Annotated in this window: 51 protein-coding genes, 5 tRNA genes and 1 pseudogene (2 of these 57 cut by a window edge); 23 read left to right on the plus strand and 34 right to left on the minus strand. The window is 71.6% G+C overall.

All coding sequences use genetic code 11. The annotated features are described in order from the left end of the window. On the minus strand, positions 1-340 hold the 5' end (the start) of the coding sequence (locus ACF1A1_RS22715) for a hypothetical protein (protein ID WP_392002211.1). It extends 1,154 nt beyond the left edge of the window; only the first 340 of its 1,494 coding nucleotides appear in the window; the start codon lies at positions 338-340; its stop codon lies beyond the left edge, outside the window. A gap of 448 nt (positions 341-788) precedes the next feature. On the opposite strand from ACF1A1_RS22715, the gene ACF1A1_RS22720 reads away from it, so the two are divergent. Beyond that, positions 789-1,451 (plus strand): bifunctional DNA primase/polymerase, encoded by a 663-nt coding sequence (locus tag ACF1A1_RS22720; protein ID WP_392002212.1) that lies wholly within the window; start codon positions 789-791, stop codon positions 1,449-1,451. A 141-nt stretch (positions 1,452-1,592) separates the two neighbouring features. Here ACF1A1_RS22720 and ftsY read toward each other — a convergent pair whose 3' ends face one another. Beyond that, entirely contained in the window at positions 1,593-2,795 is a 1,203-nt protein-coding gene (ftsY, locus tag ACF1A1_RS22725) for a signal recognition particle-docking protein FtsY (RefSeq protein ID WP_392002213.1), read from the minus strand. 354 nt (positions 2,796-3,149) lie between these two features. Between ftsY and ACF1A1_RS22730 the strand changes: the two genes are divergently transcribed. Beyond that, a complete protein-coding gene (locus ACF1A1_RS22730; RefSeq protein WP_392002214.1) occupies positions 3,150-4,157 on the plus strand; it encodes an LLM class flavin-dependent oxidoreductase in 1,008 nt (335 codons plus the stop codon). A gap of 78 nt (positions 4,158-4,235) precedes the next feature. On the opposite strand, the gene ACF1A1_RS22735 is transcribed toward ACF1A1_RS22730, so the two are convergent. The 4 genes from ACF1A1_RS22735 to ACF1A1_RS22750 all read right to left on the minus strand — a co-directional run bounded on the left by ACF1A1_RS22735 (position 4,236) and on the right by ACF1A1_RS22750 (position 10,820). Continuing rightward, positions 4,236-5,654, minus strand: coding sequence for a sugar porter family MFS transporter (locus ACF1A1_RS22735; protein WP_392002215.1), 1,419 nt, complete (start codon positions 5,652-5,654; stop codon positions 4,236-4,238). Positions 5,655-5,840: 186 nt separating this feature from the next. After that, positions 5,841-9,731 (minus strand): AAA family ATPase, encoded by a 3,891-nt coding sequence (locus ACF1A1_RS22740; RefSeq protein ID WP_392002216.1) that lies wholly within the window; start codon positions 9,729-9,731, stop codon positions 5,841-5,843. Positions 9,732-9,954: 223 nt separating this feature from the next. Then, the gene (locus ACF1A1_RS22745) at positions 9,955-10,158 is read right to left on the minus strand and encodes a hypothetical protein (RefSeq protein ID WP_058922942.1); all 204 of its coding nucleotides are present in this window, start codon (positions 10,156-10,158) and stop codon (positions 9,955-9,957) included. 380 nt (positions 10,159-10,538) lie between these two features. Next, positions 10,539-10,820: an acylphosphatase gene (locus ACF1A1_RS22750; RefSeq protein ID WP_392002217.1), complete on the minus strand. Its 282-nt coding sequence runs from the start codon at positions 10,818-10,820 to the stop codon at positions 10,539-10,541. 197 nt (positions 10,821-11,017) lie between these two features. Here ACF1A1_RS22750 and ACF1A1_RS22755 point away from each other — a divergent pair, with 197 nt between their 5' ends. Then, positions 11,018-12,175: a CAP domain-containing protein gene (locus tag ACF1A1_RS22755; RefSeq protein WP_392002219.1), complete on the plus strand. Its 1,158-nt coding sequence runs from the start codon at positions 11,018-11,020 to the stop codon at positions 12,173-12,175. A 104-nt stretch (positions 12,176-12,279) separates the two neighbouring features. After that, complete coding sequence (locus ACF1A1_RS22760; protein ID WP_392002220.1) at positions 12,280-12,681, plus strand: winged helix-turn-helix transcriptional regulator; 402 nt, start codon at positions 12,280-12,282, stop codon at positions 12,679-12,681. Here the strand turns inward: ACF1A1_RS22760 and mutM are convergent. The 8 genes from mutM to recG all read right to left on the minus strand — a co-directional run bounded on the left by mutM (position 12,654) and on the right by recG (position 20,030). Further along, a complete protein-coding gene (gene mutM, locus ACF1A1_RS22765; RefSeq protein WP_392002221.1) occupies positions 12,654-13,514 on the minus strand; it encodes a bifunctional DNA-formamidopyrimidine glycosylase/DNA-(apurinic or apyrimidinic site) lyase in 861 nt (286 codons plus the stop codon). The two genes, ACF1A1_RS22760 and mutM, sit on opposite strands and share 28 nt — an antisense overlap. Positions 13,515-13,658: 144 nt before the next feature. Beyond that, positions 13,659-14,465, minus strand: coding sequence for a ribonuclease III (rnc, locus tag ACF1A1_RS22770; protein WP_392002223.1), 807 nt, complete (start codon positions 14,463-14,465; stop codon positions 13,659-13,661). A gap of 19 nt (positions 14,466-14,484) precedes the next feature. Then, positions 14,485-14,658 (minus strand): 50S ribosomal protein L32, encoded by a 174-nt coding sequence (gene rpmF, locus ACF1A1_RS22775; RefSeq protein WP_003951102.1) that lies wholly within the window; start codon positions 14,656-14,658, stop codon positions 14,485-14,487. Between the two features lie 2 nt (positions 14,659-14,660). Beyond that, positions 14,661-15,305 carry a YceD family protein gene (locus tag ACF1A1_RS22780; RefSeq protein ID WP_392002225.1) on the minus strand — a complete coding sequence of 215 codons (645 nt, stop codon included), beginning with the start codon at positions 15,303-15,305 and terminating at the stop codon, positions 14,661-14,663. A gap of 160 nt (positions 15,306-15,465) precedes the next feature. Continuing rightward, positions 15,466-16,530: an ATP synthase F0 subunit B gene (locus ACF1A1_RS22785; RefSeq protein ID WP_392002418.1), complete on the minus strand. Its 1,065-nt coding sequence runs from the start codon at positions 16,528-16,530 to the stop codon at positions 15,466-15,468. Between the two features lie 100 nt (positions 16,531-16,630). Next, positions 16,631-17,110 (minus strand): pantetheine-phosphate adenylyltransferase, encoded by a 480-nt coding sequence (gene coaD, locus ACF1A1_RS22790; RefSeq protein WP_392002419.1) that lies wholly within the window; start codon positions 17,108-17,110, stop codon positions 16,631-16,633. A 26-nt stretch (positions 17,111-17,136) separates the two neighbouring features. Next, positions 17,137-17,721: a 16S rRNA (guanine(966)-N(2))-methyltransferase RsmD gene (rsmD, locus tag ACF1A1_RS22795; protein ID WP_392002227.1), complete on the minus strand. Its 585-nt coding sequence runs from the start codon at positions 17,719-17,721 to the stop codon at positions 17,137-17,139. A 92-nt stretch (positions 17,722-17,813) separates the two neighbouring features. Continuing rightward, positions 17,814-20,030, minus strand: coding sequence for an ATP-dependent DNA helicase RecG (gene recG, locus ACF1A1_RS22800; RefSeq protein ID WP_392002229.1), 2,217 nt, complete (start codon positions 20,028-20,030; stop codon positions 17,814-17,816). 166 nt (positions 20,031-20,196) lie between these two features. On the opposite strand from recG, the gene ACF1A1_RS22805 reads away from it, so the two are divergent. Continuing rightward, a complete protein-coding gene (locus ACF1A1_RS22805; protein ID WP_392002230.1) occupies positions 20,197-22,062 on the plus strand; it encodes an HSP90 family protein in 1,866 nt (621 codons plus the stop codon). Continuing rightward, entirely contained in the window at positions 22,062-25,028 is a 2,967-nt protein-coding gene (locus ACF1A1_RS22810) for a tetratricopeptide repeat protein (protein ID WP_392002231.1), read from the plus strand. Before ACF1A1_RS22805 ends, ACF1A1_RS22810 begins: the two co-directional genes overlap by 1 nt. A 189-nt stretch (positions 25,029-25,217) precedes the next feature. On the opposite strand, the gene ACF1A1_RS22815 is transcribed toward ACF1A1_RS22810, so the two are convergent. Continuing rightward, the gene (locus tag ACF1A1_RS22815) at positions 25,218-26,906 is read right to left on the minus strand and encodes a DAK2 domain-containing protein (RefSeq protein ID WP_392002232.1); all 1,689 of its coding nucleotides are present in this window, start codon (positions 26,904-26,906) and stop codon (positions 25,218-25,220) included. A 257-nt stretch (positions 26,907-27,163) separates the two neighbouring features. On the opposite strand from ACF1A1_RS22815, the gene rpmB reads away from it, so the two are divergent. The 4 genes and pseudogenes from rpmB to ACF1A1_RS22835 all read left to right on the plus strand — a co-directional run bounded on the left by rpmB (position 27,164) and on the right by ACF1A1_RS22835 (position 28,527). Beyond that, a complete protein-coding gene (gene rpmB / locus ACF1A1_RS22820; protein ID WP_003993230.1) occupies positions 27,164-27,349 on the plus strand; it encodes a 50S ribosomal protein L28 in 186 nt (61 codons plus the stop codon). A gap of 112 nt (positions 27,350-27,461) precedes the next feature. Continuing rightward, a complete protein-coding gene (locus ACF1A1_RS22825) occupies positions 27,462-27,599 on the plus strand; it encodes a hypothetical protein (protein ID WP_392002234.1) in 138 nt (45 codons plus the stop codon). 234 nt (positions 27,600-27,833) lie between these two features. Continuing rightward, positions 27,834-28,056 (plus strand): annotated as a pseudogene (locus tag ACF1A1_RS22830) (BTAD domain-containing putative transcriptional regulator); the annotation flags it as partial. A 291-nt stretch (positions 28,057-28,347) separates the two neighbouring features. Next, positions 28,348-28,527 carry a hypothetical protein gene (locus tag ACF1A1_RS22835; RefSeq protein WP_392002235.1) on the plus strand — a complete coding sequence of 60 codons (180 nt, stop codon included), beginning with the start codon at positions 28,348-28,350 and terminating at the stop codon, positions 28,525-28,527. Here the strand turns inward: ACF1A1_RS22835 and thiD are convergent. Together thiD and ACF1A1_RS22845 are read right to left on the minus strand one after the other, a co-directional pair. Beyond that, the gene (gene thiD / locus ACF1A1_RS22840; protein WP_392002236.1) at positions 28,499-29,308 is read right to left on the minus strand and encodes a bifunctional hydroxymethylpyrimidine kinase/phosphomethylpyrimidine kinase; all 810 of its coding nucleotides are present in this window, start codon (positions 29,306-29,308) and stop codon (positions 28,499-28,501) included. The two genes, ACF1A1_RS22835 and thiD, sit on opposite strands and share 29 nt — an antisense overlap. Continuing rightward, positions 29,305-30,270, minus strand: a complete 966-nt coding sequence (locus ACF1A1_RS22845) for a thiamine-phosphate kinase (RefSeq protein ID WP_392002238.1) — start codon at positions 30,268-30,270, stop codon at positions 29,305-29,307. Before ACF1A1_RS22845 ends, thiD begins: the two co-directional genes overlap by 4 nt. A gap of 206 nt (positions 30,271-30,476) precedes the next feature. Here ACF1A1_RS22845 and ACF1A1_RS22850 point away from each other — a divergent pair, with 206 nt between their 5' ends. Both ACF1A1_RS22850 and ACF1A1_RS22855 read left to right on the plus strand, forming a co-directional pair. After that, entirely contained in the window at positions 30,477-30,710 is a 234-nt protein-coding gene (locus ACF1A1_RS22850; RefSeq protein WP_013000441.1) for an Lrp/AsnC family transcriptional regulator, read from the plus strand. A gap of 20 nt (positions 30,711-30,730) precedes the next feature. Continuing rightward, entirely contained in the window at positions 30,731-31,213 is a 483-nt protein-coding gene (locus ACF1A1_RS22855; protein ID WP_392002239.1) for a DUF3515 domain-containing protein, read from the plus strand. A gap of 105 nt (positions 31,214-31,318) precedes the next feature. Here ACF1A1_RS22855 and ACF1A1_RS22860 read toward each other — a convergent pair whose 3' ends face one another. From ACF1A1_RS22860 to ACF1A1_RS22870, 3 genes are read right to left on the minus strand one after another with little or no spacing between them, the layout of a single operon-like run. Further along, on the minus strand, positions 31,319-32,476 hold the full coding sequence (locus tag ACF1A1_RS22860) for a D-alanine--D-alanine ligase family protein (RefSeq protein ID WP_392002240.1): 1,158 nt from the start codon (positions 32,474-32,476) through the stop codon (positions 31,319-31,321). Between the two features lie 59 nt (positions 32,477-32,535). Beyond that, positions 32,536-33,546, minus strand: a complete 1,011-nt coding sequence (locus ACF1A1_RS22865; protein ID WP_392002242.1) for an NAD(P)H-dependent glycerol-3-phosphate dehydrogenase — start codon at positions 33,544-33,546, stop codon at positions 32,536-32,538. Next, positions 33,543-34,427 carry a lysophospholipid acyltransferase family protein gene (locus ACF1A1_RS22870; RefSeq protein ID WP_392002244.1) on the minus strand — a complete coding sequence of 295 codons (885 nt, stop codon included), beginning with the start codon at positions 34,425-34,427 and terminating at the stop codon, positions 33,543-33,545. Before ACF1A1_RS22870 ends, ACF1A1_RS22865 begins: the two co-directional genes overlap by 4 nt. Before the next feature lie 165 nt (positions 34,428-34,592). On the opposite strand from ACF1A1_RS22870, the gene cofC reads away from it, so the two are divergent. Together cofC and ACF1A1_RS22880 are read left to right on the plus strand one after the other, a co-directional pair. Next, entirely contained in the window at positions 34,593-35,231 is a 639-nt protein-coding gene (cofC, locus tag ACF1A1_RS22875; protein WP_392002245.1) for a 2-phospho-L-lactate guanylyltransferase, read from the plus strand. 10 nt (positions 35,232-35,241) lie between these two features. Further along, positions 35,242-35,445 (plus strand): hypothetical protein, encoded by a 204-nt coding sequence (locus tag ACF1A1_RS22880; RefSeq protein WP_189937414.1) that lies wholly within the window; start codon positions 35,242-35,244, stop codon positions 35,443-35,445. A 130-nt stretch (positions 35,446-35,575) separates the two neighbouring features. Here ACF1A1_RS22880 and ACF1A1_RS22885 read toward each other — a convergent pair whose 3' ends face one another. From ACF1A1_RS22885 to leuC, 4 genes are all read right to left on the minus strand, one after another. After that, positions 35,576-36,226, minus strand: a complete 651-nt coding sequence (locus tag ACF1A1_RS22885; protein WP_392002246.1) for an HU family DNA-binding protein — start codon at positions 36,224-36,226, stop codon at positions 35,576-35,578. Positions 36,227-36,363: 137 nt separating this feature from the next. After that, a complete protein-coding gene (locus ACF1A1_RS22890) occupies positions 36,364-36,594 on the minus strand; it encodes a hypothetical protein (protein WP_392002248.1) in 231 nt (76 codons plus the stop codon). Between the two features lie 261 nt (positions 36,595-36,855). Beyond that, on the minus strand, positions 36,856-37,449 hold the full coding sequence (leuD, locus tag ACF1A1_RS22895) for a 3-isopropylmalate dehydratase small subunit (protein ID WP_392002249.1): 594 nt from the start codon (positions 37,447-37,449) through the stop codon (positions 36,856-36,858). A gap of 6 nt (positions 37,450-37,455) precedes the next feature. Further along, positions 37,456-38,886 carry a 3-isopropylmalate dehydratase large subunit gene (gene leuC / locus ACF1A1_RS22900; RefSeq protein WP_392002250.1) on the minus strand — a complete coding sequence of 477 codons (1,431 nt, stop codon included), beginning with the start codon at positions 38,884-38,886 and terminating at the stop codon, positions 37,456-37,458. 183 nt (positions 38,887-39,069) lie between these two features. Between leuC and ndgR the strand changes: the two genes are divergently transcribed. After that, positions 39,070-39,786 carry an IclR family transcriptional regulator NdgR gene (gene ndgR, locus ACF1A1_RS22905; RefSeq protein WP_286064918.1) on the plus strand — a complete coding sequence of 239 codons (717 nt, stop codon included), beginning with the start codon at positions 39,070-39,072 and terminating at the stop codon, positions 39,784-39,786. A gap of 84 nt (positions 39,787-39,870) precedes the next feature. Here the strand turns inward: ndgR and ACF1A1_RS22910 are convergent, their stop codons facing one another. Next, positions 39,871-40,368: a DUF4188 domain-containing protein gene (locus ACF1A1_RS22910; protein ID WP_392002252.1), complete on the minus strand. Its 498-nt coding sequence runs from the start codon at positions 40,366-40,368 to the stop codon at positions 39,871-39,873. A gap of 38 nt (positions 40,369-40,406) precedes the next feature. Here ACF1A1_RS22910 and ACF1A1_RS22915 point away from each other — a divergent pair, with 38 nt between their 5' ends. Beyond that, complete coding sequence (locus tag ACF1A1_RS22915) at positions 40,407-41,051, plus strand: MerR family transcriptional regulator (protein ID WP_392002253.1); 645 nt, start codon at positions 40,407-40,409, stop codon at positions 41,049-41,051. A 59-nt stretch (positions 41,052-41,110) separates the two neighbouring features. On the opposite strand, the gene ACF1A1_RS22920 is transcribed toward ACF1A1_RS22915, so the two are convergent. The 9 genes from ACF1A1_RS22920 to ACF1A1_RS22960 form a co-directional block, all read right to left on the minus strand. Continuing rightward, a tRNA-Glu gene (locus tag ACF1A1_RS22920) sits at positions 41,111-41,183 on the minus strand. Positions 41,184-41,211: 28 nt separating this feature from the next. Beyond that, positions 41,212-41,283 (minus strand) — tRNA-Gln (locus ACF1A1_RS22925). A gap of 20 nt (positions 41,284-41,303) precedes the next feature. Continuing rightward, positions 41,304-41,376, minus strand: a tRNA-Glu gene (locus ACF1A1_RS22930). 29 nt (positions 41,377-41,405) lie between these two features. Next, positions 41,406-41,478 (minus strand) — tRNA-Glu (locus ACF1A1_RS22935). A gap of 39 nt (positions 41,479-41,517) precedes the next feature. Then, positions 41,518-41,589: transfer RNA gene (locus tag ACF1A1_RS22940), tRNA-Gln, on the minus strand. Between the two features lie 92 nt (positions 41,590-41,681). Beyond that, a complete protein-coding gene (locus ACF1A1_RS22945) occupies positions 41,682-42,413 on the minus strand; it encodes an HAD family hydrolase (protein ID WP_392002255.1) in 732 nt (243 codons plus the stop codon). Between the two features lie 93 nt (positions 42,414-42,506). Then, positions 42,507-43,991, minus strand: a complete 1,485-nt coding sequence (gltX, locus tag ACF1A1_RS22950; protein ID WP_392002257.1) for a glutamate--tRNA ligase — start codon at positions 43,989-43,991, stop codon at positions 42,507-42,509. After that, on the minus strand, positions 43,984-44,760 hold the full coding sequence (locus ACF1A1_RS22955; RefSeq protein WP_392002258.1) for a fumarylacetoacetate hydrolase family protein: 777 nt from the start codon (positions 44,758-44,760) through the stop codon (positions 43,984-43,986). The genes gltX and ACF1A1_RS22955 overlap by 8 nt, the downstream gene beginning before the upstream one ends. Before the next feature lie 130 nt (positions 44,761-44,890). Further along, entirely contained in the window at positions 44,891-45,088 is a 198-nt protein-coding gene (locus ACF1A1_RS22960) for a hypothetical protein (protein WP_392002260.1), read from the minus strand. A 602-nt stretch (positions 45,089-45,690) separates the two neighbouring features. Between ACF1A1_RS22960 and ACF1A1_RS22965 the strand changes: the two genes are divergently transcribed. From ACF1A1_RS22965 to ACF1A1_RS22995, 7 genes are all read left to right on the plus strand, one after another. Further along, positions 45,691-49,398: a nitrate- and nitrite sensing domain-containing protein gene (locus tag ACF1A1_RS22965; RefSeq protein ID WP_392002262.1), complete on the plus strand. Its 3,708-nt coding sequence runs from the start codon at positions 45,691-45,693 to the stop codon at positions 49,396-49,398. A 9-nt stretch (positions 49,399-49,407) separates the two neighbouring features. Beyond that, entirely contained in the window at positions 49,408-49,821 is a 414-nt protein-coding gene (locus tag ACF1A1_RS22970) for a roadblock/LC7 domain-containing protein (protein WP_189937672.1), read from the plus strand. Between the two features lie 113 nt (positions 49,822-49,934). Further along, a complete protein-coding gene (locus tag ACF1A1_RS22975) occupies positions 49,935-50,333 on the plus strand; it encodes a DUF742 domain-containing protein (RefSeq protein ID WP_019058642.1) in 399 nt (132 codons plus the stop codon). After that, the gene (locus ACF1A1_RS22980) at positions 50,314-50,889 is read left to right on the plus strand and encodes an ATP/GTP-binding protein (RefSeq protein ID WP_132855910.1); all 576 of its coding nucleotides are present in this window, start codon (positions 50,314-50,316) and stop codon (positions 50,887-50,889) included. Before ACF1A1_RS22975 ends, ACF1A1_RS22980 begins: the two co-directional genes overlap by 20 nt. 376 nt (positions 50,890-51,265) lie before the next feature. Continuing rightward, on the plus strand, positions 51,266-54,508 hold the full coding sequence (locus tag ACF1A1_RS22985; RefSeq protein WP_392002264.1) for a nitrate- and nitrite sensing domain-containing protein: 3,243 nt from the start codon (positions 51,266-51,268) through the stop codon (positions 54,506-54,508). Positions 54,509-54,518: 10 nt separating this feature from the next. Then, positions 54,519-54,932: a roadblock/LC7 domain-containing protein gene (locus ACF1A1_RS22990; RefSeq protein WP_004983065.1), complete on the plus strand. Its 414-nt coding sequence runs from the start codon at positions 54,519-54,521 to the stop codon at positions 54,930-54,932. 97 nt (positions 54,933-55,029) lie between these two features. Next, positions 55,030-55,387, plus strand: the 5' portion of a protein-coding gene (locus tag ACF1A1_RS22995) for a DUF742 domain-containing protein (RefSeq protein ID WP_392002265.1). The gene runs 230 nt beyond the window's last position; only the first 358 of its 588 coding nucleotides appear in the window; its start codon is at positions 55,030-55,032; the stop codon falls past the right edge of the window.

Below are 55,387 nucleotides of genomic sequence, written 5' to 3' on the forward strand. Positions count from 1 at the left end.
AGGGCAGGTCGACGCCGGTCGCGGCGGGCGTCTGCCGCGCGGTGCGCAGACCGAGGTCCTCGACGGAGACGACACAGCCGAACCGCTCGGAGAACAGCTCGGACAGGATCCTGGGGATGGGTTCGCGGGGGTTCTCGCCGTCCAGCCAGCGGCGCACGCGCGAGGTGTCCGTGGAGATGTGGTTGGCGCCCAACTGGCGGGCGCGCCGGTTGACTTGGCGGGCCAGCTCGCCCTTGGACCAGCCGCTGCGCACGAACCAGGAGGTGAGCAACTCGTTGGGGCGCTTGTCGGCGTGCGCGGCGCTCCCGGCGCCCGTCCCGCTTCCCTCGTTGCCGCTCACTGGAACGCCCCCATCCCTGAGACCACTTGTCGCTTGAGTGCGCCAAGCCTTATCAGAATGCCGGTAAATACCGCCCGCCGTCCGGCAGTTGTCACCCTTCGAACGGAGAGCCGACTTGCCCCCGGCATACCCACGGGTGCATGTGCCCCCGGGCCTCGCACACTCAAAGTAATCCTACGATCACGCGCCTAGCCACGGCGATCCCGGAATCGCCACCATTCGCCACCCCTTCGAATGAACTCACGGTGGCGCGTACGCGATTCACTTGACACCGGAGGCCTGGAGTGGGCGGAGCGTTGCACGCAGGGGCGCGTACGGTCGGCCGCACCACCCACGACGCTTCCGGGCGCCGCCTGAATTCCGCGGCGCGAGGGAAGGCGACAGTACGCAGAGTCACGCTGAGCGTCCGTTACGTAACCATCGGTGCGGCGGACCCGTTGGAGGGGGCATGGGCTTCACGATCGGCGGCATTCGCGAGATCCGCTCCGGCGCGCGCAGGCGCGGTCGCTCCTCCGAGTGCACCGCCGTCGCCGAGTTCACCGGCCTGTGGGGCTGGGACGTGGTGCCGGGCGCACGCGCCGCGGCGGGCGTCTGCTCGTGCGGACGCGGCGACTGCCACGCACCGGGCGCGCACCCTCTGGACTTCGCGCCGCGGGTCCCGGCCGGCGCCACGCTCGACGACGTGACCAGGGCCTGGGCGGAGTTCCCGGGTGCCGCGGTGATGCTGCCGGTCGGGCGCGCCTTCGACGTGATCGAGGTGGCCGAGCCGGCCGGGCGCCGCGCGCTGGTCCGCCTGGAGCGCATGGGGGTCCCGCTCGGACCGGTCACCGCGACCCCCGAGGGGCGCGCCCAGTTCCTCGTCGCCCCCGGAGCCGCCACCGGCCTCGACGACCTCCTCTACCGCATGGGCTGGGACAGCCCGGCCTCCCTCGACCTGCGCGGCCTCGGCCCGGGCGCGTCCATCACGGCACCGCCCTCCGACCGGGGCGGCCTCGGCCCGGTGCGCTGGCTGCGCCCGCCCGCCCTGGACTCGGCGACCCGGCCGCCGGAGGCCCGGCTGGTGCTCGGCACGCTGGCGTACGTGGCCCACCGGTCGCGCGCGACGTACTGACGTACCGAGGCGTACGGACCCGCCGCACGAGGAAGCGCCCGTCCCCCACGGCCCCCAGTACCACCGCACGACGAAGCGCCCGCCCCCGACTGCTCTCGGGGCGGGCGCTTCTCGTCGCCTGCCGTTGCGGGTAAGTGGGGGTCAGTCCCCGATGAGGGCGTCAACGAACGCCTCCGGCTCGAACGGCGCCAGGTCGTCCGCGCCCTCGCCGAGACCGACCAGCTTGACGGGTACGCCCAGCTCGCGCTGGACCGCGACGACGATGCCGCCCTTGGCCGTGCCGTCGAGCTTGGTCAGCACGATGCCGGTGATGTCGACGACCTCGGCGAAGACCCGGGCCTGGACCAGGCCGTTCTGCCCGGTGGTGGCGTCGAGGACGAGCAGCACCTCGTCGAGCGGGGCGTGCTTCTCGACGACGCGCTTGACCTTGCCGAGCTCGTCCATGAGGCCGGTCTTGGTGTGCAGCCGGCCGGCGGTGTCGATGAGGACCACGTCGATCCCCATCTCCTTGCCCTCCTTGACCGCGTCGAAGGCGACGGAGGCGGGGTCGCCGGCCTCCGGCCCGCGCACGGTGTGGGCGCCGACGCGCTCGCCCCAGGTCTGGAGCTGGTCGGCGGCGGCGGCGCGGAAGGTGTCGGCCGCGCCGAGGACGACGGTCCGCCCGTCGGCCACGAGCACCCGGGCGAGCTTGCCGGTGGTGGTGGTCTTGCCGGTGCCGTTGACACCGACGACCATCACGATGCCGGGCTTGCGGTCCTCGGGCTCGGTCTTCACGGTGCGGTCGACGTCGGTGCCGACCAGCTTGAGCAGCTCCTCGCGCAGCAGCCCGCGCAGGTCCTCGGGGGTGCGGGTGCCGAGCACCCTCACGCGCTCGCGCAGCCGTTCGACCAGCTCCTGGGTGGGCTGGACGCCGACATCGGCGGTGAGGAGGGTGTCCTCGATCTCCTCCCAGGTGTCCTCGTCGAGGTGCTCGCGCGAGAGCAGCGTGAGCAGCCCCTTGCCGAGGGCGTTCTGGGAACGGGAGAGACGGGCGCGCAGGCGGATGAGCCGCCCGGCGGTGGGCTCCGGGATCTCGATCCCGGGAGCCTCGACAACGGGAGGTTCCTCGACGGCGGTGGGAGCGCCGCCGCCCGGGAGGTCCACCTCCTCGATCGTGCGGCGTGGTTCGTCGCGGGGCGTCTCGGCCTCGTCGCCGACGTGCGGCTCGGCCGGAGGCGCGGTGATGTCGGGCGCGGCGGGGGGCGGCGGGGGCAGCGACTTCTTCCGCCGGCTGCCGACGATGAGCCCGCCGAGCGCGCCGAGCACGACCACGGCGATGACTACAGCAAGGATGACGGTTTCCATAACGCGTCCAGTATCCATCCCTCCCCGGCGCGCGTCCGTGCGCGCCGGGGAGGGTGTCTGCGCACGGCCGGCCGGCCGCTCCGGTGCGGGGCGGCCCCCGCCCGCCGCCGCGGCCCCAGCCGGCGGTCCGTCTCCCGCTCCGGCTCGCCGCGGGGCGGCAGCGGCGCTCGATGACCCGCCGCAGCGCCGTGGTCGCGGCCGCGCCGGAGGGCGGCGCTCCCCCGCGCGGCCGCGACCCGCGGGTCGGCCTGCTGGACGGCCGGTTCCCGGCGGCAGGCGGCGACCGCCCTCCCCTCGGCCCTGGAGATCTGACGTATCGTCAGCTACCGTCCCCCCACCAGAAGGGGGTTCCCGATGCCCGTCACCGTCGTCCGCTTCAACCTCGTCGCCCCCGGCGCCTCCCCCGCCGAGCTCGGCGCCCGCTACCGGACGGCCCTGGAGATGGCCGCGTACGCCGACGAGCACGGGATCTCCACCGTCCAGACGGAGGAACACCACGGCGCCGAGAACAACTGGCTGCCGTCGCCGTTCGCCTTCGCGGGCGCCGTCCTCGGGGCCACGCGCGGCAACGGAGCGGCGGGCGGCCGGGAGAAGGGCGGGCGCCTGACGGTCACGGTCTCGGCGGCGATCGGTCCGCTGCACGACCCCCTGCGGCTGGCCGAGGACATCGCGGTGCTCGACCTGCTCGGCGGCGGGCGCCTGGTCACCGTCGCCGGGATCGGATACCGGCCGGGGGAGTACGCCCGGGCGGGCGTGGACTGGAAGCGGCGCGGCCGGCTCCAGGACGAACTCCTGGAGACCCTGCTGAAGGCCTGGACCGGCGAGGAGTTCCCGTACCGGGGCCGTACGGTACGGGTCACCCCGCGCCCGTGCACCGAGCCGCACCCCCTGCTGCTGGTGGGAGGCTCCTCCCGGGCCGCCGCCCGCCGGGCCGCCCGCCTCGGCCTGCCCTTCTTCCCCAGCGCTCACCTGCCGGAGCTGGAGGCCTACTACAAGGAGCGGCTGGTGGAGTACGGCACCGAGGGCTGGGTGCTGATGCCGCCCGCCGAGACCCCGCTGCTGCACCTCGCCGAGGACCCGGACCGGGCGTGGGCCGAGTACGGCGGCCACTTCCTGCACGAGGCCCGCACCTACGCCTCGTGGCAGTCGGCCGACATCCGCTCGGCGGTGCGGTCGGCGGCGACCACGGTGGAGGAGCTGCGCGCGGAGGGCGTGTACCGGATCCTCACCCCGCAGGAGTGCCTGGCGCAGGGCCTGGACAACCTCGTCCTGCATCCGCTGGCGGGCGGCATGCCGGTGGAGGAGGGGTGGCGGAGTCTGCGGCTGTTCTGCGAAGACGTACTGCCCCGGCTCGACGGGTGAGCCGGGGCAGTACGCCCTACGGATACGGGGAGAGGGGCAGCGGGGACTTGGCCCTTCTCCCCGAGTTCGGGTGAGGGGTTACCCCATCTCCTCCAGCGACTTGCCCTTCGTCTCCTTGACGTACTTGAGGACGAACGGGATGGAGAGCGCGGCGAAGACCGTGTAGATCACGTAGGTCATGGAGAGGTTCCAGTCGGCCAGCGACGGGAAGCTCGCGGTGATGGCCCAGTTGGCGATCCACTGCGCGGAGGCGGCCACGCCCAGGGCGGCGGCGCGGATCTTGTTCGGGAACATCTCGCCGAGGAAGACCCAGACGACCACACCCCAGGACAGGGCGAAGAAGAGGACGAAGACATGGGCGGCGATCAGCGCGATCCAGCCCTGGGTGGCGGGCAGCTTGCCGTCGACGAGGTCGTAGGAGAAGGCCCAGGCCTCCAGCGCGAGGCCGATCACCATGCCGACGGAGCCGATGAGGGCGAGCGGCTTGCGGCCGACGCGGTCCACGAAGATCATCGCGATCACGGTGCCGACGATGTTGATGATCGACGTCGTGAACGAGTAGAAGAACGAGTCCGTCGGGTCGACGCCGACCGACTGCCACAGCGTCGAGGAGTAGTAGAACGCGACGTTGATGCCGACGAACTGCTGGAAGACCGACAGGCCGATACCGACCCAGACGATCGGCTTGAAGAAGAAGGAGCCGCCGAGCAGGTCCTTGAAGGTCGACTTGTGCTCGCTCTTCATGGCGAGCTCGATCTCGGTGACGCGGGCGTCGAGGTCGACGTCCCGGCCCTCGACCTCGGTGAGGATCTCACGGGCCCGCTCGTGCCTGCCGACGGAGATCAGGAAGCGCGGGGACTCGGGGATCGCGAAGGAGAGCAGGCCGTAGAGGACGGCCGGGATCACCATGACGCCGAGCATGACCTGCCAGGCCTCCAGGCCCATCAGCTCACCGCGCTGGTCACCGCCGGCGGCGTTCAGCAGACCCCAGTTGACCAGCTGCGACACCGCGATGCCGACGACGATCGCGGCCTGCTGGAAGGAGCCCAGACGGCCGCGGTAGGCGGGCGGGGCCACCTCGGCGATGTAGGCCGGGCCGATGACCGAGGCCATGCCGATGGCGAAGCCGCCGACGACGCGCCAGAAGGCGAGGTCCCACAGGGAGAAGGGCAGCGCCGAGCCGACGGCACTGACCGTGAAGAGGACGGCGGCGATCTGCATGCACCGGATGCGGCCGATGCGGTCGGCTATGCGGCCGGCGGTCGCGGCGCCGATGGCGCAGCCGATCAGGGCGATGGCGATGACCTGGGCGAGGGCCGCGGAGCCGATGTCGTAGCGGTCACGGATGGCCTCGACGGCGCCGTTGATCACGGAGCTGTCGTAGCCGAAGAGGAAGCCGCCCATCGCGGCCGCCGCCGCGATGAAGATGACGTGCCCGAGATGATCGGGATGAGCCGTCCTGGCTCCTGACTGAGGTGCCTGCGCTGTGCTGGTCACGTGTTCTCCTCGGGCCATCGGCAACGCCGCCGACGCGGATGTGCCCTTCGAGGTAGTGATACCTGAAGGTAAAAACAACGTTGCCGAGACTATGCCTTCAAGTTTCGAAGTCAAGGGACCATCGGGTGTGAGAAAAGAGGCACACGTAAGGAGTGTGTGTTCAATCCTTGAAGGAACGAAGCCCGGCTAGCGAAGCCGCTGGGAGATCACCTTCGACACCCCGTCGCCCTGCATGGAGACGCCGTAGAGCGCGTCGGCGACCTCCATCGTGCGCTTCTGGTGCGTGATCACGATCAGCTGGGAGGACTCCTGCAGCTCCTGCATGATGCGGATCAGCCGTTGCAGGTTGGTGTCGTCGAGAGCGGCCTCGACCTCGTCCATGACGTAGAACGGGCTGGGCCGCGCCTTGAAGATCGACACCAGCATGGCGACGGCGGTCAGCGACCGCTCGCCGCCGGAGAGCAGCGACAGCCGCTTGACCTTCTTGCCGGGCGGCCGGGCCTCGACGTCGACACCCGTGGTGAGCATGTTGTCGGGGTCGGTCAGGATCAGCCGGCCCTCCCCGCCCGGGAACAGCCGGCTGAACACGCCCTCGAACTCGCGGGCGGTGTCCCGGAACGCCTCGGTGAAGACCTGCTCGACGCGCTCGTCGACCTCCTTCACCACCTGAAGCAGGTCGGCGCGGGTCTTCTTCAGGTCCTCCAGCTGCTCACTGAGGAACTTGTGGCGCTCCTCCAGCGCGGCGAACTCCTCCAGGGCGAGCGGGTTCACCTTGCCGAGCTGCTGGTAGGCGCGTTCCGCCGCCTTCAGCCGCTTCTCCTGCTCGGCCCGCACGAACGGCCTCGGCCGGTTGCGCGGGTGCTCGGGGTCCTCCGGCAGCTCTTCGCCGTCGGCGGGGGGCGAGGGCGGCACCAGTTGGTGCGGTCCGTACTCGGACACCAGCCCCGCCGGTTCGACACCCAGCTCCTCCAGCGCCTTGGTCTCCAGCTGCTCGATCCGCAGCCGCTTCTCGGCTCCTAGTACCTCGCCCCGGTGAACTGAATCCGTCAACTTGTCGAGCTCTGCCTTGAGATCGCGCCCGGCACCGCGCGCTGCGGCCAGCTCCCGCTCGCGGCGGGCCTTGGCGGCCTCGGCGGCGACGCGTTCGGCGTCGGCGCGCCGGAGCGACACCTCGACGTGTGCGAGCAGCTGCCGCGCGCCGGAGGCGACGGCCTCCGCGACGGCGGCCTCGTGCCGCAGCCGCGCCCGCCGCTGCTCGGCACGCGCGCGTGCCTCGCGTTCCGCCCGCGCGGCCCGGTCCAGCGAGTCGGCCCGTCCGGCCAGTCCGTTGACCCGCTCCTCGTGCGTACGGACCTGGAGCCGCGCCTCCATCTCGGTCTGCCGTGCGTTGGCCCCGTCGGCGGCGAGCCGGTCCCGCACGGAGGTGTCGGGCTCCTCCTCGACCGGCATCTCCTCGGCGACGGCCAGCCTCTCGGCCAGTTCCTCGGCCTCCTCCACGGCCCTGTCGAGGGCCTCCTGCGCCCGGGCGGCCGCGGCGGCGGACCGCTCGGCCTCCCCGGCGGCACCGCGGGCCTGTCCGGCGAGCCGTCCGAGCTGCTGCGCGACGGCCGACTTCTCCCGCTCGGCGGCCCGCCGCCGCTCCCCCAGCTCCTCGACGAGCCCGGCACACTCCCTGCGCCGCTCCCCCGCCGCCTGCTGCGCCCCGGTCAGCTCCTCGCACCGCACCGCCAGCTCCTCCAGCTCGGCGGCGGCCTCGTCCACGGACGCCTGCACCTCCAGCAGACTGGGCGCCCCGGCGGACCCGCCGTGCGCGAAATGCGCCCCCAGCAGATCGCCTTCGGCGGTCACGGCGGTGAGATCGGGTCGGGCGTGGACGAGATCCTCGGCGTCCTCCAGGGTCCCGACGACGACGATCCCGCGCAGCAGCCGCCGTACGGCGGGCATGAGCTCGAGGGGCGCGCTGACGAGGTCGGCGGCGAAGGGCGGCCCGGCCGGTCGGTGGGTGACGGCGCGATCCGGGGTACCCGCGGGGAGGGACCGGTGGGCGTCGGCAGTGTCGTGCCCGGCGGCGGAGAGCGGGGCGACCTGTGCTGCGGCACCGGCGTCCACGGACCGCGCCGTCGGCTCGGCGCTGCCGGCGGAGGTCGTGGACGCCGGGTCGGCGCCTGGGCGGCCCGCGTCCGGAGCCCCCGACCGGGGTCCACCGACGGGGGCTTCGACGTCACCGGAGAGCGCGGACCACATGCCGCCCTCGGCCCCCACCTCCCGGCGACCGCCCTGCGCGGGCGACGCCGTCCCCCGATCGTCCCCACCCGTTGTCCGGCCGCCGCGCGCTCCGGCGGGCGCCGGTTCCTCCGGGGCCCCCGCCAGCAACAGGGCCGCCCGACCCGCGTCCTGCTTGCGCAGCAGGCGGATGGCGTCGGCGGCCGCGGACGGGTTGGTCACGGCGAGGGCGTCGGCGGCGGCGCCGAAAGCGGCGGCGAGGGACACCTCGTAACCGGGGGCGATGGTGAGGAGTTCCGCGGCCGGGCCGAGCAGGCCGGTGAGGCGGTCCTGCGCGCCGAGCAGGGCGCCCGTGCCGTCCTTGCGGCGCAGTCCCATCGCGAGCGCCTCGTGGCGGGCCTGGGTCGCGGCGCGCTTGCGTTCGGCGGCGGTGGCCGCCTCGCGGGCGGCGGTCAGCGCGGCCTCCGCCTCGGCGAGCTGCCGCTTCGCCGCCTCGTGCCGCTCGGCGAGTTCCGCGTCCCCCGCGTCGAGGCCGTCGACCTCCGCCTTCAGGGCCTCGTACTCCTCCTGCGCGGCGACGGCCCGTTCCTGGGCCTCGTCCCGGGCGGCGGCGAGGCGGTCGATCTCGGCCTGGGCGGAGGCGGCGCGGGAGCGGGCCGCGTTGACCTGGCCGTGCAGTCGGGCGAGGCCCTCGCGGCGGTCGGCGATGGCGCGGGCGACGTCCTTCAGGCGCCGTTCCTCGACGGCCAGCTCCCGTTCGAGGTCGGCGCGGTGGGCGACAGTGTCGTCGAGGGCCCGCTGAGCCGCCTCCAGGGCCGCCTCCAGCTCGGCCTCCTGCTCACGGACGCGGGCGGCCTCGCGCTCCATGTCCTCGGGGTCGCGGCCGCGCCGCTCCTCGGGGGGCGCGGAGGTGGCGCTCTTCACGCGCGCGTCGGCCAGTGAGATCGTGCCGCGGACGCGTTCGGCGAGCTGGGAGAGCTCGTACCAGGTCTGCTGGGCGCGCTGGAGCCGGGGCGTGAGCTGCCGCACCTCGTCCTCGAGGAGCGCCTCCCGCTGGAGGGCCTTCCTCAGCTCCTGCTCGGCGGTCTCCTTGCGTTCCTTCAGCGCGGCCTCGTCGGCGACCTCGGCCTGGAGGGCCTCCCGCAGCCGTACGAGATCGTCGGCCAGCAGCCTGAGGCGGGCGTCGCGCAGGTCGGCCTGGATGACCGCGGCCCGTCTCGCGACCGCCGCCTGCCGGCCCAGCGGCTTGAGCTGGCGGCGCAGCTCGTCGGTCAGGTCCTGCACGCGCGCGAGGTTGGCCTGCATCGCGTCCAGTTTCCTGAGCGCCTTCTCCTTGCGCTTGCGGTGCTTGAGAACGCCCGCGGCCTCCTCGATGAAGGCGCGGCGGCCCATCGGGTCGGCGTGCAGGACGGAGTCGAGCTGGCCCTGGCCGACGATGACGTGCATCTCGCGGCCGATACCGGAGTCGCTCAGCAGCTCCTGGATGTCGAGCAGACGGCAGGTGTCACCGTTGATCTGGTACTCGCTGCCGCCGTTGCGGAACATGATCCGCGTGACGGTGACCTCGGCGTACTCGATGGGCAGGGCCCCGTCGGAGTTGTCGATGGTGAGGGACACCTCGGCGCGGCCCAGCGGGGGACGGCCGGTGGTGCCGGCGAAGATGACGTCCTCCATCTTGCCGCCGCGCAGCGACTTGGCGCCCTGCTCGCCCATGACCCAGCTGAGCGCGTCCACCACATTGGACTTGCCCGACCCGTTCGGCCCGACGACACACGTGATGCCCGGCTCGAACCGGAGTGTGGTCGCCGACGCGAACGACTTGAACCCTCGGAGGGTCAGGGCCTTGAGGTGCACGGCGCTGGACTCTACCTCCCAGGTATGTCTCACTCCATGAACCCGCGGTTTCACCCGTGAACGCGCAGGGCACACCACTCGTTAAAGACACTGAAAGGATGCGCGGGGGAAAGAAAGAAGGGACGCCGAAGCGTCCCTTGCAACTTCTGACAACTAAGCGGTCCGACGCGGTTGAAAAACATCGCCCAGCCGCTGCGTGTGCTGTTGTGGAGCGGTGCAGCGATCAGGTGAGCGCAGGCTCCGCCTGGTGTGCGTCGATGCTCTCCATGATCCTGTCGTGAGAAGCGGCAGCCGTCAGGGCGTCGTTCTCGGCCTGGATCCGTACGAGCTCGGATTCCAGATCCTGGACGCGCTGCTGGAGCCGTCGCATCTCGGCGAGGAGTCGCGGGTCGGAGCCGCCGACGTAACCGAGAAGCGCCTTTGCCATGATGGATGGTCCTCCACACTGAGTGACCGACCGAAGCGGTGTGGGTCGTGAGGGATTCGCACCCGCGATGCTTGGCAGGATCTTGTTCCTGCTGCCGTTCATCCATGCCAAACAGCTAGGTGCGCGGGGTGCTTTCAGCGTCTCACCAAAAAGTTTGACGGTCAACACGATCACGCCCCGTATTGGTGGGCAACCCTGGGGCGCGCGGCCGGAAACGGCGGCGCTGCGACTCCTGCGGGGCCCTCAGGGCGTGGCGATCATCCTTGCGTGCGGAGCCTGCCACCGCAAGCGATTCTTGGCAACCACCTGCTTCTTTCCACTGGGGGCACGTGCCGGTGGCATGCTCCTGCGCTTCCGGCGGCGGTCGGGGCGTCCGTTCGTCAGCGGATCGCGAAGCCGTCGTAGCCGCCGCGCGGTGTGTCCCATATCTCTGTGACTCCGTCCACGCGCCCGGGCGTGTCGTCACTCTGGAGCCACTCCAGCAGGCCCTCGCAGCCCTTCCGGGACCCCTCGGCGACCACCTGGACCCGCCCGTCGGCCAAATTGAGAGCAAAACCACTCAGGCCGCCGATCTCCAGCGCCTTGGCCCGCGTGAACCAGCGGAAACCCACGCCCTGCACGCGTCCGCGCACCCAGGCGACCAGCCGTACATCCTCGCTCATGGGTGCTACCTAATCAGGCGATGTCTCTTGCGACACTTCCTCCCCCAGCGGCATGCGGTACCGTCCCGACCGAATGAATTTCACATAAAACTCACTCGATCGAGTGAGTCAGGTCGACCACCAGGAGTCATGCGCCACAAGGCGCGGGTCGGCCTCAGGGACTCCGCTCAGACCAGTTGGACGAGGAAGGCCAGGACATGGGACGCCACCGACGCTCCGCCGCCGGCCGCGCCGCCACGGGCCGCGCCACGGGGGTCAACCACACCGACGGCTCGTACCCGCAGGGGCACGCCCGGCAGGACTCGTCCGCCGGCGACGTCCCCACGATGGGCATCGCTGCGTACCTGAACCCGGAGGCGTACGCCGACTCGGTGGCCCGGAGCCAGGAGTACCTGTTCGCGACGGACGACGAGTACGCCCGGGCGGCGGCCGACACGGCGGTCCTCTCGGCCGGGGGGTTCTCCCCGGGCGGCGGGCCGCGTCGGCCCGGACCGGGGCGGGGCGGCTCGGGCCGACGGCGCAAGAAGAAGGCCGTGACTCCGGTCAGGACGGGCCTGCTCGGCGTCTCCGCGGCGGTCGCCCTCGGCACGGTCGCGGTGGCCTCGGGCGTGGTGCCCGGCCTCGACAACTACCGGATCGGCGATGTCGGCGGCTCCGCCGACAAGGTGCAGGCCGCCGACTCGCCGACCAACTCGGCCTCCGAGCAGGGCGGCACCTCCGGCGCTCTCGAGAACGACCGCGACGGTACGCCGACCAGCCGCGACACCGGCCGGTCCACGTCGCCCTCGGCCTCGACCCCGTCGGCATCACCTTCCCCGTCGGCCTCGGCCACGAAGGCGTCGCCGAGCGCGTCGCCGACCACCGAGAAGCCGAAGGCCACACCGTCGAAGCAACCGACGAAGGCACCGAAGAAGACCCCGTCGAGGACGGCCACGAAGGCACCGGAGAAGACCAGCGCCCCGGTGACGGTCTCGGCGGAGGCCCAGGCCGCGGCTGAGGTCCTGAAGCTCGTCAACGAGGAGCGGTCCAAGGTCGGCTGCAGCCCCCTCTCCGCCAACAGCGCGCTGGCGGACCTCGCCCGGGAGTTCAGCGAGGACATGGCCGCGCGCGGCTTCTTCGACCACACCGACCCGGACGGCGCGACCCCGTGGGACCGAGCCACGAAGGCCGGCATATCCGACCTCGGCGGCGAGAACATAGCCAGGGGCCAGACCGACGCGGCGGCGGTGATGGAGGCCTGGATGAACAGCCCCGGCCACCGCGCCAACATCCTGAACTGCGACTTCAAGACACTGGGCGTGGGCGTCCACTTCGGGGCGGGCGGCCCCTGGTGGACCCAGGACTTCGGCTACTAGACGGTCCGCCCCCACCGGCTCCTCCGCGATACCCCCACGACAACGCACTAACTGACAGTTAGTGCAACCTGTCGGTTAGCGCTGTCTTCGCCTACGCTGAAGACATGAACGGCATTCACGAGCGCACCCCGGAGCAGGACCTCCCGTACAACGTGTTCGCCAAGGCCTGTCCCTCGCGCGGCACGCTGGAGCACGTCACGGGACGCTGGGGCGCGCTCGCGCTGGGGGCGCTGCGGGAGGGCTCGCTGCGCTTCAACGAGCTGCGCCGCCGCGTCGACGGTGTGAGCGAGAAGATGCTGTCCCAGACGCTGCACGCGCTGGAACGCGACGGCCTGGTGCACCGCGAGGCCCAGCCGACCAACCCGCCCCGCGTCGACTACGAACTGACCCCGCTCGGCCAGGAGGTGGCCGAGCGGCTCCTGGACCTGATCCACCTGGTGGAGGGCCGGATGGACGACGTTCTCGCGGCCCGCGAGCGCTACGACGCGACGCGCGGCGGCCTCTGACACTTCGGGCAGAAGTAGCTGGACCGGTTCATCCAGGGGCGTCGGCGCATCGGCGTACCGCAGCGCCTGCAGGGCAGGCCCTCGCGCCCGTAGGCGTCCAGGGACCGGTCGAAGTAGCCCGACTCGCCGTTGACGTTGACGTACAGGCTGTCGAAGCTGGTGCCGCCGACGGCGAGGGCCGCGTTCATCACGTCCCGGACGTGGCCGAGGAGTTCGGCCGTGCGGGGGCGGGTGAGGGTCGCGGTCGGACGGTCGTAGTGGATGCGGGCGCGCCACAGGGCCTCGTCCGCGTAGATGTTGCCGACGCCGCTGATCAGCGACTGGTCGAGCAGGGCCCGTTTGATCGTGGTCCGCCTGCGGCGCAGTGCCTGGTGGAAGGCCTGGTCGTCGAAGAGCGGGTCGAGGGGGTCGCGGGCGATGTGGGCGATGACGTCGGGCAGGCCGTCGGGGGTGGTGTCGTGCAGCGACAGACCGCCGAAGGTCCGCTGGTCGACGAAGCGGAGCTCGGTGGCGAGGGCGTCGGCGAAACGGACGCGGATGCGCAGGTGCTTCTCGTCGGGCGAACCCTGCGGCTGCACCAGGAGCTGGCCGCTCATACCGAGATGGGCCAGGATCGCCTGGGGCGTGTCCTCCAGGGGCAGCCAGAGGTACTTGCCGCGGCGGCTCGGAACGCCGACGCGGTGGCCCTTGAGGCGGTGCACGAAGTCGTCGGCGCCGGCCACATGACGGCGTACGGCACGCGGGTGCAGCACCTCGGCCTCGGCGACCGTGCGATGGGCGACCCATCGCTCCAGACCGCGCCGGACGACCTCGACCTCGGGCAACTCGGGCATGGGCTCCCCCGTCACTCCCCCTCTACGGGAGGTCTCTCGCTCCCCCTGTACGGGAGTTCTCTCCGGACGAGCCGAGCGCCCACCCCAGCGGCGGGGCGGGCGCTCGGTCGCGCTGTACGTCGGTGCACCCGGACGGGCCGGGTGCTAGGCGGAGGCGGACTCGGGGTCCGGGCTGCCGTCGACGGCCTGGACGGCCTTGGCCGCCTTGGCCCGCTCGTCCGCCGCGGCCCGGATGGACCGCCACGCGGACTCGGCGGCCTGCTGCTCCGCCTCCTTCTTGCTGCGGCCGGTGCCGGTGCCGTACGAGACGCCTCCGACGCGGGCGGCAGCAGTGAAGGTCTTCTCGTGGTCGGGGCCGGTCTCCGTGACCAGGTACTCGGGGACGCCGAGTCCTTCGGTCGCGGTGAGCTCCTGGAGGCTGGTCTTCCAGTCCAGGCCGGCTCCGAGGTTCGAGGACTTCTCGATCAGCGGGTCGAACAGGCGGTGCACCAGTTCGGAGGCCGCGTCGAGGCCCTGGTCGAGATAGACCGCGCCGATCACCGCTTCCAGGGTGTCGGCGAGGATGGACGCCTTGTCCCGGCCGCCCGTGCCCTCTTCACCGCGGCCAAGCCGGATGAAGGAGCCCAGGTCCAGGCCGCGACCGACCTCCGCCAGCGCGCGCGAGTTGACCACCGCGGCCCGAAGCTTGGCCAGCTGGCCTTCGGGCAGATCGGGGTGGGTGCGGTACAGCGTGTCCGTGACGACGAGGCCGAGCACGGAGTCCCCGAGGAACTCCAGCCGCTCGTTCGTCGGCAGACCGCCGTTCTCGTACGCGTAGGAACGGTGGGTCAGCGCGCGCACCAGAAGGGCGGACTCGACGTGGTAGCCGAGCCGCCCTTCCAGAAGCGTGTGGGACGAGGCCGTGTTGTCCGCCTTCTTCCTGGCGACTGATTCCGCCTTGGCGTCAGACATGAAGCCTCTCACCAGCCGCTCAGACCTCGAGGACCTGGCGCTTGTTGTAGGTGCCGCAAGACGGGCACGCGATGTGCTGCTGCTTGGGCTCGTGGCAGCGCTCGCACGCAACCAGGGTGGGGACCGCAGCCTTCCACTGCGACCGGCGGTGGCGCGTGTTGCTGCGCGACATCTTCCGCTTCGGAACAGCCACGGCTACTTCTCCTGCTTCTCGTCGACGCCCGCTTCGGCGCCGCTCATCTCGTCCTTCTCGCCGTCTTCGAGTGAACCGGCGAGTCCCTGCAATGCCGCCCAACGGATGTCGACGGCGTCGTGGTGGTGGTCCGGGTCGTCCGCGAGCCGCTCTCCGCACTCGGAGCACAGGCCCGGGCAGTCTTCCTGGCACACCGGCTGCATCGGCAGTGCGAGCACCACCGCATCGCGCAGCAGAGGTTCGAGGTCGAACATTCCGTCCTCGAGGAAGAGCCTGTCCTCGTCGTCCTCGGCGTCGTCGTCGGGATCCGCTTTGACACGGCCCCGCTCGTCGGCGTCAGGGTACGAGAACATCTCCTGGAAGTCCGTTTCGAGCTCCAGCCCGACCGGCTCCAGACACCTTACGCACTCCCCCTCGGCCCGTGCACGGGCGGTGCCTGTGACGAGCACACCTTCCATGACCGACTCGAGGCGGAGGTCCAGCTCCACCGGGGCGCCTTCCGGCACTCCGATGACCCCCTGGATACCGAGGTCCCTGGGGGCGTCGATCGTGCGGGTCAGGCGCTGCAGCGCGCCAGGACGCCGCCCCAGCTCGTGTGTGTCGAACACGAGAGGGTTGCGGTGGTCGAGGCGGGCGTTCAGGGCCATTCCTGCTTTCGATCTTTCCGAACTCTGGGCACTGCCCTTCGGTGTTCCGGGCAGCGGTGATCGCGGGCGTATACGGAGTCGGCGAAGCGCACACGCGACCGAAGAGCCAGGATACTGGAGCATTCGCTCACAGCCCAATCCGGTGCTCCCGCCCCGGCCGTTACAGGCCGCGGCCCTGTTCGTAGGCGCGCAACTGCTCGGCGCTGATCATGCCGGTGTCGAAGAGACTGGTCTCGTCGAGGGCGTACGCCTGGGGGTCCTGCTGGGGCTGCTGCGGCTGCTCCGCGGCCTGGTTGGGGTCGTAGGGGGCCTGCTGGGTGTCGTAGCCCTGGTAGGCGTAGGGGTCGGCCTGCTGGTAGCCGTACGGGTCCTGTTGGCCGCCGTAGGTCTGCTGCTGGTAGCCGCCCGCGTAGGGGTCCTGCTGCTGGTAGCCGTAGGCGGGCTGGGCGGCCTGCTGGTCGTACCGCTGCTGGTGCTGCGCGGGCTGCTCGGCCGGGCTGTCCTGCTCCGCGAGGCCGGCGAGGTCGGCGAGGTAGTCGGCGTCGGAGGAGTGCTGGAAGGTCGTGGTGTCGTCGGCGAGGGCGCCGAGGTCGTCGCTGGCGATGCGTCCGTGCAGCTTCTGCCGGCCGCGGCCGACGGCGTCCAGGGTCTTGGCCAGGACCGCCTCGAAGGCGCCCAGCTTGGCGTCCACGTAGGCGTCGGCGTCGCGGCGCAGGGTCTCCGGGTCGTGGCTGCGCTCGGGGGCGTCCTCGTCCTCGTAGCCCTGCTCGTCCAGACCGGGACCGGTGCCGAGGAGCTTCTCGCGGCCGCGGCCGACGGAGCCGAGGGTCTTGGTGAGGACGACCTCGAAGTTGGCGAGCTTGGAGTCGACGTAGTCGTCGGCCTCGGCGCGGATCTCCTCCGCCTCCTTGCGGGCCTCGGCGAGGATGCGGTCGGCCTCGGCCTGGGAGCGGCGGGCGATCTCGGTGTCGGAGATCAGGGAGCCGCGCTCGGCGTGCGCGGTCTCGATGATCCGCTCGGCCTCCTGGCGGGCCTGCTCGACCATCTGCTCGCGGCCGCCGATCAGCTCCTGGGCCTGCGCGAGGGAGTCGGGCAGGGCCGCGCGCACCTCTTCCAGCAGGGCGAGCAGTTCGGCGCGGTTGATCACGCACGAGGCCGACATCGGCATGGATCGGGCACTGGAGACCGCTGAGACGATCTCGTCGAGCTTCTTCTGCACGTCCACCGGTTTGCTCGCCACTCTCTACAGCTGTGTTGGAGACGGACGGGACGACTGTACGGCCATGAGGTGCCGGCCGGACAGCGGCTGACGGGCCGTCAGGAGGTCAGTCGCTCCTCAGGCGCTCGGTGAGCGCGTCCAGCACGATCGGCGGGACCAGGTGGGAGACGTCCCCGCCCCAGGTCGCGACCTCCTTGACCAGGGAGGAGGAGAGGAAGCTGTAGGTGGGGTTGGTGGGGACGAAGAGCGTCTCGACGCCCGAGAGGCCATTGTTCATCTGGGCCATCTGCAGCTCGTAGTCGAAGTCGCTGACCGCGCGCAGGCCCTTGACGATGGCCGGGATGTCGCGCTGCTTGCAGAAGTCGACGAGGAGGCCGTGGAAGGCCTCGACCCGCACGTTCGCGTACTCGGCGGTGACCCGGCGGATCAGGTCGATCCGCTCGTCGATCTCGAACAGGCCCTTCTTGGACTTGTTGATCATCACCGCGACATAGACCTCGTCGTAGAGGCGGGAGGCGCGGGAGATGATGTCGAGGTGTCCGTTGGTGATCGGGTCGAACGACCCGGGACAGACGGCGCGGCGCACTTGTGATCCCTCGCTCTCCGGTCCGGTCATCGTGCGTCTTCGCACGTAGAGGCGGCGCGACCGTACCAAAACGTTCCCTCGCCGTAGCGACGGGACCGGATCGCTGCGAAGCCGTCCGGCCAGCCGAAGGTGCCGCCTCTGGTGCTGCGCTCCACGGTGACGAGGGCTTCCGGCGCGAGCCACCCCTCTGTGCGGAGTGTGAGCAGAATCTCCCGGAGATCGTCGTCGGAGACGGCGTACGGCGGGTCGAGGAAGACGAGGTCGTACGGCTCGGCCGGGGGCGTCTGGATGATCTGGCGGGCCTTGCCCGCGCGGACCTCGGCGCCGGGCAGGCCGAGGCTCTTCACGTTCTCCCGGACGGTGCGGACGGCGCGGGCGTCCGCCTCGACGAGCAGGACGTGCCCGGCGCCGCGGGAGAGGGCCTCCAGGCCCACGGCGCCCGAGCCCGCGTACAGGTCGAGGACGCGTTCGCCGTCGAGGGGGCCGCCGAGGAGTGACTGCCAGGTGGAGAAGAGACCTTCGCGTGCGCGGTCGGAAGTCGGGCGGGTGCCGGTCCCTGGCGGGACGGCCAGGCGACGTCCGCCGGCCGCGCCGGCGATCACGCGGGTCATGTCCTGGGTCCTTGTCGGTGTGCTCGGATGGCTCGGGCGCGGTGCCCGAACGGCTCGGACGGTGTGCCCGAGCGGTGACCCCTCCCAGTCTGTCAGCCCTTCTCCAGGTACTGCTCCCTCTCCTCGTCCAGCAGTGCGTCCAGGGCCGTCCGCAGGCCCGGGAGGCCGGCCAGCTCCGGGTCGGCGGCGACGACCGCGGTGGCCTCCTCTCGGGCCTCGGCGATGACCTCCTCGTCCTCGATCACGGCGAGCACGCGCAGGCTGGAGCGGGCGCCGGACTGGGCCTGGCCCAGGACGTCGCCCTCGCGGCGCTGTTCGAGGTCGATGCGGGAGAGCTCGAAGCCGTCGAGGGTGGAGGCGACCGCGTCGAGCCGCCGTCGGGCCGCGCCGTCCTCCGGCATCTCGGTGACCAGGAGGCAGAGGCCGGGTGCCGAGCCACGGCCGACCCGCCCTCGCAACTGGTGGAGCTGGGAGACGCCGAAGCGGTCGGCGTCCATGATCACCATCACGGTGGCGTTCGGGACGTTCACACCGACCTCGATGACGGTCGTGGCGACCAGGACGTCGGTGTCACCGGCGGTGAAGCGGCGCATCACCGCGTCCTTGTCGTCGGGCGGCATACGGCCGTGCAGGACCTCGACCGCGAGGCCGCGCAGCGGTCCCTCGGCGAGTTGGCCGGCCACGTCGAGCACGGCGAGCGGGGGGCGCTTCTCGGCCTCGTCCTCGGGGGACTTCTTCTTGCCGGCCTTCTTCGGGTCGTCCTCCTCGTCGCCGATCCGGGGGCAGACCACGTACGCCTGGTGGCCCTTCGCCACCTCCTCGCGGACCCGCTCCCAGGCGCGCGCCAGGAAGTGGGGCTTGTCGGCGGCGGGCACGACATGGCTGGCGATGGGCGAGCGGCCGGCCGGGAGCTGGTCCAGGACGGAGGTCTCCAGGTCGCCGAAGACGGTCATGGCGACCGTGCGCGGGATGGGCGTGGCGGTCATGACGAGCAGGTGCGGAGGCTGCTTTCCCTTGCCGCGCAGGGCGTCGCGCTGCTCGACGCCGAAGCGGTGCTGCTCGTCGACGACGACGAGGCCCAGGTCGTGGAACTGGACCTTGTCCTCGATCAGCGCGTGGGTGCCGATGACGATGCCGGCCTCTCCGGTGACGAGGTCGAGGAGCGCCTGCCGTCGCGCGGCCGCCCCCATCGACCCGGTGAGCAGCACCACCTTGGTGGCGTCGTCCGCCCCGCCGAGCATTCCGCCCTCGGCCAGCTCGCCCATCATCTCCACGATCGAGCGGTGGTGCTGCTGGGCGAGCACCTCCGTGGGCGCGAGCATGGCGGCCTGACCGCCGGCGTCGACGACGGCGAGCATGGCGCGCAACGCCACCATGGTCTTCCCGCTTCCGACCTCACCCTGCAACAGCCGATGCATCGGGTGCTCCGTCGCCAGGTCGTCGAAGATCTCCTTCGACACCTTCCGCTGGCCCTCGGTGAGGGTGAACGGGAGGCGGTCGTCGAAGGTGGCGAGGAGGCCGTCGGGGCGGGGTCTGCGGGGGACCGCGGGGAGCTGGGCGTCGGCATGGCGGCGGCGGGCGAGGGCCACCTGGAGGACGAAGGCCTCGTCCCACTTCAGGCGGGCGCGGGCGTCGGCGATGTCGGCCTTGGTGTGCGGGCGGTGGATCTTGAGGAGGGCCTCCGGGAGGGAGACCAGGCCGCGGCCCTCGCGGAGGCCGTCGGGGAGGGGATCGACGGCCTCCTGGGCGCTGGGCAGGACCGTCTGGATCGCCTTGCCGATCTTCCAGGACTCCAGCTTGGCGGTGGCGGGGTAGATCGGGATGAGGGCACCCGCCCATGTCTCGACGGTGTCGCCTGCGTCGTCCGAGTCGCCGCGCAGCAGTTCGTAGGCCGGGTGGGCCAGTTGGAGGCGGCGGTTGAAGACGGAGACCTTGCCCGCGAACATCGCGCGGGTGCCCGGCAGGAGCTCCTTGTGGGGCTTGTGGACGCCGTGGCCGAAGAAGACCAGCTGGAGGCGGCCGCTGCCGTCGGTGATGGTGACCTCCAGGCGCTGGCCCTTGCCCCGGGGTGCCTTGGCGGAGGCGAAGGTGTGCAGGCGGGCGTCGGCGACCATGGCGACCACCGTGACGTGCTCGTCCAGGGGGAGGTCGGCGAGGTGGGTGAGCTGGCCGCGCTCCTCGTATCTGCGCGGGTAGTGGTGCAGCAGATCGCCGACGGTGTGCAGGCCGAGGTGCTCGGCCATCACCTTCGCGGTCGGTGGGCCGAGCACCTTTTTCAGTGGTTCTTCGAGTGCGGGCACGAGATCCATTGCACACCACGCCACTGACAATGCCGGATACGTGTCTTGAAACCCCTGGTCAGACGGCTCGTTCGGGCTCTAGGATGGCGCGCTCCGGCCATCCCCGCGGTCACCGCCCCACCGGGACCGCCCGACCCCGCGCCGCCGGCCCTCCCCAGTCCGCGGTGCTGCAGCGATGGACTCCCAGACCTCACAGTCATCCCAGGCATCACCGTCACCTCATACGTTCCAGGTCGACCTGCGTGGTCTGGTGGACCTGCTGTCCCATCACCTCTACTCCAGTCCCAGGGTGTACCTGCGCGAGCTGCTGCAGAACGCCGTGGACGCCGTCACCGCCCGGCGGGCCGAGGAGCCCGACGCACCGGCGCGGGTGCGGCTGTTCGCGTCGGACGGCGGGCTGCGGGTGGAGGACTCCGGTGTCGGTCTCACCGAGGCCGACGTGCACGACCTGCTGGCCACCATCGGGCGCAGTTCCAAGCGGGCGGAGGGGTTGCAGGAGGCCCGGTCCGACTTCCTCGGTCAGTTCGGCATCGGACTCCTGGCCTGTTTCGTGGTCGCCGAGCGGATCCGGGTGGTCAGCCGCAGCGCCCGTACGCCCGGCGCGCCGCCCGTGGAGTGGACGGCCCGGGACGACGGCTCGTACACCGTGCGGACGCTGCCCGACGCGGAGCGCCCCGAACCGGGCACGACCGTGCACCTGGTGGCGCGCGCGGGGGCCGCGGAGTGGCTCTCCGAGCAGCGGGTGCTCCAGCTGGCGCGGGACTTCGGCTCGCTGCTGCCGTACGACGTCCGGGTGGGCGACGAGGCGGTCACCGACCTGCCGGCGCCCTGGGACCGGGCGTACCCCTCCCCCGCCAACCGGCGGGTGGCGCTGGCCCGGCACTGCCATGAGCTGTTCGGTTTCACGCCGCTCGACTCGATCGAGCTGAACGTGCCGCTGGCGGGGATCCGCGGGGTGGCGTACGTGCTGCCGGCGGCGGTCAGTCCGGCCCAGCGGGGGAGCCACCGCGTGCACCTGAAGGGCATGTTGCTGACCGAGCGGGCCGAACAGCTGCTGCCCGACTGGGCGTTCTTCGTGCGCTGCGTCCTGGACACCGACAGCCTGCGGCCCACGGCCTCGCGCGAGTCGCTGTACGAGGACGAGACGCTGGCGGCCGTGCGGGAGGCGCTGGGCGAACGGATCCGGTCGTGGCTGACGGGTCTCGCCGCCGGTGACCCGGAGCGGCTCGGTGCCTTCCTGGCCGTGCACCACCTGGGTGTGAAGTCCCTGGCGCGGCACGACAAGGAGATGCTGCGCACGATGCTGCCGTGGCTGCCGTTCGAGACGACCGACGGGCGGCTGTCGCTGGAGGAGTTCGCGCAGCGGCACCCGGTGGTGCACTTCACGCGGACCGTGGAGGAGTACCGGCAGGTCGCGCCGATCGCGTCCGCGCAGGGCGTCGGGGTGATCAACGGCGGTTACACGTACGACAGCGAGCTGATCGAGGCGCTGCCGTCGGTGCGGCCGGGGACGGTGGTCGCCGAGCTGGACGCGGACACCGTGACCGCGCACCTGGACGCGGTCGATCCGGCCGAGGAGCTGGCGCTGTCGGGCTTCCTGGCGGCCGCGCGGGCGAGGCTCGACCCGCTGGGCTGTGACGTGGTCCTGCGCGCCTTCCACCCCCTCTCCGTGCCCGCGCTGCACCTGGACGACCGGGCGGCCCGGCACGAGCAGGCGCGGGCGGAGGCGGAGGCGCGGGCGGACGACCTGTGGGCGGGCATCCTGGGCTCGCTGCGCGGCAGCGCCCCGCGCGCGCGTCTGGTGCTCAACCACCTCAACCCGCTGATCCGCAGGATCAGTTCGCTGAACGACCCGGAGCTGATCGGCACCGCCTCGGAGTCGCTGTACGGGCAGGCGCTGCTGATGGCGCAGCGGCCGCTGCGCCCCGCGGACTCCGCGCTGCTGAACCGCGCGTTCATAGGCCTCCTGGAATGGGCCACACACAGGGAGCACGGGGAGTCCGCACACGGGGAGTCCGCACAGGGGGAGGACGGCCACTGATGACCGAGATCACGGACTTCGACTCGCTCCGCCGGGCGATGGCGGAGAACTCCGAACAGCCCGAGGGTCCGGCCCGCAACGCGCGCGCGGAGCAGCTGCTCGTGGAGGCCGAGAAGCTGAACGTCCCGCTCGCCGTGATCGAGGCGCTCGGACACCAGCTGAAGGTCTACAACTACAGCTCCGAGAAGGACAAGATGTTCGTCCCGTTCGCGCGCCTGCTGCGCATGTGGGACGAGCGGCCCGAGGACTTCGACGAGTACGAGACGCACTCGCTGCACTGGGTCTTCAAGTGGATGTCGGCCGGCATGCTCGACCAGCCGCACATTCCGCTGGCGTCCGTGGAGAAGTGGCTGGGCGAGATGGAGCACCGCTACCGGCTCGCCGGGCACTCCGAGCGGGCGGTGCGCAGCGCCGAGTTCAGCGTCGCCGCGCACGTCGGGGACGTGGCGCGGGCCGAGCGGGCGTTCGCCGCCTGGCTGGCCGCCGACCGCGACACCATGGCCGACTGCCACGCGTGCGAGCTGCACGGGCAGGGCTGGTGGCAGGCGGAGCGGGGCCGGGACGCCGAGGCACTGGAGGTGTGGGCGCCCATCCTGGAGGGCGCGTACACGTGCGCGCACGAACCACACACCGTGCTCGCGTCCTCCCTGGTGCCGCTGCTGCGCCTCGGGCGCCTGGAGGAGGCGCGCGCCCACCACCTGCGGGGCTTCCGGCTGGTTCGGGCCATGGAGAGCATGCGGGGCGCGTACGCCGACCACGTGGAGTTCTGCGCGCTGACCGGCAACGAGGCGCGGGGCCTGGAGCTGCTCGCGGAGCGGCCGGCGTACTTCACGGACGAGGGGCATCCGCGCAGCAAGCTGGAGTTCCTGAGCGTGGTGGCGCTGCTCATGGAGCGGCTCTCCGCGCTGGGCCTCGGCGGTCAGCGGGTGCCGGGGCCGGCCGGGCGGCCGTGGACCGCGGACGGTCTCGCCGCCCACGCGCGCGGGGAGGCCCTCGCGCTGGCCGCGCGTTTCGACGAGCGCAACGGCACGTCGCACGTGAGTGAGCGGGCACGCGCGCGCATGGCGCAGCGGCCGCTGGTGGAACGGCTGCCGCTCGGGGTGCGGGCGGTGCGGCCGGCGGCCTCGGTGGCCGTGCCTCCGGCTCCGGTCCAGCAGGCCGCCGAGCCGGAGCTGTCCGACCTGCTCGCCGAGGCGCGGCGGCTGTCCGACACCCTCCAGCCGCACGCCGTCGAGGCGTGGGCGGCGGTGGCGCGTGCCGCGGAGGGCGCCGACCTGGACGCCCGGGACCGCGCGGAGATCGTCGACCACGAGGCGATGGGGCTCGGCCCGCGGGGTGCCGAAACGTTCGAGCGGGCCGCGGAACTGTACGCGGAGGCGGGTGACCCGGGCGAGGCCCTGGCGGCACGCGCGCGTGCCGCGTACGTCCGCGCGCTCGACGGGGACGTCGACGAGGCGCTCGCGGCGGTCGCCGGCCCCTACGACCAGGTCCTCGCGCTGTACGCCGAGGGCGGCACGCGGATCCCGCAGGCGGCGGGCGTCCTGATGGGCCGGGCGCGGATCCTGATGCGGCGCGTCCACGACACCGACGGGCCCGTGGCGCAGGAAGTCCTGAAGGAGGCCGAGGCGGCCGTACGGGAACTGCTGGCGCTCGTCGAGGGGCGCACCGGGGACGACGTACGGCTCGCCGCGCGGATCGCCGAGGGGCACGCGATGCTCGCGGAGCTGGCGGCGCAAGCGGGGGACGCGGAGGCGGGCGCGGAGCTGTTCGCGCGGGCGGCGGCGGAGTTCGTCGCGGCGGGGCTGCCGTGGTTCGCCGTGGAGTACGAGGCGCGGCTGGCCGGGCTCGCACACCACCTGGGCGACCTGGTGGGGGCGGAGCGGGCGCTGCGGGCCGCCCTGGAGCACGGTGGCGCCCACCTGGAACCGGTCGGGCGCGCGCAGCTGCATCTCCAGCTCGCCGAGGTCGTCGGAGGCCGGGGACAGGCGCAGGAGGCCGCCGAGCACGCCCTGGAGGCGGCGCACTGGGCCGACGAGGCGGGCGAGGGCCCGACGTTCGGCGCGTGGGCGCGGCACCAGCTGGGCGGGTTCCTGGTGCGGCAGGGCCGCTGGGCCGAGGGCGCGGAGGTGCTGGAGTCGGCGCTGACGGACCTGAGCGCCGAGACGCACGGCGACGGGGTGGTCGTGCAGACGCAGTGGTGGCTCGGTGACTGCCTGAGCGAGCTCGGGGAGCACCGGGCCGCCGCCGAACGCCGGCTCCAGGCCGCCGAGATCGCCCGCCACTGGCCCGAGCAGCACGACCACGCCACCCTGGCGCACCTGGCCGCCGAGTCCCTCGGCCACGCGGGGCTGCCCGTCGACGCGGACCGGGCCTACGCGCGCGCGGGCGAACTGTGGCGCTCCCTCGGCAACGTCCACGGGCTGGTCCGCTCCCTGCGGGCCCGCGCGTGGCTGGCGCTGCGCATGGACGACGGCGTGGACAACGGCACGGACGCGGCACGGGAGCTGATGACGAGCGCCGTCGAGGAGTGCGCGGACGCGCTGGGTGCGACGGACGACGAGGAGGCGCGTGTGCGGCTCGTCGCCGAACTGGGTCACACGCACCGCCAGTTCGGGGACCTGCTCGCCCGCTCGGCCGCCGAGGACGCCGACGACGACTCCATCCGGGCCGCGCTGGAGGAGGCCCTGTGCCAGATGACGGAGGCGGTCGCGGTCTTCGTCTGCCTGGAGGACGGCGCCCTGCACGCCCGCACCGGCGCCGAACTGGCCGCCGGCTGGCTGGAGACCGACCTGGGACGCCCGGCGCAGGCGGCGGCACGCGCGCGTGCGGTGCTGCGGGCGTACGCGGACGCGGAGGCCGACGCCGACGCCGACTTGGACGGCGGCGGGAGCGACGAGACCGTACGGGCTCGGCGGGCGGAGGCGGAGCAGCTGTTGCAGGTGGTGGAGGAGCAGGAGGATCGTTGAACGAATCCCCTGCGGGCGGCGGGGGTCGTTGAACGAGTCTCTGGGCGCGCGGACCGATCGTTGAACGAATCCGGGTGGGCAGGACGATCGTTGAACGAATCTCCTGTTGGCGGGCGGATCGTTGAACGAACCCCCATGTACGCGGGGATCGTTCAACGATCCCCGCCGCCCCTCAGCCTCCCTCTCCCCCTACTCCACCCCGATCAGCAACAACGCCCCCTGCCGCCCACCCCGGTACACGACCGTGTCGACCGCGAGGTAGGCCTCCCGCACCCGCGCCTCGAGACGCTCGGCGACGCCTTCGGGGGCCTCGTCGCCGAGGACCAGGGTGACGAGTTCCCCGCCCGCCGCCAGCATGCGGTCCAGGACGGTCTCCGCGGTGGCGGTGACGTCGGCGCCGATGACGGCCACGTCGCCGTCGATGAGCCCGAGGACGTCGCCGGCCTGGCAGATGCCGGCCATGGTCCACGACTGGCGCTCGGCCACGGCGACCTCGGCGTACCGGGTGGCGCCGGCCGCCGAGGTCATCGAGACGACGTCCTCGTCGAAACGGCGGTCCGGCTCGTGCACCGCGAGCGCGGCGATCCCCTGGACCGCCGACCGGGTCGGGATCAGGGCCACCCGGATGCCCTCGGAGCGGGCCTGCTCGGCCGCCGCGGCCGCCGTGTGGCGCAGGTCGGCGTCGTTGGGCAGCAGCACGACCTCGCGCGCGTGGGCCCGGCGTACGGCCTCGACGAGTTCGCCGCTCGCGGGTGGCTCCCCGGGGCGCGCGAGGACCGTGGTCGCGCCGGCCTCGGTGTACAGCCCGGCCAGGCCCTCGCCCGGCACGACGGCGACGACGGCCCGCTGGGCACGCTCGCGGGGCGGACGTTCGCCACCGCGCGCGTGCACGTCGTCGACGCCGAAGTGCGTGATGCGGATCCGGTACGGCCGGCCGGCCTCGACGCCCGCCTCCACGGCGGCGCCGGCGTCGTCGACGTGCACGTGCACGTTCCACAGGCCGTCGCCGCCGACCACGACGAGCGAGTCCCCGAGCGCGTCGAGCCGCTCCCGCAGCCGGTCCACGGCCGCGTCGTCGGCCTCCAGGAGATAGATGACCTCGAAGGCGGGGCCGCCGCCCTCGGTGGCATCGGCGCAGCGGTCGCCGTCGACGGCCTCCGCCTCGACGGGCGCCACGCGCGCGTAGGCACCCGCGTCGGAGGCGGCGGAGTCCCCCGGCCGCTCCCCCGTGAACGTCTCCACCAGCGCCGCGAGCACCGCCACCAGCCCCCGCCCACCCGCGTCGACCACCCCCGCGCGTGCCAGGACGGCCAACTGCCCCGGGGTCGCGGCGAGCGCCGCGCAGGCCCCCTGGTAGGCCACCCGGGCGACCGTCGCGCAGTCGCCCTCGGCTCCTCCCGCCGCGTCGGCGGCGGCCGAGGCGACCGACAGGACCGTGCCCTCGACGGGGTGGGCCACGGCCTGCCGGGCGGAGTCGGCCGCGTGCCGCAGGGCCAGCCGCAGCCCCTCCGCGTCGGTGCGAGGGGCAGCACCCTCGGCGAGCACCTGGGCCATGCCGCGCAGCAGCTGGGCGAGGATCGTCCCGGAGTTCCCGCGCGCGCCGATGAGCGCGCCGTGCGCCATCGCGTGCGCGGCGTCGGCGAGGGAGGGGCTCCCGGCGGGCGCCGAGCCGGCCTCGTACCCGGCGAAGACGGCCTCGACGGCGGTCGCCGCCGACTCGACGGTCAGGTAGAGGTTGGTCCCGGTGTCCCCGTCCGCGACGGGATAGACGTTGATCGCGTCGATCTCCTCGCGCGCCCGTCCGAGCGCGCGCAGCGCGAGGCCGCACCAGGTGCGCACCGCGAGAGCATCGAGGAATGTCTGCGGCACCTGTGGCACCTGCGCCTCCTTGAGCTGCTGGACTGGGACGCAGCGTAGACCTTGGGCGGGTGTCCACCGGAAGAGGGACGGGACCGGGGCCCTGAGCAGCCATGGTAGTTTCGTTGTACTGGCGCAGTCGTTGTATGCTGCTCCGGTTGCCCGATCCTGATCGGGCTATCCCCCCTGGCAACGCCACTCAGATCTTTGATCCTACGATCGTGATCCCGGCCTGCCGGGTTCAACCGTAAGTGCATCTGAAGTCTTTGGAGTGACCCGTGGCTGCCAACTGCGACGTCTGCGGCAAGGGGCCGGGCTTCGGCAACAACATCTCGCACTCGCACCGCCGTACGTCCCGCCGCTGGAACCCGAACATCCAGCGTGTGCGTACCGTGGTCGGCGGGACGCCGAAGCGCGTGAACGCTTGCACCTCGTGCATCAAGGCCGGCAAGGTCTCGCGCTGACGCACAGCTAAGCGCGCGGCCACTGCTGGTTCGCTGCATTGAGCCGGTCCACCTCAGGTGGGCCGGCTTTCTGCTGTGCCCCGGCGACCGGACGGCCTGCCAGACTCCGGCCATGCGCTTCGGCATCCTGGGCCCCCTCGACCTCCGCACCGACGACGGCACCACCTCGACCCCGGCGGCCCCCGCCCGCGCGCCCTGCTCACCCTCCTGCTGCTCGACGCGGGCCGCGGCGTCTCCGTGGGACGCCTGACCGAGGGCCTGTACGGCGCCGAGCCGCCCGCCGGGGCCGCCATGCCAACGCGGTGCAGTCCCAGGTCTCCCGGCCACGGCGCCGTCCGGCCCCGCACACCGAGATCGGGGCGGGCCCCGGCGGGTACCGGATCGGTGCCCGCCCCGACAGCGTCGACGTGCACCGCTTCGAGCGGCTGGCCGCGGAGGGACGTACCGCCCCGCCGCCGGCGATCACCCGCAGGCCGCCGTCCGGCTGCGCGAGGCCCTCGCCCTGTGGCGCGGCCCGGCACTGCCCGATCTGCCGGACGCGCACACCGAGCGCACCCCGCTCGACGAGCTGCGGCCGGCCGCCGTACAGGATCGGATCGAGGCGGATCCCGCGCTCGGGAGCGGGCCGGAGCCGGTGCCGGAGCTGCGGGCGCTGGCATCCGCTCGGCGAGCGGCTCTACGGGCAGCTGACGCGGGCCCTGCAAGCGGCCGGGCGGCCCGCCGAGGCACTCACCGTGTACGAGGAGGCCCGACGCACCCTCGCGGCGGCCCCACCACCTGGGCCTCGACCGCGCCGGCCGCCTCTCCAGCGAGCCCGGCCGCGCGGTGGCGATCGGCACCTACGACGGCGCCCCCACCGGGCGAGCGCCCTGCTGGTCTTTGGGTCCGGTGGTCTTTGGGTCCGGTGGTCTTTGGGTCCGGTGGTCTTTGGGTCCGGTGGTCTTTGGGTTCGGGCAGCTGTCGTACGACCACCGGGACGTCGCCGCGCAGAAGAAGATGTGCAGAAGAAGATGTCCGGCGACGCGGGCCCGTTCTTCGCCCCGCCGACCGAGCGGCGCATCCGCAACCGGGACCGCAGGTACCGGCCGCTCAGCTCGCCGCTGCCGGCGGGCTTCTTCAAGAGGCTCACCGAGAAGGCGGCGACGGACTTCAGGCTCCGGGCGTACCCGGCCGCGTGAGGGCCCAGCCGTGGTCCACCGGGCCGATGCCCCCGCCCAGCGCGAATCCGGCCGCGATCGCCCCGGTGACGTACTCCTTGGCCGCCGCCACCGCCTCCGGCACGGTCTGCCCCTTCGCGAGCCGCGCCGCGATCGCCGAGGCGAGGGTGCAGCCGGTGCCGTGGGTGTGCCGGTTGTCGTGCCGGGGCGCGCGCAGCCAGTGCTCGGCGGTGCCGTCGGTGAGCAAGTCCACGGCGTCACCGGGGAGATGACCGCCCTTGACGAGCACCCACCGGGGCCCGAACGACAGCACGGCGGCCGCCGCCTCCCGCAGCTGCTCCTCCGACTCGACGTGGACGCCGGTGAGTTGGGCGACCTCGTCGAGGTTCGGGGTGGCGATGGTCGCGACCGGCAGCAGCTTCGTCCGTACGGAGTCCAGCGCCGAGGCCGCCAGCAGCGGGTCCCCGTGCTTGGAGACGCCCACCGGGTCGACGACGGCCGGAGCGTCCGTACCGGCGATCAACTCGGCCACCGTCTCGACGAGTTCGGCGGAGGCGAGCATCCCGGTCTTCACGGCCTGGACGCCGATGTCGTCGACGACGCTGCGGTACTGGGCCCGCACCGCCGCCGCGGGAAGCTCCCAAGCGCCCTGCACGCCCAGGGAGTTCTGGGCGGTGACCGCGGTGACGACGCTCATGCCGTGCACGCCGAGCGCGAGCATCGTCTTCAGGTCGGCCTGGATGCCCGCGCCCCCACCGGAGTCGGAGCCGGCCACCGTCAGCACACGGGGAGGCGCGCTCATGACTCGATGTCCCCGAAGTGGTCCCAGCCGCCCTTGGTGGTCCAGGGCGCTCCGTCGACCGTCACCTGGGGCAGGGCGGAGGGATTGAGGACCTCGCCGATCACCTTCCAGCGGGCCGGCAGCTTCACGTCCGGCGGGAAGGTCGCCACGATCGCGTGGTCCTCTCCGCCGGTCAGCACCCACTGGATGGGATCGACGCCGACGGCCTGCCCGATGTCGTTCATCTGCGACGGGATGTCGATCGCGCCGGACCGGATGTCTATACGGACCTTGCTGGCCTCCGCGATGTGCCCCAGGTCGGCGATCAGCCCGTCGCTCACGTCGCACATCGCGGTCGCGCCGAGCGCGGCGGCCGCCGGACCCGCGTGGTACGGCGGCTCGGGGCGGCGGTGGGCCTCGACGAAGGCACGCGGCGAGCGGAAGCCGCGGGAGAGGACCGCGTAGCCGGCGGCGGACCAGCCCAGCCAGCCGGTCACCGCGACCAGGTCGCCGGGCTGGGCGCCGCCCCGGGTGATCGGCTCCTGGTTGCGCAGGTCGCCGAGCGCGGTGATCGACACCATGATCGTGTCGCCGCGGACGACGTCACCGCCGACGACCGCGGCGCCGGCCACCTGGCACTCGTCGCGCAGGCCGTCCATCAGCTCCGTCGGCCAGGTCACCGGCAGTTCGGCGGGCACGACCAGGCCGAGCAGCAGGGCGGTCGGCACGGCGCCCATCGCGGCGATGTCGGCGAGGTTCTGGGCGGCTGCCTTGCGGCCGACGTCGTAGGCGGTGGACCAGTCGCGCCGGAAGTGCCGGCCCTCCAGCAGGATGTCGGTGCTGGCCACGACCCGCCGGTCGGGCGCGGCGACCACCGCGGCGTCGTCGCCGGGGCCGACCCGCACCGCCGGGGTGGTGGTGAGACGGGAGGTGAGCTCCCTGATGAGCCCGAACTCCCCGAGCTCACCAACAGTGCCCTTCATCGCCCTTGCTCCCCTTCTGTCCCTGTCCGTGCCCGGTCGCGCGTCACCAGTGTCCTCGATACGGTCGAGATGACCGCCGACTTCCCTCGTGCCCGTACCCCGGCGCGCGAGCCGTGGTCCCCGCAGGTCTCCCCGCGGCGAGCGGCGACGCGATACCGTGGCGTTCCTTTTCCCCACATGATCCTCGTGGCCGCCCTGGAGGTTCCGTGGTACAGGCGTACATCCTGATCCAGACGGAGGTCGGCAAGGCGTCGACCGTCGCCGAGACGATCAGCAAGATCCCCGGGGTCGTCCAGGCCGAGGACGTGACGGGTCCCTACGACGTGATCGTGCGGGCCCAGGCCGACACGGTCGACGACCTCGGCCGCTTGGTGGTGGCCAAGGTCCAGCAGGTGGACGGGATCACCCGTACCCTGACCTGCCCGGTCGTGCATCTGTAGCCCCCGTCTACCCTTGGCCGATGAATCTTTTCCGCCCCCGGCCGGTCGTTCTGCCGTCGCTCGCCCTCCTGCTCGCTGCGGTGGGCTGCTCCTCAGCAGACGGTGACGCGTCGGTGGCGGTTCCCAGCCCCTCGTCGACGGTCGCCGAACTGTGCCGGAACCTGGACCAGGCGCTGCCGTCCACGGTGGACGACCTCGGCCGCCGGGATCCCTCGCCCGCCTCCACGCTGACCGCGGGCTGGGGGAACCCGGCGATCATACTGCGCTGCGGTGTCGAACGACCCGGGAAGATGAGCGATCAGGAGGCCGACGGGGTCGAGGTCAACGGGGTGGGGTGGCTGCTGGAGAAGCAGGGGAACGGGTCGTTCCGCTTCACCACCGCGCTGCGCAGGGCGTATGTCGAGGTGACGATCCCCGAGGACCGCACGGCGAACGGCATGGCCCCGCTCGTCGACCTGGCCTCCGCCATCAAGAAGGCGATCCCCGAAGGGATCGCCGATTAGCCGCCGCGCAGGCCGAGCCGTCGTCGGAGCGCGGGCCGGCCGTGACCGGCCGCGCCCACGGGGCGCAGCCGCGTGCGGACCGCGGTCCCGCGCTCCCGAGACGGATCAGCGCAGGCCCGTCGAACGCCGCAGCGCCGCCTGCACCAGCCGGTCCACCAGGTCCGGATAGCCGACCCCGCTCGCCTGCCACATCTGCGGGTACATGGAGATGGGCGTGAAGCCCGGCATCGTGTTGATCTCGTTGATCACGAACTCCCCGTCCTCCGTGAGGAAGAAGTCCGCCCGCACCAGGCCCTCGCAGGAGGCCGCCTCGAAGGCGTCCACCGCGAGGCGCTGCACCTCGGCGGTCTCCTCGGGCGTGAGCGGGGCCGGCACGATCCCGGGGGTCGAGTCGATGTACTTGGCCTCGAAGTCGTAGTACGCGTGCGCGTCCGGCGGCGGGATCTCGGCCGGGACGGAGGCTCGCGGGCCGTCCTCGAACTCCAGCACCCCGCACTCGATCTCGCGGCCCCGCAGCGCCGCCTCGACGAGGATCTTCGGGTCGTGGCGCTGGGCCTCGGCGATCGCCTCGTCGAGCCCCGACAGGTCGTCGACCTTGGTGATGCCGATCGAGGAACCCGCGCGCGCGGGCTTCACGAAGAGCGGCCAGCCGTGCTCGCCGGCGAAGTCGACGATCTTCCTGCGGGCGGCGGACTCGTCCCGCTGCCACTCGCGCGGCCGGATCACCACGTACGGGCCCACCTTCAGCCCGAAGGAGGTGAACACCCGCTTCATGTACTCCTTGTCCTGGCCGACGGCCGAGGCGAGCACGCCCGAGCCCACGTACGGGACTCCGGACAGCTCCAGCAGACCCTGGAGGGTGCCGTCCTCGCCGTAGGGACCGTGCAGCACCGGGAAGACGACGTCGACCTCACCGAGCGCCTTGGGCACGGATCCCGGCTCGGTGTAGACGACTTCGCGGTTCGCGGGGTCGACGGGGAGCACCACGCCGCCCTCCTGCGACTCGGCGAGCTCCTCCACGCTGGGCGTACGGCGGTCGGTGATCGCCATGCGCTCCGGCGCGTCCGCGGTGAGCACCCACCGGCCTTCCCGGGTGATGCCGATCGGCAGGACCTCGTACTTCGTCCGGTCGATGGCCGACAGGACGGCGCCGGCGGTGACCATGGAGATCCCGTGCTCGGAGCTGCGTCCGCCGAACACGACGGCCACACGCGGTTTCCGAGACGGCTGCTCAGGGCTCTGGGGAAGGTTCTCGGTGCTCATATCGGCTTGAGAGTACCCGGTGGTAGGGCCCGGAGACAGCGTCGACTAGGGGGCGTTGCTCAGCGTCGTTCCGGCTTCGCGCTGCGCGACATCAGCTCCTTCAAGGCCACCACCGGCGGCTTGCCTTCGTGCACGATGCCGACGACCGTCTCGGTGATCGGCATGTCGACGCCGTGCCGGCGGGCCAGATCCAGCACCGACTCACAGGACTTGACGCCCTCGGCGGTCTGCCTGGTGACGGCGATGGTCTCCTGGAGGGTCATGCCCTTGCCGAGGTTGGTGCCGAAGGTGTGGTTGCGGGACAGGGGCGAGGAGCAGGTGGCCACCAGGTCGCCCAGTCCCGCGAGTCCGGAGAAGGTGAGCGGGTCGGCGCCCATCGCCAGGCCGAGGCGGGTGGTCTCGGCGAGGCCGCGGGTGATCAGCGAACCCTTGGCGTTGTCGCCGAGGCCCATGCCGTCCGCGATGCCGACGGCGAGCCCGATGACGTTCTTCACGGCACCGCCCAGCTCGCAGCCCACCACGTCGGTGTTGGTGTACGGGCGGAAGTACGGGGTGTGACAGGCGGCCTGGAGGCGCTGGGCGACGGTCTCGTCGGTGCAGGCGACCACGGACGCGGCCGGCATGCGCGAGGCGATCTCCCGCGCGAGGTTGGGCCCGGTGACGACGGCGACCCGGTCCCGGCCCACCTTGGCGACGTCCTCGACGACCTCGCTCATCCGCATGGTCGTCCCGAGTTCGACGCCCTTCATCAGGGAGACGAGGACGGTGTCCGGGGCGAGCAGCGGGCGCCACTCGGCGAGGTTGGCGCGCAGCGTCTGCGAGGGGATGGCGAGGACGGTGAAGTCGGCGTCGCGCGCCGCCTCGGCGGGGTCGGCGGTGGCCCGCAGGTTCTCGGGGAGTTCGACGCCGGGGAGGTAGTCGGGGTTGGTCCGCGTGGAGTTGACGGCGTCGGCGAGCTCGGCGCGGCGCGCCCAGAGCGTCACCTCGCAGCCCGCGTCGGCGAGGACCATGCCGAAGGCGGTGCCCCACGATCCGGTGCCGAAGACGGCCGCCTTGACGGGCTTGCTCACGTGCCGGTCCCCCCTTCTCGGCCGGTCGCCCGACCGGCCTGCGTCTGTGCTGGTGACTGCGTCTGCGCCTGGGCCCGTGGCTGCGTCTGCGCATGTACCTGGGCCTGCGCCTGGGCCTGGGCCTGCGCCTGGGCCCGTGGCTGCGTCTGTGCCTGCGTACGACGCCGCTGCTCGATCCGCTCCTGGCGCGGGTCGTAGGGCGTCGCGGGCGCCTTCTCGCCGCGGATCTCCTCCAGCTGGCGGGTGATGGCGGCCATGATGACCTCCGTCGCCTCCTTCAGCAGCTCGGGAGTCATCTCCTTGTCGTAGAACCGCGCGAGGTCCACGGGCGGGCCGGCGAGCACGTGGTGCGTCTTGCGCGGAAGGAGGTGGGGCTTCTTGGCGTACGGCGGCAGCACTTCGTTGGCGCCCCACTGCGCGATCGGGATCACCGGGCACTTGGTCTGCAGGGCGACGCGTGCGGCACCGGTCTTGGCGGTCATCGGCCAGCCGTGCGGGTCGCGGGTGAGGGTGCCCTCGGGGTAGAAGGCGACGCACTCGCCGCGCTCCACGGCGTCGATCGCGGCCCGGAAGGCGCTGAGCGCGTCGGTGCTCTCGCGATAGACGGGGATCTGCCCGGTACCGCGCATCGCGGCGCCCACGAATCCCTTCCGGAAAAGCCCGCTCTTCGCCAGGAATCGCGGCACTCGTCCGGTGTTGTACTGATAGTGCGCGTAGGCGAAGGGGTCGATGTGCGAATTGTGGTTCACCGCGGTGATAAATCCGCCCTCGGCCGGAATGTGCTCCATTCCGCGCCAGTCCCGCTTGATCAGAACCACCAGTGGCGGTTTGCAGAGGACCGCAGCGAAGCGGTACCAGAACCCGATTCTGCGGCGGGGCACGCGGACACCTTCCTCTAGGACTTCCCTGACTTCCCTCCGGCGCCTGGGGGCCGCACAAGTGTCGCCCCGGGCCGCCGGTCTGTCGAGAACACCGTACGCCCCGATCGAGGTACCGCCGGAGGAGCCGGGTGACAATGGCCGCGACGAGAGAGGGACGGTACACCGGTGCAGTGGAGCTTGGTCATCCCCGTGAAGCCCTTGGCGCTGGCCAAGAGCAGGCTCGCGGACACCGCGGCCGACGGGCTGCGCCCGGGACTCGCCCTCGCCTTCGCCCAGGACACGGTCGCGGCCGCCCTGGCCTGCCCCGCGGTACGGGATGTGGCGGTGGTCACGGACGACGTGCTGGCCGGTCGGGAGCTCGCGGCGCTGGGCGCCCGCATCGTCCCCGACGAGCCGGGCTCCGGCCTGAACTCCGCCCTGGCGCACGCGGCGGCCGTCGTACGCGCCACGCGCCCCGACGGCGCGCTCGCCGCCCTGAACGCCGATCTGCCGGCGCTGCGCCCCCTGGAATTGGCCCGGGTCCTGGACGCGGCCGCGGAATTCACCCGCGCTTTTCTTCCGGACGCGGCCGCAATCGGCACCACTCTTCTCGCGGTGGCTCCCGGCCATGAATTGCGCCCCGCATTCGGCACGGATTCCCGCGCCCGCCACCGCGCCTCCGGGGCCGCGGAACTCCGCCCCGCCGCGGTGGATTCGGTACGCCAGGACGTGGACACCGGCGAGGACCTGCGGGCGGCCCTGGCCCTGGGCGTGGGTCCCCGAACGGCCGCGGCGGCCGCGCGCCTGCTGATACCGGGGCAGTAGGCTGCCGACCATGCAGGCCACCGCGTACACGTACGACCCCGACACCCGCAGCGGACAGGTGCTGCTGGACGACGGCACCCCGGTGCCCTTCGACGCGCCGGCGTTCGACGCGGGCGGGCTGCGGCTGCTGCGGCCCGGGCAGCGGGTGCGGATCGAGACCGAGGGCGAGGGGGACGCCCGGCGCATCACCCTGGTGACCCTGCAGACCTTCTGAGCACTCCCCTCGCACCCAGGGCCGGCGAACAGGCCCGGGAACAGGTACGGAAGACAGGGCCGGACACGCCGCGGGCCGGACTCCGAGAGGGAGTCCGGCCCGGCGCGTGAGTGCCCCTGACCCCTGACGCCTAGCGGGCGGTGGTCTTCTTGGCGGCGGTCTTGCGCGCGGTCGACTTCTTGGCGGGGGCCTTCTTGGCCGTCGCCTTCTTCGCCGGGGCCTTCTTGGCCGTGGTCTTCTTGGCCGCGGCCGTCTTCGCGGTCGAGGTCTTCTTGGCGGCCGCCGCCGTCTTGGTGGTCGACTTCTTGGCGGTCGTCTTCTTGGCGGTGGCCGTGGTCTTCTTCGCGGCCGCCGTCGTCTTCTTCGCCGGGGTTGCCTTCTTCGCGGCGGCCGTCTTGGTGGTGGCCTTCTTCGCGGCGGCCTTCTTGACCGTCGCGGTGGCACCACCGGACAGGCTGCCCTTGGGGGCCTTCTTGACGGCGACCTCGCCGCCGCGCGGCAGCTTCTTCGAGCCGCTCACCAGGTCCTTGAAGCCCTGGCCTGCGCGGAAGCGCGGCACGGACGTCTTCTTGACCCGGACCCGCTCGCCCGTCTGCGGGTTACGGGCGTAACGCGCCGGACGGTCGACCTTCTCGAACGAACCGAAGCCGGTGACCGAGACCCTCTCCCCCGCGACGGTCGCACGGACGATGGCGTCCAGGACCGCGTCGACCGCGTCGGCGGCCTGCTGGCGGCCCCCCAGCTTGTCGGCAATCGCTTCTACGAGCTGCGCCTTGTTCACGTCTTCCCCTTCGGAGACATCGCCAGAACGAAAGTGTTCAAGCTTTTTCGCACGTTAGGCAGATATATACCGCAAATCAAACACGAAACGGGCTAATCACCCTTGTGCCGCAACGAACTCGGCTGCTCTGGACGCGATCAGCGCTCCTCTTCGGGCATTCGCCCCTCGTCGAGGTCCGCCAAGAACCACTCCAGCCGCCTTGTCGCACCGGCGAGATCGTGCTTGGCCGCGGCCGTAATGACCAGCAGCTTCCGGGTCAGCGCCATCCGTACGCCCTCCGGGACTTGCAGTGCGCGCACCCTTGCGTGCGCTTCCTTGAGCTGGTTCGCGACCGCCGTATAGAGCTCGAGTTGGCCGTCGTGTTCCATGCACAGATTGTGCCATCTGGGGCGAGTTGTCGCCCGCCCAGGGGGCAACTGCCGCCTCAAACGGTCGTCCGGGCACCGTCGGAAGCCGCGTCCACAGAGGGCGCGTACCCCGGCAACCACCGCCGTAACGTGGGACGTTGGGAGGAAGCGTGAGGACTCGCGGGGCCGAACGGGTGCGGATACGGCCGTACCCCCGATCGGTCCGATCGGGGGTACGGAGGGGGTGTCGCGGTGGCCGAAACTCGACCTGTCAGCCGGAGATCAGCTCTGGAGCGTCCGCGGCTTGTACGACGGGCGCTTGGCCTCGTAGGCGGCGATGTCGGCCTCGTTCTGGAGCGTGATGGAGATGTCGTCCAGCCCGTTCAGCAGCCGCCAGCGGGAGTTCTCGTCCAGCTCGAAGGAGGCGGTGATGCCCTCGGCACGCACCTCACGCGCCTCAAGGTCCACAGTGACCTCAGCAGTCGCGTCCTTCTCGGTGAGCTCCCACAGCGCGTCCACGGTCTTCTGCTCGAGAACCACCGTGAGCAGGCCGTTCTTCAGCGAGTTGCCGCGGAAGATGTCGGCGAAGCGGGAGGAGATCACGGCCTTGAAGCCGTAGTTCTGGAGCGCCCAGACGGCGTGCTCACGGGAGGAGCCGGTGCCGAAGTCGGGGCCGGCGACCAGCACGGTCGCGCCCTGCCGCTCGGGACGGTTGAGCACGAACTCCGGGTCCTTGCGCCAGGCCTCGAACAGCCCGTCCTCGAAACCGTCCCGGGTCACCTTCTTGAGCCAGTGAGCAGGGATGATCTGGTCGGTGTCGACGTTGGAGCGGCGCAGCGGGACGGCCCGGCCGGTGTGCGTGGTGAATGCTTCCATGGCTGATCAGACTCCAGCGGGCGTACGGGTCTCGACGTCGGACAGGTCGGCCGGGGAGGCCAGGTGGCCCAGGACCGCGGTGGCCGCCGCGACCTGCGGCGACACCAGGTGCGTACGACCGCCCTTGCCCTGCCGGCCCTCGAAGTTGCGGTTGGACGTGGACGCGGAACGCTCACCGGGCGCCAGCTGGTCGGGGTTCATGCCCAGACACATCGAGCAGCCCGCGTGCCGCCATTCGGCGCCGGCCTCCTTGAAGACGACGTCCAGGCCCTCGGAGACGGCCTGGAGACCGACGCGCGCGGAGCCCGGAACGACCAGCATCCGTACGCCGTCGGCGACTTTGCGGTCCTTGATGATCTCGGCGGCGGCGCGCAGGTCCTCGATGCGGCCGTTGGTGCACGAGCCTACGAAGACGGTGTCCACCTCGATGGAGCGCAGCGGCTGCCCGGCCTCCAACCCCATGTATTCCAGGGCCTTTTCGGCGGCGAGGCGCTCCGAAGCGTCTTCGTACGAAGCGGGGTCGGGGACGTTCGCCGAAAGCGGCGCGCCCTGGCCCGGGTTGGTGCCCCAGGTGACGAACGGCGACAGTTCGGCGGCCTCGATGACGACCTCGGCGTCGAACTCGGCGTCCTCGTCCGTCTTCAGCGTCTTCCAGTACGCGACCGCCGCGTCCCAGTCCTCGCCCTTGGGGGCGTGCGGACGGCCCTTGAGGTACTCGAAGGTCGTCTCGTCGGGGGCGATCATGCCCGCGCGGGCGCCGGCCTCGATCGACATGTTGCAGATGGTCATCCGGGCCTCCATCGAGAGCTGCTCGATGGCGGAGCCGCGGTACTCCAGGACGTAGCCCTGCCCGCCGCCGGTACCGATCCGGGCGATGATCGCCAGGATCAGGTCCTTGGCGGTGACGCCGTCGGGCAGTTCGCCGTTGACGGTGATCGCCATGGTCTTCGGGCGGGCCATGGGCAGCGTCTGGGTGGCCAGCACGTGCTCGACCTGCGAGGTCCCGATGCCGAAGGCCAGACCGCCGAAGGCGCCGTGCGTGGAGGTGTGCGAGTCGCCGCAGACGACGGTCATGCCCGGCTGGGTCAGACCGAGCTGCGGGCCGACGACGTGCACGACGCCCTGCTCCACGTCGCCCAGCGGGTGCAGGCGCACGCCGAAGTCGGCGCAGTTCTTGCGCAGGGTCTCCAGCTGGACGCGGGAGACCGGGTCCGCGATGGGCTTGTCGATGTCGAGGGTCGGGGTGTTGTGGTCCTCGGTCGCGATGGTGAGGTCGAGCCGGCGCACCTGGCGGCCGCTCTTGCGGAGGCCGTCGAAGGCCTGCGGGCTGGTCACCTCGTGCAGCAGGTGCAGATCGATGAAGAGGAGGTCGGGCTCGCCCTCGGCGCGCCGGACGACGTGGTCGTCCCAGACCTTCTCCGCGAGTGTCCTACCCATCGCTTTCCCTCCGGCCGGCAAAACGCTCCGGCCCAACTAGAGATCTTGTGGAGCGGCGCCCTCGCCCCTGCCCGGGCACCCGCCGCCAAGCCCGTTGGTCTTCGGGCCCTGTGCGTCCAAGGGTTGCGCGTCTCACGGAAAAATGAACTTGCGTTTCACAGAGTGAGACGGGAATATCGTTTCATGGACAACAGTAGCGGCGTCGGCGTTCTGGACAAGGCAGCCCTTGTCCTGAGCGCCCTGGAGTCCGGTCCGGCCACCCTCGCGGGTCTGGTCGCGGCGACCGGGCTGGCACGACCCACGGCCCACCGGCTGGCCGTGGCTCTGGAACACCACCGTATGGTGGCGCGCGACATGCAGGGCCGTTTCATCCTCGGCCCGCGCCTGGCGGAACTGGCCGCCGCGGCCGGCGAGGACCGCCTCCTCGCGACCGCCGGCCCGGTGCTCACCCACCTGCGTGACATCACCGGCGAGAGCGCGCAGCTCTACCGCCGCCAGGGCGACATGCGCATCTGCGTCGCCGCGGCGGAACGCCTGTCCGGCCTGCGGGACACCGTCCCGGTCGGCTCGACGCTCACGATGAAGGCCGGCTCGTCGGCCCAGATCCTCATGGCCTGGGAGGAGCCCGAGCGCCTGCACCGCGGCCTCCAGGGCGCCCGCTTCACGGCGACGGCCCTGTCGGGCGTACGGCGCCGGGGCTGGGCCCAGTCCATCGGCGAGCGCGAGCCGGGCGTCGCGTCCGTCTCCGCGCCCGTGCGCGGCCCCTCCAACCGCGTGGTGGCCGCCGTCTCGGTCTCCGGCCCCATCGAGCGCCTGAGCCGCCACCCGGGCCGTATGCACGCCCAGGCGGTCATCGACGCGGCGGCCCGCCTCTCGGAGGCCCTGCGCCGCACCGGCTGACGCCGGCAGGACGTCGTACCCCCGTCGGTAAAGGGCCGGCCTCAACGCCGCGGCAGGCCCGCACCGACGGGGACATGACCTCCCTCAGCCGCGCCAGGCGAACCGGTCCCTGGCATACCGGCCCCGTGCCTCCAGCGGCACCTGCCCGTGTCCGGCGGCGAGCCCGAACGCGGGCATGTCCCCGTAGACCGCCTCGTAGGACCCCTCGGGCACCACATAGGCCTCGTGCCAGATCCCCACGTGTCCGCGCACCTTGCCGTCCCGCTCCATGCGGTTGATCCGCGCCCACACGGCGTGGTGGAAGGCGTCCGGCGCGCTCGCGTACGCGTACAGCTTCTCCTTCGACTCCCAGTACTGGACGACGTAGTACGTCCGCGGGGAAGCCGTCAGCAGCACCCGGGAGAGCAGTCCCCGCTCCGGCTGCCTCTTCAGCTCGGCCAGCATGCGGAACATGGCCAGCATGACCGGCAGCCACTGGTGCACCGCCCGGAAGCGGTTGATCCGCATGCCGATCAGCAGGACGACCACGTCACCCTGGGCGTCCGCGGTGGTGCGACGTGCACTGATGCGTTTCGCGGCCATACTTGGATAGTGCCGTTGTCCAAGAAAGGGCGCAAGAGATGCGGCTGGCAGAACTGAGCGAGCGCAGCGGTGTGTCCACCGCGACGATCAAGTACTACCTGCGCGAGGGCCTGTTGCCCCCGGGCCGCCAGGTCAACGCGACGACCGCCGCGTACGACGAGGGCCATCTGCGCCGGCTGCGCCTGGTGCGGGCGCTGATCCAGGTGGGCCGGGTGCCGGTGGCCACCGCCCGGGAGGTGCTGGGGCACGTCGACGACGAGTCACTGGGCCGCACGATCCGGCTGGGCGCGGCCCTGTGGGCGCTGCCGCACGACCCCGAGCCGGACGAGGAGGATCCGGCGGTGGCGGCCGCCCGGCGCGAGGTGGACGCGCTGCTGGAGCGGCTGGGCTGGGAGACGGCGCGGGAACTCGCCCCCCTGTCCCCCGTGCACCGTTCACTGGTGGTGGCGGTGGCCACGCTGATCCGTCTCGGTTACCCGTGGGACGCCCAACTGCTGGCGCCGTACGCGGAGTTGATGCACCAGGTCGCCGTGCGCGACCTCGACTTCCTGGAGACGCACGCCTCGGAGGAGGAGAAGGTCGAGACGGCGGTCGCGGCGGCGGTGCTGTTCGAGCCGGTCCTGAAGGCGCTGCACCGGCTGGCGCAGGAGGAGGAGTCCGCGCGGCGGTACGGCATCGTGTGAGCGGGGGCCGGGATACGCCGAAGGGGCTTCCACCTGAGTGGAAGCCCCTTCGGGACGCGTACCCCCGACCGGATTCGAACCGGCGCTACCGCCTTGAGAGGGCGGCGTGCTAGGCCGCTACACAACGGGGGCGTGGACTCTGCGTTTCCGCAGGTCCGAGCTGGTCTACCTGGACTCGAACCAAGACTAACTGAACCAGAATCAGTCGTGCTGCCAATTACACCATAGACCAATGTGGTTTAGACCAGTCAGTACCCCCGACCGGATTCGAACCGGCGCTACCGCCTTGAGAGGGCGGCGTGCTAGGCCGCTACACAACGGGGGCCCTAGCGATTCCGAGTTGATCGGAACCAGTACCCCCGACCGGATTCGAACCGGCGCTACTGCCTTGAGAGGGCAGCGTGCTAGGCCGCTACACAACGGGGGCTTGCGGACGAGATCCGCGGGTGCAGATGAGCTCTGCGAGCTGGCCTACCTGGACTCGAACCAAGACTAACTGAACCAGAATCAGTCGTGCTGCCAATTACACCATAGGCCACTGGAACGCAAGCCCCGGAGGGGATCTTGTTCTAGGTTGCTTCCCCGGGGTTCCGGCCTCTCGGCCCGCTCCCCGGCGGCGCAGGAAGAACATTACCCGAAGGTGGACTGCGCTCCAAAACGGGTATCCGCGCCGAGGATCGCGGGCAGTTCGGCGAGGGTGGCGATCCGGTGCCGCCCGGAAGGCGCCTCGACGGTGGCCGTGCCGCCGCAGCGGTCGATCCACACGGAGAGCAGACCGGCGTCCGCGGCGCCCTGTCCGTCGATCTCCGGGTGGTCGCCGACGTACGCCACCTGGTGCGGCGGCAGGCAGAGGGCCTCGCAGGCCGCGAGGAAGGCGGCGGCCTGCGGTTTGGAGACGCCGAGCTCGGCGGCGCACAGGATGGCCTCGAAGCGGTCGTGCACGCCCAGGACGCGCAGCTTGCGGTCCTGGACGTGGATGCTGGAGTTGGACAGCACGGCGTGCCGGTGGCTGGCGGCGAGGGCGTCCAGGACGGGCAGGACGTCCGGGAAGAGGGCCCAGGCGGCCTCGTAGTGGCCGATGTAACGCTGGAACCAGGCGTCGGCCTCGGCGTCGGTCATCTCCCGGTCCAGGAAGACCCGTACACGGTCGCGGCGCTGGTCCTGGAAGCCGGTCTCGCCGGCGGCGAAGCGCGCCCACTGCTGGTCGGTGACCTCCCGCCAGCGGGTGAGGGCCCGCTCCGGCGTGCCGTACCCGTCGAGGAGGCCCTCGGCCGCCAGGTGGCCGCGCATGCCCTCGCGGTCCGCGGTCGTGTAGTCGAAGAGGGTGTCGTCCACGTCCCAGACCACGGCGCGAATGCTCATGATCCGACGGTAACGCGGGGACCCGCGGCGCGTCCGGCGGAACGGCGAAGGTGCGGCACCCGGGCCGGGTGCCGCACCTCACGGGCGTGCGGGTTACGCGGTCAGCTTCGCCAGGGCCGCGTCGATGCGGGCCAGCGCCTTCTCCTTGCCGAGGATCTCCAGGGACTCGAAGAGGGGCAGGCCGACCGTGCGGCCGGTGACGGCGACGCGGACCGGGGCCTGGGCCTTGCCGAGCTTGAGGCCGTGGGCCTCGCCGGCGGCCAGGACGGCCTCCTTGAGGGACTCGGGGGACGTCCAGTCGGCCGCGTCCAGCTTCTCGCGGGCCGTGCGCAGGAGGGCGTCGCTGCCCTCCTTCATCGCCTTCGTCCAGCTCGCCTCGTCGAAGACCGGCTCGGGCAGGAACAGGAAGTCCACGTTGTCGGTGATCTCGGAGAGGACCTTGAGGCGGGTCTGGGCGTGCGGGGCGATCGCCTGCCACTTCGTCTCGTCGAAGTCCTCCGGCGCCCAGGGGGCGAACGGGGCCTTCAGCCACGGGCGGCAGCGCTCCGTGAAGTCCTTCACGTCCAGCAGGCGGATGTGGTCGGCGTTGATCGCCTCGCACTTCTTGAGGTCGAAGCGCGCCGGGTTGGGGTTCACGTCCGCGATGTCGAAGGCCGCGACCATCTCGTCGGTGGTGAAGATGTCCTGGTCGGCGGAGAGCGACCAGCCGAGGAGGGAGAGGTAGTTGAGCAGGCCCTCGGGCAGGAAGCCGCGCTCGCGGTAGAGGTTGAGGGACGACTGCGGGTCGCGCTTGGAGAGCTTCTTGTTGCCCTCTCCCATCACGTACGGCAGGTGGCCGAAGGACGGCATCCGCCGCGCGACGCCCAGCTCGATCAGCGCCTTGTAGAGGGCGATCTGGCGGGGCGTGGAGGAGAGCAGGTCCTCGCCGCGCAGGACGTGGGTGATCTCCATCAGGGCGTCGTCGACCGGGTTCACCAGCGTGTAGAGCGGGGCGCCGTTGGCCCGGACGATGCCGTAGTCCGGGACGTTCTCCGGGGTGAAGGTCAGCTCGCCGCGGACCAGGTCCGTGAAGGTGATCGTCTCGTCGGGCATGCGGAAGCGGACGATCGGCTCGCGGCCCTCGGCCCGGTACTGCTCGACCTGCGCGTCGGTCAGGTCGCGGCAGTGGCCGTCGTAGCCGGAGGGCCTGCCGGCGGCGCGGGCGGCCTCGCGGCGCGTGTCCAGCTCCTCCTGGGAGCAGTAGCAGTGGTAGGCGTACCCGCCGTCCAGGAGCCTGGCCGCGACGTCCTTGTAGAGGTCCATCCGCTGCGACTGGCGGTACGGCGCGTGCGGGCCGCCGACCTCGGGGCCCTCGTCCCAGTCGAAGCCCAGCCAGCGCATGGAGTCCAGGAGCTGCTCGTAGGACTCCTCGGAGTCGCGGGCCGCGTCGGTGTCCTCGATGCGGAAGACCAGGGTGCCGCCGTGGTGCCGGGCGAACGCCCAGTTGAACAGGGCGGTGCGGACCAGGCCCACGTGGGGGTTACCGGTGGGCGAGGGACAGAAACGGACGCGTACGGGGGAGCCGGGTGCGCTAGCCACGCTTGACAACCTTGTTGGTGAGAGTGCCGATGCCTTCGATGGTGACGGCGACCTCGTCGCCGACAGCCAGGGGGCCGACCCCTGCCGGGGTGCCCGTGAGGATCACGTCGCCGGGGAGCAGCGTCATGGCCTCGGTGATGTTGACGATCAGATCCTCGATGGAGTGGATCATCTCGCTGGTGCGGCCGAGCTGGCGCTGTTGGCCGTTGACCGTGAGCTGGATGGTGAGGTCGCCCGGGTCCAGGTCGGTCTCCACCCAGGGGCCGAGCGGGCAGGACGAGTCGAAGCCCTTGGCCCTGGCCCACTGCTTCTCGCGCTTCTGGACGTCCCGCGCGGTGACGTCGTTGGCGCAGGTGTAGCCGAAGATCACGTCCTTGACGCGCTCGCGCGGGACCTCGCGGCACATGCGGCCGATGACCACGGCGAGCTCGGCCTCGTGGTGGAGGTCCTCGGAGAAGGGCGGGTACTGGATGTCGTCCCCGGAGCCGATCACGGACGTCGACGGCTTGAAGAAGGCGAACGGGGCGTCGGGCACCTCGTTGCCGAGTTCGCGCGCGTGCTCGGCGTAGTTGCGGCCGAAGGCCACGACCTTGTTGGGGAGCACGGGCGGGAGCAGCCGGACCTTGCTCAGCGGCACCTTGGTGCCGGAGAGCTCGTGTTCCGTGAACGGGATGCCCTTGATGATGTCGAGGACGAGCTCGTCCGGCTTGTCGCCCTCGACCGCGCCGAAGGCGACGTTCCCGTCGATGGAGAACCTGGCGATGCGCACGGGTTGGTTGGCCCCTTGCTGAGCTGGCGGGAGTCTGACGCTCCAGGCTAACGCGGAAGGGCGTCCCCGGCCGGGGACGCCCTTGACATCCGTGGCGGCCGCCCTGAGCATGCGGCGGCCGGTTTCCGTACTACTGCGCGGAGGAGGCGGCGGCGGCCGCCACGGGAACCTCGGTCAGGATGGTGCGCTTGGGGTTGGCGGTCTGGGCCGGCAGGTCGACGGGGTGCTCCTGCTGTTCCGGAAGCTGCAGTTCGTCGGCGTCCTCCAGGTGCGCCAGCGTCGTGCGCCGCGGGTTGGCGATCTTGTGGAACATCGTCGTCGTCTTCACTGTTGTACTGAACCCTGTCGTGTCCGGGCGCCGGGCGGGCCGGGAACGGCCCACCGCTGGGGCGCGGCTTGTCGGATTTGCCATTTCTGTAAAGCGTCAGGCTAAACACGCGATTCCCGTTGAACGCGTGAAGGTCTCACGATCAACGTGTGAGTTTGCTCACGAGCCCACGGTCAAACCGGTCAATTCAGACCCTCACTCGACCGCTACGAAACGGACATTGACCCCCTGAAGCCCGCATTCCGCTCCTGATCATGGCGACTGGGACACCCGGCCCGCCCCCGCACTTCACCCCGGTATGCCCGCTTTGCTCCAGATCACTTTGTACGGGCGGTAATCCACCCCTCACGTGGTGTCACGGAGGTCACAGCCCGGCCAACACACCTTGTTGGAGATCCTGCACTGTGCTGGAATTCCACGGACCGCCGCAGGATCGAGCCGGCGCGCAGGGGGCGCACAGCAGCGCCGAGTGGCGGCGAGATTAGGGGGAGCCAGCGCCGGTCACTCACGACTCGGAGGGCGTATTCAGGACGCCCTTCAAGACGCCGACACCGTCCTTCCGTTCATCCGGAAGGGCGCCTGGTCCAGAGGTTGCGACGCTAGTGCAGGGACGTTTCAAGAGGGATGGCAGCGCTTCGGCCGAGCCGGAGCCGCACGGCGGGACCGACCGCGGTTCCTCGCCCCAGCACGCCCAGAACCCGGGTCCGGGCCCGACCCCGTCCGGCGACGGCGGTGAGCGCCCCGGGCGCCCCGGCGCGTCCGCCTCGGGGAGTGCCCTGTCCGCCACTCCGACGGTCAAGCCCCCGGCCGGTCCCGCCGGCCCCGGCTCGCGCGTCGCCCTGCGCAACTGGCGCATCTCCACGCGCCTGGTCGCGCTGCTGACGCTCCCCGTCGTCGCGGCCACCAGCCTGGGCACCCTGCGCATCAACCAGTCCATGGACGACATCCAGCAGCTCGACAACATGAAGCTGCTGACGGACATGACCAAGCACGCCACCGAGCTGGCCGCCGCGCTCCAGGACGAGCGCGACAAGTCCGCCGGTCCGCTCTCGCACGGCGCGAAGGCGACCGACTTCACGGTCAAGGGCGCCCGCGAGAAGACCGACCGGTCGCTGACCGCGTTCAGCGACGCCTCGGAGGAGATCGACGCCTCCAGCGCGGACGGCAACCTCCAGGGCGTCCGCGACAGCCTCGTCGGCCTCCTCAGCGACCTGGGCAACCTCGCCAAGATCCGTAAGACGGCCTACGCGGAGCAGCGCAACTCCACCCAGACGGTGGAGGCCTACCACCGCCTCATCACCCACCTGCTCGACCTCTCGCAGGACATGGCGCAGGCCACCAGCAACCCGGAGATGATCCAGCGCACCCGCGCGCTGGCCGCCTTCTCCTCCGCCAAGGAGTACGCCTCCGTCCAGCGCGCCTCCCTCTCGGCCGCGCTCCCGGTGAACGACGACACCTACGGCGAGCTCTCCGAGAACGACCGGCAGTACGCCCAGGCCGCGCTGGAGAACGAGGACTCCGAGCTCGCCAGCTTCCGCAGCATCTACGGCGACAAGGGCGCCGAGGAACTGCTGCAGCCCATCGAGCAGGGCAGCCCGACCATCGATGACGCCGACACCTACGCCATCCGTGCGCTGAGCTCGGCCGCCGGTCTCACCTCGCTGGACAAGCGGTCGTACCAGGACTGGTTCGATGCCAGTACGACCAAGATCCGGCAGATGACCAACATCGAGACCACGCTGCTCGAGGACATGGAGCAGAAGGCCCGTGAGCTGCGCGCCGAGTCGGAGCGCGAGGCGATCATCTCCGGTGCGCTGATCCTGCTCGTGCTCGGTGTCTCGCTGGTCGGCGCGTTCGTCGTCGCCCGGTCCATGATCCGCTCGCTGCGCCGGCTCCAGGAGACCGCCACCAAGGTCGCCCAGAACCGACTGCCCGAGCTGGTCAGGCAGCTGTCCGAGTCCGACCCGCAGGACGTCGACACGTCCGTGGAGTCGGTCGGTGTGCACTCCCGGGACGAGATCGGCCAGGTGGCCGCGGCCTTCGACGACGTGCACCGCGAGGCGGTCCGCCTCGCCGCCGAGCAGGCCCTGCTGCGGGGCAACGTCAACGCGATGTTCACCAACCTCTCGCGCCGCTCCCAGGGCCTGATCCAGCGCCAGCTGTCGCTCATCTCCGAACTGGAGTCCCGCGAGGCCGACCCGGACCAGCTGTCCTCGCTGTTCAAGCTCGACCACCTCGCGACCCGTATGCGCCGTAACGGTGAGAACCTCCTCGTCCTCGCGGGTGAGGAGCCCGGCCGCCGCTGGACCCGTCCGGTCCCGCTGGTCGACGTGCTCCGTGCCGCCGCGTCCGAGGTGGAGCAGTACGAGCGCATCGAGCTGGCCTCCGTGCCGACCACCGAAGTGGCCGGCCGGGTCGTCAACGACCTCGTGCACCTGCTCGCCGAGCTGCTGGAGAACGCCACCTCGTTCTCCTCCCCGCAGACCAAGGTCAAGGTCACCGGTCACGCGCTGCCCGACGGCCGCGTCCTGATCGAGATCCACGACACCGGCATCGGCCTCTCCCCCGAGGACCTCGCCGCGATCAACGAGCGGCTCGCCTCGCCGCCCACCGTGGACGTCTCCGTCTCCCGCCGCATGGGCCTCTTCGTGGTCGGTCGTCTGTCGCAGCGGCACGGCATCCGCATCCAGCTGCGCCCGTCCGACTCCGGTGGCACGACCGCGCTGGTCATGCTGCCCGTCGACGTCGCCCAGGGCGGCAAGAAGCCGCAGCCCAAGCCCGGTCAGGGCGGCGCGTCCGGCGGTCCCGCCGCCGCGCAGGCCGCCGCCGGTGCCGCCGCGGCCCGTCGTCAGAGCGGCCAGCAGGGCGGTGCCCTCGGCGGCGGCGCGCCGGCCGGCGGCGGCAGCCGGCTCGGCGCCGGTCAGGGTCCGCGGGCCGCGCTGCCCGGCCGTGACGGCGGTGGCCGTCCCGGTGGGCCGCAGGGTCCGGGCTCGCCGCAGCAGGGCCGCCCGGCTCCGGCCGGTGCGGGCGCCGGCTTCGGCGGGCAGGCACCGGGTGCGCCGCAGGGCATGCAGTCGACCGGTCCCGGTGCGCCGGGGCAGGGTCCGGACATGTTCGGCGGCGGACGTCAGGCACCGCCGCGCCAGAACGACAGCCGGGCCGAGCAGGGCGGTCGCGGCCGTCAGCCGCAGCTGCCGCCGCGCGGCGGCCCGCGCGCCGAACTGCCCGGCGGCAATCCGCAGCAGCGCGCCACGAGCTGGGCCGACGACAACGCCCAGCCGCCGCTGGGCCGCTCCTCGCTGGACGCCCCGCGCGGCCACGAGGAGCCGGACGTCGCCCAGACCTCCCGCATGCCCCGCATCGACGACCGTCAGGGCCCCGGGTCCACCGCGGAGATACCCCGGATCGACGAGCACCAGGGCCCGGCCGGCCCCGCCGACTTCGGGCGCCCCGGCCTCAACGGCGCCGCCCAGGGCACCGGCCAGTTCCCGGCGCCCGGCGGCAGCGGCCAGCAGGACGGTTTCGTCCGCCCGGACGTCTTCGGCGCCCCGGGCGGCCAGAACGCCCCGGCGGGTCCGGGCCGGTTCGCCCCTCAGCAGGCGTACGACAACGGCTCCACCGGGCAGTTCCCCACCCCCGGCCACGACGGTGGTTCCTCCACCGGGCAGCACTCCCTGCCCGGCCGCCAGGACCCGCAGTCCACGGGCCAGTTCGAGCGCCCCCAGACCAACGGCGGCAACGGCTACGGCTCCCCACAGCCGCAGCCGGTCCCGCCGCGCCCCGCCGCCCGCCCCGAGCCCGACACCAGGGGCCCGCAGCGGCCCGACGACGGGCGGGGACCGGGTGACGCGTGGGCCCTGCCGCCGGCCCCGGGTCCGGGTGACGGCCGTACGCCGCTGTACGACACCCTGGAAACGAACTGGTTCCGGGATCAGCAGGGCGGCGACAACGGCTCCGCTCCGGCGCCGCAGCAACAGCAGCCCCAGGCTCCGGCCGCTCCCCAGCGTTCCGCGGGCAATGCCTGGCGCACCTCGCCGAACGACGAACTCGTCCGGCAGGCGGAGCGCGTCCGGCAGCCGGCCGCGGGCGGCGTCACCACGTCCGGCCTGCCGCGCCGGGTGCCCCGGGCGAACCTCGTCCCGGGCACGGCTCAGCAGCAACAGCACCAAAGCGGTCCGCAGGTCTCGCGTGCGCCTGACGACGTACGCGGACGGCTGACCAATCTCCGTCGGGGCATCGCGCAGGGTCGCCAGGCCGGCAACGGTCAGACCGGCAGTTTCCCGAGCCCCACTCACCAGCAGGAGCGTTAGTTGAGCCAGATGAGCCAGGCGGCCCAGAATCTGAACTGGTTGATCACCAACTTCGTGGACAACACCCCTGGGGTGTCCCACACCGTCGTCGTGTCCGCCGACGGGCTCCTGCTCGCGATGTCCGAGGGCTTCCCGCGTGACCGTGCCGACCAGTTGGCGGCGGTCGCGTCGGGGCTCACCTCGCTGACGGCCGGAGCCTCCCGGATCTTCGAGGGCGGCCATGTGGCCCAGACGGTCGTCGAGATGGAGCGAGGTTTCCTCTTCCTCATGTCCGTCTCGGACGGCTCGTCCCTCGCCGTTCTCGCGCACCCGGAGTGCGACATCGGCCTCGTCGGCTACGAGATGGCACTACTGGTCGACCGCGCGGGCGCGGTACTCACGCCTGACCTGCGCGCCGAGCTCCAAGGCAGTCTGCTCCACTGACCGTCTTCGGTACCACCCACCTCACGAAATCACCGTCCGGCCGACACACCCCCCCCACCGGCCTCGACGGACGGCACGACTGACCGAGACATGCTGTCCCGCCCGGAGGATCCATGACCCCGCCCACCGCCTCTCATGATCCGTACGCGGAGCCGTACGGGGATGAGGGCGACCAGCCGCTGGTGCGTCCGTACGCGATGACCGGCGGCCGGACCCGGCCGCGCTACCAGCTCGCCATCGAGGCGCTGATCAGCACCACGGCCGACCCGGCAGCGCTCATGGGGCTGCTCCCGGAGCACCAGCGCATCTGCCACCTGTGCCGTGAGGTGAAGTCGGTGGCGGAGGTCTCGGCCCTCCTGGCCATGCCGCTGGGCGTGGCGCGGATCCTCGTCGCGGACCTCGCCGAGGCCGGACTGGTGGCCATCCACCAGCCGGGCGGCGACGAGAACAACGGCGGCGCACCGGACGTGACGCTGCTCGAAAGGGTGCTCAGTGGACTTCGCAAGCTCTGACGGGGGCCGGGCCACCACCTCCGCGAAGATCGTGGTGGCGGGTGGCTTCGGCGTGGGCAAGACCACGTTCGTGGGCGCCGTCTCCGAGATCAACCCGCTGCGCACGGAGGCCGTGATGACGTCCGCGAGCGCGGGCATCGACGACCTCACCCACACCGGGGACAAGACCACCACCACGGTGGCGATGGACTTCGGCCGTATCACGCTGGACCAGGACCTGATCCTGTACCTGTTCGGTACGCCGGGCCAGGACCGGTTCTGGTTCATGTGGGACGACCTGGTGCGCGGTGCGATCGGCGCGGTGGTCCTGGTGGACACCCGCCGCCTGGCGGACTGTTTCCCCGCCGTGGACTACTTCGAGAACAGCGGCCTGCCGTTCGTCGTCGCCCTCAACGGTTTCGACGGGCAGCAGCCGTACCAGCCGGAAGAGGTGCGCGAGGCGCTGCAGATCGGGCCGGACACCCCGATCATCACCACCGACGCCCGGCACCGGGCGGACGCCAAGAGTGCGCTGATCACGCTGGTGGAGCACGCGCTGATGGCACGACTGCGGTAACTTTCAAGTACCCAGCGTCGTACGGCAGTTGTCGTAGACACCTTGGAGCCGGCTGTGGCCTTTGACACGGTCGGCTCCGGTGTTCATAACGTTTCGGCAGAGGAATCGGGTGGTACCACCACGCGTCGCGGTCATTTGGTCTCGCTGCGCGCACGAAGGCCCCGTCTTTTGACGGGGCTCGCTCTTTATGACCGATTTATCTGGGGCTTACATCACAAGGAATCGGCGCTTCTCACTGTTTGGAAGAGCGCAGGTCGTCGTGCTGGAATGCCTGAACTGCCCAATAGTCAATGACGTACTCATGGTCGATGGCTGACAGGGCTCTGAGACACTGCGGCACGACGTAGGTGCCGACCGCCGAGAGGTTGTTGGTCGAGTGAGGCGAAGCAAGAAAAGTCCCGAGCCGGCGGCGCGGGGCAACTTCACCCCGCCGCCGCGCGGAGCGGCGCCCGCCCCTGTGCCCGGCTCGGAGCCGCCGGCCGCGCCCCCGAAGAGCGGCGGCCGTCTCTCTCCGCGCAACTGGCGGGTGCCGACCCGGCTGAACGCGATCCTGCTCATACCCGTGCTGGTCGGCCTGGTCATGGGCGGCTTCCAGGTGAAGAGCTCGATCGACACCTGGCAGGAGGCCCGCGACGCCGAGAAGGTCGCGAAGATCGTGGCCGCCGCCGGCGAGTACGCCGAGGCCCTCCTCAACGAACGTGACGTCTCCGCGGAACCGCTGCTGCAGAACAAGAAGGACGACGAGACCGTCAAGGACGCCCGCGCCCTGACCGACGAGAAGGCCGCCGCCTTCCACCGGGAAGTCGTCGGGATGCCCGCCAAGCAGGGGCTGGAGCGCCGGCTGAGCCTGGTGGAAAAGGCCGAGCCGACCCTGGCGAAGATCCGCGCCGCCGCCTACACCAAGGCCATGGACCCGGTGAAGACCGAAGAGGGCTACGTCGCGGTCGAGCACCTGCTGATGGAGTTCTCCAACGAACTCAGCCTCGGCACCGGCAACATCACGGCCTACGGCCGCACGGTGTACGCCATCGCCCTCGCCAAGGGCGCCGAGTCCCTTCAGCGCTCGATCGGCATGCACCTGCTGGTCCGGCCCAGCCCCGAGAAAAAGGTCTACGCGCAGCAGCTCACCGCCTTCACCTCGTACGCGTACCTCGAGAACGTGGCCATCCAGGAGTACGTCTCCGGTGGCACGGTCGAGGATGCCGCGCGGCTCAACGAGGTCATGAACCAGAAGACGCAGGAAGGCGCCAAGCTCGCCGCCGACGCCAAGGCGAAGGCGGAATCCGCGGGCCGGGACTACGTCGCCCCGCCCGCGATGAAGGACATGATCCAGGCGATCGGCAGCGGCCGGACGCCCGCCGAGCTCGCCGAGCAGGGCATCACCGCCTCGGCCTGGATGACGGCCGCGACGCTGAAGTTCGAGGGCTACAGCCAGGTCGAGAAGGAACTCATCGACCGCGCGGTCACCGACGCCGGGCAGATCGCCTCCGACGCCCAGCGCGACGCCATCATCAACGGTGGCATCGTCATCATCGCCCTGCTCACCGCGTTCATCATCGCCTCCCTCATGGCGCGCCAGATGAGCCAGGCCATGCGCCAGCTGCGCAACGCCGCCTTCGGGATCGCCGAGCAGCGGCTGCCGATGCTGGTCGACCAGCTCTCGCGCACCGACCCCGGCCGCGTCGACACCCGGGTCGCCCCGATCCCGATCAACACCACCGACGAGATCGGCGAGGTCGCCCGCGCCTTCGACCAGGTCCACCGCGAGGCCGTCCGGCTCGCCGCCGAGCAGGCGCTGCTGCGGGGCAACATCAACGCGATCTTCACGAACCTGTCGCGCCGCAACCAGTCGCTGATCGAGGGCCAGCTGACCCTCATCACCGACCTGGAGAACAACGAGGCCGACCCGGACCAGCTGGAGAACCTCTTCCGCCTGGACCACCTCGCGACCCGTATGCGCCGCAACGGCGAGAACCTCCTCGTCCTCGCCGGCGAGGAGCCCGGCCGCCGCTGGGACCAGCCGGTCCCGCTGGTCGACGTCCTGCGCGCCGCCTCCTCCGAGGTGGAGCAGTACGAGCGCATCGAGCTGTCGGGCGTGCCGGAGGCCGAGATCCACGGCCGTGCCGTGACCGACCTCGTGCACCTGCTCGCCGAGCTCCTGGAGAACGCCACCACGTTCTCCTCCCCGCAGACCAAGGTCCGCGTCACCGCGACCCGTCTCCCCGACGGCCGCGTCATGATCGAGATCCACGACAAGGGCATCGGCCTGACGGCCGAGGACTTCGCGGACATCAACCACAAGCTGGCCAACCCGCCGACCGTGGACGCCGCGATCTCCCAGCGCATGGGCCTCTTCGTGGTCGGCCGCCTGTCCGACCGGCACGGCATCCGCGTCCAGCTGCGTCCTTCGGGCGAGCAGGCCGGCACCACCTCGCTGGTCATGCTGCCGGACGCGATCACGCACGGCGGTGGCGGCGAACAGGCTCCGGCCGCCGACGAGTTCACCGTCTCGCAGATCATCCCGGAGCAGCGGTTCCAGGGTGAGGACTTCAACCAGCAGCCGTTGCGCACGGCGGCCGAACTCGGCTTCGACGACAGCCGCTACACCGAGGTCCCCGACGACCTGCGCGACCTGGACCCCGTGGGCCGCTCCCTGATGCGCGAGGAGCGCCGGGCGGCCCTGGAGGCCCAGTCCCACGGCCAGCCGCAGCAGGAGTCCTCCGAGGCGCCCCCGTACGGCGAGAGCTTCGACCAGACGCAGCAGCAGCCGGCGTACGGCGACTCCCGGAACGGCTACGCGGGCGCGCAGAGCGGCTACGACGGCGGCGCGAGCGGATATGCCGAGCAGCCCTCGGCGTACGACCAGCAGACGGCGTACCAGGAGCAGCAGCGCCCGTCGTACGAGGACCCGTACCTCACGTCGAACGGCACCGCGCAGAACGGCGCCTTCGCGTCGAACGGCGGCTACCCGGACCCCGCGTATGCGGAGCCGTCCCAGGAGGAGCGCACGCCGTCCCAGGCGTCCGCGCCGGAGGGCTTCCCCTCGTACGAGGAGCAGTCCTACCAGGACGACTGGCCGCAGCAGAGCGGTTACCAGAACGGCTACCCGGACCAGTACGCTCCGGAAGCGGAATCCGCGCAGGCCACTGACGCAAGTGAGCAGGACCGCGTAGGCTTCGACCGTCCGGGAACGGCCCACTCCGCCGTCCACGACCTGACCGAAGCCGGGCTTCCCCGCCGCGGATCCACCGCGGCGAGCGGTTCGAACGGCTCGCGTCCCGTGAACCAGGAAGCGCCGGCTCCCACTTCCGAGAGCAACGGCGAAAACGGCTGGCGTTCGGCGAACGACGCGCGCTGGCAGCAGGCCTCGCAGCTCCGGAAGCCGAAGGCGGGCGGGGTCACCTCCTCCGGCCTGCCGCGGCGGGTACCCAAGGCCAATCTGGTCGAGGGTGCCGCGGAAAGCACCCCCCAGGGAGGCCCACAGGTCTCCCGCGCCCCGGAGGACGTCCGAGGCAGGCTGAGCAACCTGCGTCGGGGCGTCCAGCGCGGGCGCAACGCAGGCAGTGAAACGAACGGCCAGGGCTTCGGTCCTGACAGCACCTACAACCAGGAGCGTTAGTGTGAGCCCGATGAGCCAGGCGGCACAGAACCTGAACTGGTTGATCACCAACTTCGTGGACAACACCCCGGGGGTGTCCCACACGGTGGTGGTCTCCGCCGACGGACTCCTTCTGGCGATGTCCGAAGGCTTCCCCCGCGACCGCGCCGACCAGCTCGCGGCCGTCGCCTCCGGTCTGACGTCACTGACGGCAGGCGCCTCCCGGATCTTCGAGGGAGGCAGCGTGAACCAGACGGTTGTGGAGATGGAGCGGGGATTCCTCTTCATCATGTCCATTTCCGACGGTTCCTCGCTCGCCGTTCTCGCGCACCCCGAGGCGGACATCGGCCTCATTGGGTACGAGATGGCCCTTCTGGTGGACCGAGCCGGTACGGTCCTGACGCCCGACCTGCGTGCGGAGCTCCAAGGGAGCCTTCTCAACTAACAGCGGGACGGTGCGTATTGGCGTCCCGAGGCCGTAGGGTTTCGGGACGCGGCTTCCCACGTGGTGGGTGCCAGGCACAGTCGGAGGAGGAGAGAAAGTGGCAACACCCCCAGGCGGTTCCCCTTCGGGTCACTGGTCGTACGGCCCTGCCCAGGGCCAGGGCGACGGTTCCCAGAACCCGAACCGTTACAACTTCCCCTCCGCCCCGAGCCAGCGCCAGCCGTACGCGCCGCAGAGCCCGCAAGGTCCGGGCCCGTCGCCGTACGACCAGCCGCAGGGGCCGCGTATCCAGCCCGTGCAGCCGCAGCGACGCACCCCCGAGCCGGCGCCCGCCGGGGCGTCCCACAACCCCTTGGTGCGTCCGTACGCCATGACCGGCGGCCGGACCCGCCCGCGGTACCAGCTCGCCATCGAGGCACTGGTGCACACCACCGCGGCTCCGCACCAGATGCAGG

The organism is Streptomyces sp. NPDC014995, from assembly GCF_043080745.1.
GTDB lineage: Bacteria > Actinomycetota > Actinomycetes > Streptomycetales > Streptomycetaceae > Streptomyces.

What these genes read in the sequence shown, in the direction of transcription:
- ACF1A1_RS22915 (WP_392002253.1), top strand. Translation starts at nt 40,407, where the DNA reads ATGCGGCTGGCAGAACTGAGCGAGCGCAGCGGTGTGTCCACCGCGACG.
- ACF1A1_RS22745 (WP_058922942.1), bottom strand. Translation starts at nt 10,158, where the DNA reads ATGGCAAAGGCGCTTCTCGGTTACGTCGGCGGCTCCGACCCGCGACTC.
- rnc (WP_392002223.1), bottom strand. Translation starts at nt 14,465, where the DNA reads ATGTCTGACGCCAAGGCGGAATCAGTCGCCAGGAAGAAGGCGGACAAC.
- ACF1A1_RS22975 (WP_019058642.1), top strand. Translation starts at nt 49,935, where the DNA reads ATGACCCCGCCCACCGCCTCTCATGATCCGTACGCGGAGCCGTACGGG.
- ACF1A1_RS22910 (WP_392002252.1), bottom strand. Translation starts at nt 40,368, where the DNA reads ATGGCCGCGAAACGCATCAGTGCACGTCGCACCACCGCGGACGCCCAG.
- ACF1A1_RS22880 (WP_189937414.1), top strand. Translation starts at nt 35,242, where the DNA reads ATGCAGGCCACCGCGTACACGTACGACCCCGACACCCGCAGCGGACAG.
- ftsY (WP_392002213.1), bottom strand. Translation starts at nt 2,795, where the DNA reads ATGGAAACCGTCATCCTTGCTGTAGTCATCGCCGTGGTCGTGCTCGGC.
- ndgR (WP_286064918.1), top strand. Translation starts at nt 39,070, where the DNA reads ATGGACAACAGTAGCGGCGTCGGCGTTCTGGACAAGGCAGCCCTTGTC.
- leuC (WP_392002250.1), bottom strand. Translation starts at nt 38,886, where the DNA reads ATGGGTAGGACACTCGCGGAGAAGGTCTGGGACGACCACGTCGTCCGG.
- leuD (WP_392002249.1), bottom strand. Translation starts at nt 37,449, where the DNA reads ATGGAAGCATTCACCACGCACACCGGCCGGGCCGTCCCGCTGCGCCGC.
- ACF1A1_RS22890 (WP_392002248.1), bottom strand. Translation starts at nt 36,594, where the DNA reads ATGGAACACGACGGCCAACTCGAGCTCTATACGGCGGTCGCGAACCAG.
- ACF1A1_RS22990 (WP_004983065.1), top strand. Translation starts at nt 54,519, where the DNA reads ATGAGCCAGGCGGCACAGAACCTGAACTGGTTGATCACCAACTTCGTG.
- mutM (WP_392002221.1), bottom strand. Translation starts at nt 13,514, where the DNA reads ATGCCCGAGTTGCCCGAGGTCGAGGTCGTCCGGCGCGGTCTGGAGCGA.
- ACF1A1_RS22810 (WP_392002231.1), top strand. Translation starts at nt 22,062, where the DNA reads ATGACCGAGATCACGGACTTCGACTCGCTCCGCCGGGCGATGGCGGAG.
- rsmD (WP_392002227.1), bottom strand. Translation starts at nt 17,721, where the DNA reads ATGACCCGCGTGATCGCCGGCGCGGCCGGCGGACGTCGCCTGGCCGTC.
- ACF1A1_RS22750 (WP_392002217.1), bottom strand. Translation starts at nt 10,820, where the DNA reads ATGAGCGAGGATGTACGGCTGGTCGCCTGGGTGCGCGGACGCGTGCAG.
- ACF1A1_RS22945 (WP_392002255.1), bottom strand. Translation starts at nt 42,413, where the DNA reads ATGAGCATTCGCGCCGTGGTCTGGGACGTGGACGACACCCTCTTCGAC.
- ACF1A1_RS22970 (WP_189937672.1), top strand. Translation starts at nt 49,408, where the DNA reads ATGAGCCAGGCGGCCCAGAATCTGAACTGGTTGATCACCAACTTCGTG.
- recG (WP_392002229.1), bottom strand. Translation starts at nt 20,030, where the DNA reads ATGGATCTCGTGCCCGCACTCGAAGAACCACTGAAAAAGGTGCTCGGC.
- ACF1A1_RS22780 (WP_392002225.1), bottom strand. Translation starts at nt 15,305, where the DNA reads ATGGCCCTGAACGCCCGCCTCGACCACCGCAACCCTCTCGTGTTCGAC.
- ACF1A1_RS22845 (WP_392002238.1), bottom strand. Translation starts at nt 30,270, where the DNA reads ATGAAGGGCACTGTTGGTGAGCTCGGGGAGTTCGGGCTCATCAGGGAG.
- ACF1A1_RS22730 (WP_392002214.1), top strand. Translation starts at nt 3,150, where the DNA reads ATGCCCGTCACCGTCGTCCGCTTCAACCTCGTCGCCCCCGGCGCCTCC.
- ACF1A1_RS22825 (WP_392002234.1), top strand. Translation starts at nt 27,462, where the DNA reads ATGCGCTTCGGCATCCTGGGCCCCCTCGACCTCCGCACCGACGACGGC.
- ACF1A1_RS22720 (WP_392002212.1), top strand. Translation starts at nt 789, where the DNA reads ATGGGCTTCACGATCGGCGGCATTCGCGAGATCCGCTCCGGCGCGCGC.
- ACF1A1_RS22860 (WP_392002240.1), bottom strand. Translation starts at nt 32,476, where the DNA reads ATGAGCACCGAGAACCTTCCCCAGAGCCCTGAGCAGCCGTCTCGGAAA.
- ACF1A1_RS22855 (WP_392002239.1), top strand. Translation starts at nt 30,731, where the DNA reads ATGAATCTTTTCCGCCCCCGGCCGGTCGTTCTGCCGTCGCTCGCCCTC.
- ACF1A1_RS22755 (WP_392002219.1), top strand. Translation starts at nt 11,018, where the DNA reads ATGGGACGCCACCGACGCTCCGCCGCCGGCCGCGCCGCCACGGGCCGC.
- thiD (WP_392002236.1), bottom strand. Translation starts at nt 29,308, where the DNA reads ATGAGCGCGCCTCCCCGTGTGCTGACGGTGGCCGGCTCCGACTCCGGT.
- ACF1A1_RS22760 (WP_392002220.1), top strand. Translation starts at nt 12,280, where the DNA reads ATGAACGGCATTCACGAGCGCACCCCGGAGCAGGACCTCCCGTACAAC.
- ACF1A1_RS22805 (WP_392002230.1), top strand. Translation starts at nt 20,197, where the DNA reads ATGGACTCCCAGACCTCACAGTCATCCCAGGCATCACCGTCACCTCAT.